The sequence below is a fragment of the Paraburkholderia sp. TE9906 genome (assembly GCF_056279605.1).
The window spans coordinates 1-57,671 of record NZ_JBWCCT010000019.1 but is presented as its reverse complement, the minus strand read 5'-3'; the positions used below and the strand labels follow the sequence as shown (position 1 = coordinate 57,671).

46 protein-coding genes and 6 pseudogenes (1 of these 52 running past the window's edge) are annotated in these 57,671 nt (G+C 60.2%); 40 read left to right on the top strand and 12 right to left on the bottom strand.

From position 1 onward, the window contains the following. A pseudogene (locus ACZ9H4_RS33140) lies at nt 1–793 on the top strand (tyrosine-type recombinase/integrase) (it extends 418 nt beyond the left edge of the window). Nucleotides 794–1,123: 330 nt separating this feature from the next. Further along, the gene (locus ACZ9H4_RS33135) at nt 1,124–1,351 is read left to right on the top strand and encodes a helix-turn-helix transcriptional regulator (protein ID WP_408324670.1); all 228 of its coding nucleotides are present in this window, start codon (nt 1,124–1,126) and stop codon (nt 1,349–1,351) included. A gap of 71 nt (nt 1,352–1,422) precedes the next feature. On the opposite strand, the pseudogene ACZ9H4_RS33130 reads toward ACZ9H4_RS33135, so the two are convergent. After that, nucleotides 1,423–1,798 (bottom strand): annotated as a pseudogene (locus ACZ9H4_RS33130) (IS630 family transposase); the annotation flags it as partial. Between the two features lie 107 nt (nt 1,799–1,905). Next, complete coding sequence (locus tag ACZ9H4_RS33125; RefSeq protein ID WP_408324668.1) at nt 1,906–2,391, bottom strand: beta-ketoacyl-[acyl-carrier-protein] synthase family protein; 486 nt, start codon at nt 2,389–2,391, stop codon at nt 1,906–1,908. Nucleotides 2,392–2,701: 310 nt separating this feature from the next. On the opposite strand from ACZ9H4_RS33125, the gene ACZ9H4_RS33120 reads away from it, so the two are divergent. Then, nucleotides 2,702–2,938: an SET domain-containing protein-lysine N-methyltransferase gene (locus ACZ9H4_RS33120; protein WP_408324666.1), complete on the top strand. Its 237-nt coding sequence runs from the start codon at nt 2,702–2,704 to the stop codon at nt 2,936–2,938. A 925-nt stretch (nt 2,939–3,863) separates the two neighbouring features. Here ACZ9H4_RS33120 and ACZ9H4_RS33115 read toward each other — a convergent pair. Next, a pseudogene (locus ACZ9H4_RS33115) lies at nt 3,864–4,025 on the bottom strand (IS21 family transposase); the annotation flags it as partial. A gap of 473 nt (nt 4,026–4,498) precedes the next feature. Between ACZ9H4_RS33115 and ACZ9H4_RS33110 the strand changes: the two are divergent. The 9 genes from ACZ9H4_RS33110 to ACZ9H4_RS33070 all read left to right on the top strand — a co-directional run bounded on the left by ACZ9H4_RS33110 (nt 4,499) and on the right by ACZ9H4_RS33070 (nt 15,407). Then, nucleotides 4,499–5,476 (top strand): ABC transporter substrate-binding protein, encoded by a 978-nt coding sequence (locus ACZ9H4_RS33110; protein WP_408144590.1) that lies wholly within the window; start codon nt 4,499–4,501, stop codon nt 5,474–5,476. Nucleotides 5,477–5,556: 80 nt separating this feature from the next. After that, nucleotides 5,557–6,582, top strand: a complete 1,026-nt coding sequence (locus ACZ9H4_RS33105; protein WP_408144588.1) for an amidohydrolase family protein — start codon at nt 5,557–5,559, stop codon at nt 6,580–6,582. 71 nt (nt 6,583–6,653) lie between these two features. Next, a complete protein-coding gene (locus ACZ9H4_RS33100) occupies nt 6,654–7,499 on the top strand; it encodes an amidohydrolase family protein (RefSeq protein ID WP_408144586.1) in 846 nt (281 codons plus the stop codon). Nucleotides 7,500–7,596: 97 nt separating this feature from the next. Beyond that, nucleotides 7,597–8,877, top strand: coding sequence for an MFS transporter (locus ACZ9H4_RS33095; protein WP_476122492.1), 1,281 nt, complete (start codon nt 7,597–7,599; stop codon nt 8,875–8,877). A gap of 72 nt (nt 8,878–8,949) precedes the next feature. Continuing rightward, nucleotides 8,950–9,936, top strand: coding sequence for a DODA-type extradiol aromatic ring-opening family dioxygenase (locus ACZ9H4_RS33090; protein ID WP_408144582.1), 987 nt, complete (start codon nt 8,950–8,952; stop codon nt 9,934–9,936). Between the two features lie 55 nt (nt 9,937–9,991). Next, a complete protein-coding gene (locus ACZ9H4_RS33085) occupies nt 9,992–10,849 on the top strand; it encodes an HpcH/HpaI aldolase family protein (RefSeq protein WP_408144580.1) in 858 nt (285 codons plus the stop codon). Then, nucleotides 10,850–12,400 carry an acetolactate synthase large subunit gene (locus tag ACZ9H4_RS33080; RefSeq protein WP_408324663.1) on the top strand — a complete coding sequence of 517 codons (1,551 nt, stop codon included), beginning with the start codon at nt 10,850–10,852 and terminating at the stop codon, nt 12,398–12,400. A 28-nt stretch (nt 12,401–12,428) separates the two neighbouring features. After that, nucleotides 12,429–13,322 (top strand): substrate-binding domain-containing protein, encoded by an 894-nt coding sequence (locus ACZ9H4_RS33075; protein ID WP_408144576.1) that lies wholly within the window; start codon nt 12,429–12,431, stop codon nt 13,320–13,322. Nucleotides 13,323–13,673: 351 nt separating this feature from the next. After that, nucleotides 13,674–15,407 carry a hypothetical protein gene (locus tag ACZ9H4_RS33070; RefSeq protein WP_408324662.1) on the top strand — a complete coding sequence of 578 codons (1,734 nt, stop codon included), beginning with the start codon at nt 13,674–13,676 and terminating at the stop codon, nt 15,405–15,407. Between the two features lie 102 nt (nt 15,408–15,509). Here the strand turns inward: ACZ9H4_RS33070 and ACZ9H4_RS33065 are convergent, their stop codons facing one another. The 3 genes from ACZ9H4_RS33065 to ACZ9H4_RS33055 all read right to left on the bottom strand — a co-directional run bounded on the left by ACZ9H4_RS33065 (nt 15,510) and on the right by ACZ9H4_RS33055 (nt 19,785). Beyond that, complete coding sequence (locus ACZ9H4_RS33065) at nt 15,510–16,946, bottom strand: aldehyde dehydrogenase (NADP(+)) (protein ID WP_408324660.1); 1,437 nt, start codon at nt 16,944–16,946, stop codon at nt 15,510–15,512. 78 nt (nt 16,947–17,024) lie between these two features. Beyond that, nucleotides 17,025–18,365 (bottom strand): MFS transporter, encoded by a 1,341-nt coding sequence (locus ACZ9H4_RS33060; protein ID WP_408324658.1) that lies wholly within the window; start codon nt 18,363–18,365, stop codon nt 17,025–17,027. A gap of 481 nt (nt 18,366–18,846) precedes the next feature. After that, complete coding sequence (locus tag ACZ9H4_RS33055) at nt 18,847–19,785, bottom strand: helix-turn-helix domain-containing protein (protein WP_408144568.1); 939 nt, start codon at nt 19,783–19,785, stop codon at nt 18,847–18,849. A 691-nt stretch (nt 19,786–20,476) separates the two neighbouring features. Here ACZ9H4_RS33055 and ACZ9H4_RS33050 point away from each other — a divergent pair. From ACZ9H4_RS33050 to ACZ9H4_RS33030, 5 genes are all read left to right on the top strand, one after another. Then, nucleotides 20,477–20,986 carry a hypothetical protein gene (locus ACZ9H4_RS33050; protein ID WP_476122491.1) on the top strand — a complete coding sequence of 170 codons (510 nt, stop codon included), beginning with the start codon at nt 20,477–20,479 and terminating at the stop codon, nt 20,984–20,986. An 86-nt stretch (nt 20,987–21,072) separates the two neighbouring features. Further along, complete coding sequence (locus ACZ9H4_RS33045) at nt 21,073–22,098, top strand: porin (protein WP_408144564.1); 1,026 nt, start codon at nt 21,073–21,075, stop codon at nt 22,096–22,098. 1,432 nt (nt 22,099–23,530) lie between these two features. Further along, a complete protein-coding gene (locus tag ACZ9H4_RS33040; RefSeq protein ID WP_408144562.1) occupies nt 23,531–24,472 on the top strand; it encodes a helix-turn-helix domain-containing protein in 942 nt (313 codons plus the stop codon). Between the two features lie 449 nt (nt 24,473–24,921). Next, the gene (locus tag ACZ9H4_RS33035) at nt 24,922–26,049 is read left to right on the top strand and encodes a lactonase family protein (RefSeq protein WP_476122490.1); all 1,128 of its coding nucleotides are present in this window, start codon (nt 24,922–24,924) and stop codon (nt 26,047–26,049) included. A gap of 648 nt (nt 26,050–26,697) precedes the next feature. After that, nucleotides 26,698–28,050 (top strand): methyl-accepting chemotaxis protein, encoded by a 1,353-nt coding sequence (locus ACZ9H4_RS33030; protein WP_476122489.1) that lies wholly within the window; start codon nt 26,698–26,700, stop codon nt 28,048–28,050. 335 nt (nt 28,051–28,385) lie between these two features. On the opposite strand, the gene ACZ9H4_RS33025 is transcribed toward ACZ9H4_RS33030, so the two are convergent. Both ACZ9H4_RS33025 and ACZ9H4_RS33020 read right to left on the bottom strand, forming a co-directional pair. Beyond that, nucleotides 28,386–28,850 (bottom strand): MFS transporter, encoded by a 465-nt coding sequence (locus tag ACZ9H4_RS33025; RefSeq protein WP_476122488.1) that lies wholly within the window; start codon nt 28,848–28,850, stop codon nt 28,386–28,388. Between the two features lie 240 nt (nt 28,851–29,090). After that, nucleotides 29,091–30,158, bottom strand: a complete 1,068-nt coding sequence (locus ACZ9H4_RS33020) for a hypothetical protein (RefSeq protein WP_408324653.1) — start codon at nt 30,156–30,158, stop codon at nt 29,091–29,093. A gap of 501 nt (nt 30,159–30,659) precedes the next feature. Between ACZ9H4_RS33020 and ACZ9H4_RS33015 the strand changes: the two genes are divergently transcribed. Continuing rightward, complete coding sequence (locus ACZ9H4_RS33015) at nt 30,660–31,007, top strand: cupin domain-containing protein (RefSeq protein ID WP_408144552.1); 348 nt, start codon at nt 30,660–30,662, stop codon at nt 31,005–31,007. A gap of 86 nt (nt 31,008–31,093) precedes the next feature. On the opposite strand, the gene ACZ9H4_RS33010 is transcribed toward ACZ9H4_RS33015, so the two are convergent. After that, nucleotides 31,094–32,179 carry a porin gene (locus ACZ9H4_RS33010; protein ID WP_408144550.1) on the bottom strand — a complete coding sequence of 362 codons (1,086 nt, stop codon included), beginning with the start codon at nt 32,177–32,179 and terminating at the stop codon, nt 31,094–31,096. 828 nt (nt 32,180–33,007) lie between these two features. Next, a complete protein-coding gene (locus tag ACZ9H4_RS33005) occupies nt 33,008–33,448 on the bottom strand; it encodes a sigma 54-interacting transcriptional regulator (protein WP_459252109.1) in 441 nt (146 codons plus the stop codon). Nucleotides 33,449–33,705: 257 nt separating this feature from the next. Here ACZ9H4_RS33005 and ACZ9H4_RS33000 point away from each other — a divergent pair, with 257 nt between their 5' ends. The 6 genes from ACZ9H4_RS33000 (at nt 33,706) to ACZ9H4_RS32975 (ending at nt 40,388) form a co-directional block, all read left to right on the top strand. Further along, on the top strand, nt 33,706–34,683 hold the full coding sequence (locus ACZ9H4_RS33000; protein ID WP_408144548.1) for a Bug family tripartite tricarboxylate transporter substrate binding protein: 978 nt from the start codon (nt 33,706–33,708) through the stop codon (nt 34,681–34,683). 481 nt (nt 34,684–35,164) lie between these two features. Next, complete coding sequence (locus tag ACZ9H4_RS32995) at nt 35,165–36,178, top strand: porin (protein WP_408144546.1); 1,014 nt, start codon at nt 35,165–35,167, stop codon at nt 36,176–36,178. Nucleotides 36,179–36,214: 36 nt separating this feature from the next. Next, nucleotides 36,215–37,201, top strand: a complete 987-nt coding sequence (locus tag ACZ9H4_RS32990; RefSeq protein WP_408324651.1) for an aldo/keto reductase — start codon at nt 36,215–36,217, stop codon at nt 37,199–37,201. Between the two features lie 36 nt (nt 37,202–37,237). After that, a complete protein-coding gene (locus tag ACZ9H4_RS32985) occupies nt 37,238–37,732 on the top strand; it encodes a tripartite tricarboxylate transporter TctB family protein (protein ID WP_408144542.1) in 495 nt (164 codons plus the stop codon). Between the two features lie 3 nt (nt 37,733–37,735). After that, complete coding sequence (locus ACZ9H4_RS32980; RefSeq protein ID WP_408144540.1) at nt 37,736–39,358, top strand: tripartite tricarboxylate transporter permease; 1,623 nt, start codon at nt 37,736–37,738, stop codon at nt 39,356–39,358. A gap of 49 nt (nt 39,359–39,407) precedes the next feature. Next, complete coding sequence (locus tag ACZ9H4_RS32975) at nt 39,408–40,388, top strand: LysR substrate-binding domain-containing protein (protein WP_408144538.1); 981 nt, start codon at nt 39,408–39,410, stop codon at nt 40,386–40,388. A 79-nt stretch (nt 40,389–40,467) separates the two neighbouring features. On the opposite strand, the gene ACZ9H4_RS32970 is transcribed toward ACZ9H4_RS32975, so the two are convergent. Next, nucleotides 40,468–40,683, bottom strand: coding sequence for a hypothetical protein (locus tag ACZ9H4_RS32970; RefSeq protein WP_408144536.1), 216 nt, complete (start codon nt 40,681–40,683; stop codon nt 40,468–40,470). A 247-nt stretch (nt 40,684–40,930) separates the two neighbouring features. Here ACZ9H4_RS32970 and ACZ9H4_RS32965 point away from each other — a divergent pair, with 247 nt between their 5' ends. The 15 genes and pseudogenes from ACZ9H4_RS32965 to ACZ9H4_RS32895 all read left to right on the top strand — a co-directional run. Then, entirely contained in the window at nt 40,931–41,782 is an 852-nt protein-coding gene (locus ACZ9H4_RS32965; RefSeq protein ID WP_408144534.1) for an amidohydrolase family protein, read from the top strand. Between the two features lie 13 nt (nt 41,783–41,795). Beyond that, complete coding sequence (locus tag ACZ9H4_RS32960; protein WP_408144532.1) at nt 41,796–42,689, top strand: ABC transporter substrate-binding protein; 894 nt, start codon at nt 41,796–41,798, stop codon at nt 42,687–42,689. A 4-nt stretch (nt 42,690–42,693) separates the two neighbouring features. Beyond that, entirely contained in the window at nt 42,694–43,653 is a 960-nt protein-coding gene (locus ACZ9H4_RS32955; protein ID WP_408324648.1) for a Bug family tripartite tricarboxylate transporter substrate binding protein, read from the top strand. Between the two features lie 33 nt (nt 43,654–43,686). Continuing rightward, nucleotides 43,687–45,231, top strand: coding sequence for an acetolactate synthase large subunit (locus ACZ9H4_RS32950; protein ID WP_408324647.1), 1,545 nt, complete (start codon nt 43,687–43,689; stop codon nt 45,229–45,231). A gap of 167 nt (nt 45,232–45,398) precedes the next feature. Further along, nucleotides 45,399–45,656, top strand: a complete 258-nt coding sequence (locus ACZ9H4_RS32945) for a hypothetical protein (RefSeq protein ID WP_408324645.1) — start codon at nt 45,399–45,401, stop codon at nt 45,654–45,656. A 12-nt stretch (nt 45,657–45,668) separates the two neighbouring features. Continuing rightward, nucleotides 45,669–45,908 (top strand): thiamine pyrophosphate-binding protein, encoded by a 240-nt coding sequence (locus ACZ9H4_RS32940; RefSeq protein WP_408324642.1) that lies wholly within the window; start codon nt 45,669–45,671, stop codon nt 45,906–45,908. Nucleotides 45,909–45,963: 55 nt separating this feature from the next. Further along, nucleotides 45,964–47,165, top strand: a pseudogene (locus ACZ9H4_RS32935) (MFS transporter). Between the two features lie 250 nt (nt 47,166–47,415). Then, complete coding sequence (locus ACZ9H4_RS32930; RefSeq protein WP_408324640.1) at nt 47,416–48,390, top strand: ABC transporter substrate-binding protein; 975 nt, start codon at nt 47,416–47,418, stop codon at nt 48,388–48,390. An 11-nt stretch (nt 48,391–48,401) separates the two neighbouring features. Further along, nucleotides 48,402–49,427, top strand: coding sequence for an amidohydrolase family protein (locus ACZ9H4_RS32925; RefSeq protein ID WP_408324638.1), 1,026 nt, complete (start codon nt 48,402–48,404; stop codon nt 49,425–49,427). A 45-nt stretch (nt 49,428–49,472) separates the two neighbouring features. Next, nucleotides 49,473–50,321 carry an amidohydrolase family protein gene (locus tag ACZ9H4_RS32920; protein WP_408144518.1) on the top strand — a complete coding sequence of 283 codons (849 nt, stop codon included), beginning with the start codon at nt 49,473–49,475 and terminating at the stop codon, nt 50,319–50,321. 42 nt (nt 50,322–50,363) lie between these two features. Further along, on the top strand, nt 50,364–51,221 hold the full coding sequence (locus ACZ9H4_RS32915) for an HpcH/HpaI aldolase family protein (protein ID WP_408324637.1): 858 nt from the start codon (nt 50,364–50,366) through the stop codon (nt 51,219–51,221). A 26-nt stretch (nt 51,222–51,247) separates the two neighbouring features. Continuing rightward, nucleotides 51,248–52,141 carry a phosphate ABC transporter substrate-binding protein gene (locus tag ACZ9H4_RS32910; RefSeq protein WP_408324636.1) on the top strand — a complete coding sequence of 298 codons (894 nt, stop codon included), beginning with the start codon at nt 51,248–51,250 and terminating at the stop codon, nt 52,139–52,141. A 101-nt stretch (nt 52,142–52,242) separates the two neighbouring features. After that, complete coding sequence (locus ACZ9H4_RS32905) at nt 52,243–53,559, top strand: MFS transporter (RefSeq protein ID WP_408324634.1); 1,317 nt, start codon at nt 52,243–52,245, stop codon at nt 53,557–53,559. A gap of 38 nt (nt 53,560–53,597) precedes the next feature. Then, nucleotides 53,598–54,064, top strand: a pseudogene (locus tag ACZ9H4_RS32900) (ATP-binding cassette domain-containing protein); the annotation flags it as partial. Between the two features lie 207 nt (nt 54,065–54,271). Beyond that, nucleotides 54,272–54,568 (top strand): annotated as a pseudogene (locus ACZ9H4_RS32895) (DUF3047 domain-containing protein); the annotation flags it as partial. Nucleotides 54,569–55,402: 834 nt separating this feature from the next. Here ACZ9H4_RS32895 and ACZ9H4_RS32890 read toward each other — a convergent pair. After that, nucleotides 55,403–55,723, bottom strand: a complete 321-nt coding sequence (locus ACZ9H4_RS32890; protein ID WP_408324633.1) for a hypothetical protein — start codon at nt 55,721–55,723, stop codon at nt 55,403–55,405. A gap of 539 nt (nt 55,724–56,262) precedes the next feature. Here ACZ9H4_RS32890 and ACZ9H4_RS32885 point away from each other — a divergent pair. Then, nucleotides 56,263–57,447, top strand: coding sequence for a porin (locus tag ACZ9H4_RS32885; RefSeq protein WP_408324631.1), 1,185 nt, complete (start codon nt 56,263–56,265; stop codon nt 57,445–57,447). Nucleotides 57,448–57,671: the final 224 nt, after the last annotated feature.

Sequence of the window (57,671 nt, the reverse complement as noted above, 5' to 3'; positions counted from 1 at the left end):
CACCGGTCATCGGGCACCTTCCCGTGCGTGACATCGACACGGGGCTGATCGTCAGCGTCCTCGATCCGATCTGGCAGACCAAGCCCGAGACCGCAAGTCGTGTGCGGGGGCGTGTCGAGTCGGTACTGGACTGGGCAACGGCGCACCGGTACAGGGAAGGGGAGAACCCGGCGCGCTGGAAAGGGCATCTGGACAAGATCCTGCCCGCGCGCACGAAGGTACGCAAGGCCCGGCATCATGCGTTGCCCTACGGCGAAGCATCCGCATTCATGAATGCCCTGAAGGAGCAGGACGGTCTCGCGGCACGTGCGCTGGAGCTGCTGATTCTCACCGCGACCAGGACCAATGAAGTGATCGGTGTAGTGCGCAGCGAATTCGACCTTGAGCGGGCCATGTGGACGATTCCCGCAGAACGGATGAAGGCCGAACGTCCACATCGGGTTCCACTGTCTGCATCAGCCCTCGTACGCGTGCGTACGCTGCTTGACGGGGCGGAAGGCGATCTGGTCTTTCCCGGTGCGAAGAAGGGCAAACCACTGTCCAACATGGCGATGCTCCCGTGCTTCGGCGCATGAAACGAGACGACCTCACGGTACATGGCTTTCGTTCGACCTTCCGCGACTGGGCGGCAGAATGTACGACGTACCCCAACGAAATGGCCGAGATGGCGCTCGCGCATGCTGTGGACGACAAGGTTGAGGCCGCGTATCGTCGCGGGGACATGTTCCAGCGACGCAGACAGATGATGGACGACTGGGCGATGTACTGCGCGAGGAAGGCAAAAGCGGCCTGATGTTGTGCGGGTCGCCGCCCTGCTGTGGCGAAGCGGCGCGGGAGGGTCGCACAGGCCGTGCGTCTGCTCCGGGTGGATTTTGTCCGCCTGGGCCCGGGAGTTACATCGCCGCAAATCGCAAGGTTTTGCTCCCTGCCGGCTTTGTCGGAGCAAGGTTTAACCGATCGTCACCGGACGTGGGAACAGCAGGGAATTCGGGGGACGTCGTTTTCGGACGATGACTCCGGATTCGGGCAATTTTCTTCCGCACAGCGCGTTTGCGACACCGTCAGCAGGAAGCTAGATTGGTGACATCTGGGGCGATCCGGGCGTAGTCAGGAGGACTTAGCGATGGCTGAACAGATTGTTGAACGCGCAGGCGCGAAAGCGCGCCTGATTCGCCTTCGCGAGGTACGTACCCGCGTTGGTCTCGGTGCAAGCACCGTCTACCGCTATCTGGCAGCAGGGAAGTTCCCACGGCCGGTGGCGATCGGTGGCGGCAGGGTTGCGTGGCTTGAAAGCGAGATTGATGCGTGGATTGCCAGTTGCTTGGAAGCCGCGCGGCGCGAGCCGGGATGATGCAGCTCATTCTGTCGCTGCGAGTACGACCTTGTTACCCTGGCATCACGTTGTACCCGTGCTTCGTAACGCTAGTGCAGTGTTCCATTCTGTCTGGCACTCAAGCGGCTGTTGGCACGAGTGACCTTCTGCAGGATATCGTGAGCGCTCCTGGTCCAGATGGACGGCTTGGGGTTGGTGTTGTGATGTACGACGTACTCATCGATGGCAGCGACGAGTTCGGGTACGCTGACGACCACACCTAGATGCAACCGCTCGGTGGTGATGTCACGCAAGAACCGCTCGACCATGTTCAGCCACGACGCCGAAGTGGGCATGAAGCCACTCGATGTGGGTATGGTGCTGCTGGCACTGGCCGATGACCTGGCCGTCCAGCGCGTTGAGCGCGGCAAACAGCGTGGTCGTGCCATTGCGCCTGTAGTCATGAGTCGTGGCGGCCGCGCGCCCGTTCAGCACAGTGGTGGTCTCCTGCCGGGTTCGCCTTCCCCAGCTCCGGACGTCGTCGATGCGTTGGGGAAAATGGAAGGCGACGTGCGCGATGCCGAGATCGGGGATCATGAGACGGGCTGGACGTCATCCTGCTGATAAAGAGCGGGCGCGCCGCGCGCCTCCAGCAGTGCGGTGCCGACAAAACCGCTGATCCCGTAGCCCCACAGCAGCACGCGGTGCGTTCGGCAACAGGCGGCGCGGCCGAGCATCTGTACGAGGCGTACGATGGATTCGGCGGCGCCGAGATGAATGCAATGTTCATGCTGCGCACCTGTGTCCGGCCGGCCGAGCAGGTCGGATACTGCAGCCGTGAGCGACGGAATGCCTGGGTGCCCGATAACTTCGTCAATATCCTCGTGACAAAGACCGTGTCGCGCGAGCAGAGACTCGATCATCGATAGCAGGGCGAATGTCCGACCATCGGGGGTTCCGCCTGCACGGCGACAGATGTCAACGGGAACGTGCCGGGCTGCCGCATCGAGCAACTGCAGGCCACCTGTTCCGTGGTCGGTCCTTTCGACGAGCAGTGCACCTGCGGCGTCACCATGCACGATGCCAGGTCCGCATAGTCTGGAAAACGGTGGGTACCACTTCTCGGCCGCGGCGACCAGTATCGTATGGATGTCGGGTTCAGCGCCGAACAGGTCGGCCGCAAGCCTTAATGCAGTGAATGGCGATACACCATGCTGTTGCGAGACCGAAAAAGGAAAGCACGGCGTACCGACTTCGGCACACAGCCGTCCACGTCAGTGTGGATGTGGATTTATGCCTCTTCTATACCGACGCCTGACGCGTATAACAGTTGAGGGAACACCATGAGGCGTGTGATCGATCCGGCGATCGTCAGTTCACGGCAGGGGCGTGTTCGCAATAGAACCGCTCGGGGCGGGTGAACGCGTGCTGCAGTACAAAGGTGAAATCACGTCGTGGCGCAATGCGGTGCGCCGTCACCAGCGCGAAGGCGTCGAAGGCCACACGTTTCTCTTCGGGCTGTCAGACGGGTGCGTGATCGACGGGAGCCGCAGTGGCAACAGTGCATGCTGGCTGAATCGCGCCTGCGCACCGAATTGCGAAACCGTCGAGGATCGGGGCCGGTGAAGAACTGTTCATTGAATATCTGCTCACCACTGACGATCCGCTGGATGAAGACGTCCGGGCGCAGTACGCAGTACGCATGCCGCTGCGCCACGGCGGACTGTCGTCACTCGATGCTGGCGGACGCTGCGTGAACAGGGTGGCGGAGGTAGTAGTGGGCAGCATCGCTATCCCGAAAGCGCCGAGGGCTCGAAGCGGGAGGATGTTGGCTTCGCCGGATCTGTGGCGATGTGGTTTTCCATCTCGATACGCTAAAAGTGACGTTGCGAAGGGGAGATGCATCCGACGCGCCGGTTAACGCCAAGGCGAAAAAACAGATGTCGCTGAATCTTGAGGATTGGTGATGACGCCGTCAGGCGGCGTTTTCCCGATCAGGGTACGGTCTTATGCGGAAGCGGAAGTTAGCAGGAAAGGTAACTGGAGAATTGAGACTGCCGGTACTGCTATACCGGCTCGAGCTGGCATTGGCGGGAAGCCCCGATCGCACGTCTGTCTGTGAAGCACTTCCGAATCTTGATAAGCACCTCAGCTCGGTCGGCGAGAAATGTCCCGCACGAACCTGTTGATCCGCGCCTCCGCGCCGTCGGCGCTACACCACCGTCGAATCTTTGCCGCTGTTTTGGTAGGTCTTTGACAGCCCCGGTCGGAACTTAGCTTTCATGCATAGAGGCAGGGCAATGCCGGCGGTCTGCCCCGTCTGACCGAATTCGGTCGTAAACCGCACTTCGACCGCAGGTAGCTTGCGCCTCCTGCCGATGGACGATGAACCGCACTTGACATGCCGGCACCGCATGACCTGGTGATTATCGATTCCAGTGGGAGCGATGACAGACGGCTTTGCGACAACCTCGAGCAACTATTCCTTAACGATTCGGGTAACTAAACTTGATGGAGTGCGCCGCTTACGGCACGCTGTAACGATGCATGTCGAGCTCGACGTGATAGTTGTCCTGGGGTGATAGGGGCGCGCCAGGAGAAACGAGGTCCCGTAATGAACGGCGAAGTCGAGCACGGTGTCGTTGGTGCGCGGTTCGTAGCGGTTGGCGCCAGCGATCAAGGCGCGGGGATTGTCGGGCACAATCAGCGCCGGCTTTATCGTGCCCTTTTAGACGCTGAGAAAAGCCCTTGCCAAACTTGTAGCACCAGCATCAGATGGTCTCGTATGTCGCGGTCAGGCCGCCCTCGAAGAGCGGTTCCTCAATGTCGCGCAATCAATTTCAGCGACCTCCTGTTATTCCGCGAAATCAACCGGGACTGGGCGTTTCCCCCACGAGGGTATACCTGCGGAACGTTGGAATTTCTGGTTCCGTCTTCACCCGATGTGCGCCACTTCCGCACCCGCACAACACGTCCGCGAGCTACTTGAACAGTTGCTCAAAATCACGCCACACAAGGCTGAAGCGCCCGAGCAGCGCGGCTGTTTGCCGATCCACAAAAGTGCCATTGAATCTAACTTTTGTGTAGGGACACAGGAGCGATCCTCAAATATTCTTGCCCTATCGAGACAACACCTCCGGCACTGGTGTTCTGATCCGGTTGTCGGCGACTAATCCACAGGAGAGGATGTTGACCAAGAAAGTCCCGCTCAAGATCGCAATCGCTGAGCATCCGCATACGTCTGCCATCCGCGACGGTTCCATTCCCATCGAAGGCGTGGACGCCGAGTTCATCACAGTCAAGCCACAAATCGGCGCGTTCCGTCGAATGGTGCGCGACGTCGAGTTCGATGTCTGCGAACTGGCGCCGACGACCTACATTATCGCTCGTGCCTACGGCGCACCGTTCGTCGGTCTGCCGATTTTCGTGGTGCGGCGCTTTCACCACGGCGGCCTGCTGGTTCGCCCGGACGCTGGCATCAAGCACCCGAAGGACCTGGAAGGCAAGAAAGTCGGCGTGCGCGCTTACTCGGTCACGACCGGCGTGTGGACCCGCCAGGTGCTGATCGACGAATTCGGTCTGGACTCGTCGAAGGTGACGTGGGTTGTCGATGACGAAGAACACGTCACGCAACTCAAGCTGCCGGAAAACGTGATTCACGCGCCGGAAGGTAGCTCGCTCGCTGAAATGATGGCGTCGGGCGAATTGTCGGCAGGCTTTGCGGCTGCCGCAGGCATTGGCCGCACAGGCGCGCCGACGGGCGGCTGGAAGGAAGTCGAAGCCGATTACCCGGATCTACTGCCGAACGCGACCGAACTCGAAACGGAGTACTACGCTCGCACCGGCGTTTATCCCATGCACGGCACGATCGTCGTCAAAGATTCGGTACTGGCGGAGAATCCGTGGGTCGCGAAGTCGATTTACGACGCGTTTGCACAAGCGAAAAAGGAATGGCTGGCACGTCTCGATGCAGGCGAAGCCACGACCGCCGGCGACAAGAAGTACCTTGAACTGCGCAAGATCGTTGGATACGACCCGCTGCCGTACGGTCTGCAGGAAAACCTGAAGACGATCGAAACGCTCGAAGCGACCGCGTTCAAGCAAGGGCTGACGCCGCGCCGCATGTCCATCAGCGAACTGTTTGTGAACCCGCTGGCTAGCTAAGTCGCCGGTTCGAACGCAACAAGTTGCATGAGACCGGAACATATCCTGAAGCGCCAATTCCGGTCGACTTTGGAGACAAAATGATCATTGATTGTCACGGTCACTTCACGACCGTCCCTGCTTCGTTCCGCGCATGGCGAGCCAGCCAGGTTGAATTCGCCAACGACCCGGCCAACGCACCTTCGCTCGACGGCGCTCATGTCAGCGACGATGAAATTCGCGAAGCCATTGGCAACGGTCAACTGAAGCTGCAACGCGAACGCGGCAGCGACCTCACGCTGTTCTCGCCGATCGCCGGCCTGATGAGCCACCACCTGGGCAACGAACGCACGAGCATCGAATGGGCGCGTGTGTCGAATGACCTCGTGCATCGCGTGACGGAACTCTATCCGGACAACTTCGCGCCGGTTTGCCAGTTGCCGCAATCGCCGGGCGTTGCGCCCGCGAACAGCGTGACGGAACTGCGCCGCTGCGTCGAGGAACTGGGCTTCGTCGGCTGTAATCTGAATCCGGACCCGAGCGGTGGTTACTGGACCGGCAAGCCGGTGACGGATCGCGAGTGGTATCCGCTCTACGAAGCACTGGTCGATCTGGACGTGCCCGCGATGATCCACGTCGCTGCATCGTGCAACCCGTGCTTCCACGGCACGGGCGCACACTATCTGAATGCGGATACATCGGTGTTCATGCAGATCCTGCAATCGGACCTGTTCAAGGATTTCCCGAGGCTGCGTCTGGTGATCCCGCACGGCGGCGGTGCGGTGCCTTACCACTGGGGCCGTTATCGCGGGATGTCGCTCGAAATGCGCGACCGTCCGCTCGAAGGCTTGCTGGACAACATCTTCTTCGATTCGTGCGTGTACCACAAGCCGGGCGTCGAACTGCTGACCAAGGTGATTCCGGCCGACAACGTGCTGTTCGGCTCGGAAATGATCGGCGCGGTGCGCGGCAAGGACCCGACCACGGGTCAGTACTTCGACGATACGAAGCGCTATATCGACGCCTGCGAGGCGCTGTCCGACGAAGACCGCTACAAGATCTTCGAAGGCAACGCACGTCGCGTGTACCCGCGCCTTGACGCACGCCTGAAGGCGCAAGGCAAATAAGCGCGGTGAGTCAGCGCGAGCAATGGCGGCCGGCAACGGCCGCCTGCAACCAGACAAACACAGAGACACTCATGACAATCGTTGATATTCACCCGCACATCATCTCCGACGACGAAGGCCGCTACCCGCCGGCGCCGTTGTTCGGTAAGCGCTCGGACTGGTCGAAGGAGCGTCCGACCACCGTCGAAACGCTGATCGAATCGATGGACGCAGCCGGCGTCGCAAAGGCCGCCGTGGTTCACTCGTCGACCACGTACGGTTTCGACAACAGCTACGTCGTGGACGGTTGCGCGAAGTATGCGGACCGCCTCGTCGCCGTAGGCTCCGTCGACGTGCTGCAGCCGGATGCGCCGCAACGCATCCGCGAATGGGTTGGCCAGGGCCTCGCGGGTCTGCGCCTGTTCACGGGCGGCAGCACCAAGGAGTTCGATCCAAGCGAACTCGACGATCCGCGTTCGTTCCCGGCCTGGGAACTGTGCGGTGAGCTGGGATTGCCGATGTGCATCCAGACCGGCCCGATCGGCCTGCCGCAGGTCACTGCATTGGCGAAGCGTTTCCCGAAGGTCGCGATCATTCTCGATCACCTGGGCCGCCCCGAGGTGGCCGACGGTGCACCGTATGCAAAGGCACAAAGCCTGTTTGACCTCGCGCCGCTCGAGAACATCTACCTGAAGCTGACGCCGCGCATTTTCGGCGACGTGAAGAAGGAAAAGGCGAGCGCCGAAACGTTCTTCCCCCGCGTGGCCGAAGCCTTCGGTGCGAAGCGGCTGGCATGGGGCTCGAACTACCCGACCTCGCCGGGCGCGCTGTCGGAGATTCTCGCGACCGCCCAAGCCGGACTGGCAAGCCTGGGTGATGAAGACCGCGAATGGATCTTCGGCAAGACGGCTCTGCAACTGTACCCGGCTCTGGCCTGATTTTGCGCTGTATCCGGGCCGGCCGCCCGGGGCACTGAAAAGCGCTTTCACGGTGGCCGGCACGCAGAATCCAATCACATTTAAGAGAAACGAATAGATGGAGACAAGCAATTCTGGACGACCCGGGTCGGCAAACCGCTGGGCCGTACTAGCGCTCCTCGCACTCGGCGTGCTGATTTCTTTTGTCGATCGCACCAGCATTTCGTCGACGCTGGCGGACGCAAACTTTGTTCAACATTTTGCGCTGACGGACGTTGATCGCGGCTGGATCAACGCGGCCTTCTTCTGGTCGTACGGCGTGTTTCAGGTTCCGATGGGCTGGGTGGCCGACCGCTACGGCGTGAAGTGGCCCTACGCGGTCAGCTTCGCGCTGTGGTGTATCGCCACCGCGTTGATGGGTGCCGTGACGGCGCTCGCCAGCCTGGTCGTCATGCGGTTGATCATCGGCATGGCCGAAGCGATTGTGATTCCCGCGAGCTACCGCTGGATCCGGCACAACTTCGACGAAAGTCAGAATGGACTGGCCGTCGGCATTCTGGCGATGGGCAACAAGTTCGGTCCGGCAATCGGCGCGCCGGTCGCGGCGTGGTTCATCGTCAACTATTCCTGGAAGATGATGTTCATCGCGACGGGCCTGGTCGGGCTGCTGTGGCTCGTGCCCTGGCTGCTGATGGTGCGCAATGACATGCCTTCCAAGGTCGAACTCACGCAGGCCAATCGGAGCGCCCGCACGGTGACCTTCGGCAGCATTCTGTCGAGTCCGGTGGTGTGGGGCGGAATGGTCACGAACTTCTGCTACGGCTACTTCACGTTCTACAGCATGACCTGGATGCCGTCGTATCTGGTAGAGCAACGCGGGCTATCGATTACTCGCTCCGGACTCTTCACGTTCTTCAGCTTCGCCGGGATCGCGATCGTCGCGGCGATCGCGGGCTGGGCGGCCGACCGGATCATTGCACGCGGCCACAACCCGATTACGGTGCGCAAGGTATTTACCATCGCGGGCTTTGTCGGCGGATGCACGGTGCTGTTCGGCGCTTATGCCCCGACGCTCAACACGGCGCTGTTCTGGAATGTCTTCTCGCTGTCGCTGCTCGGTTTCGTCACGGCGAACAACCTGGTGCTGTCGCGGTTGACCCTGATTCCCAAGCAGGCCATCGGCCTCGTGACGGGCGTGCAGCAGCTTGCCACCAGCCTCGCTGGCGGCGTGGCGGCAAGCCTGTCGGGCTGGCTGCTGCACGTAAGCGGCAGCTACGACCTGCCGATGATGGTGATTCTCGGATTCCTCGTTGTCGGCGCGCTGGCAACGGCGATTTTGTACCGCCCCGAATGGGCTCCCAAGGTGACCGAGGCCCAAGGTTCGCTGCGACGAGCCTAAGACATCACGGCATGGCCAGAATGGTTTGAATAACCGGCCTTGTTGAACACATTAATTCACAGAGAAACGTAAATGGCGAAGATTGTATTCGGGATGGCCGTGCCGCACAGTGGCATGCTGGGTCAGGCACCGGAGGACTGGCTCAAGAACGGGGAGCGCGATCGTAACAATCCGGAACTGTGGTACCGCAATCGGACGTGGACGTATCCTGAGCTTGAAGCGCACCGCGGTGCAGCGTTCGAGAAATTCCTGACGATCGAGGAGCGCGCCGCGCGCGCTGCGCGCTGCCGTACCGCACTCGACAAGATGGCCGAAGCCTACCGCGCAGCGGACGTGGACGTCGCGATCATTCTGGGCAAGGACCAGAAGGAAATCTTCACCGACTTTTCGCCGTCAATCGCGATCTACACCGGTGAACAAGTGCACAACGGTCCGCCGCAACGCTCGGTTTATGCGCCGGATCATCACGTCACGCACGAGTGTCATCCAAAGCTGGCGACGTATCTAATCGAACATTTCCAGCGCGAGAACTTTGACCTGACCGATCTGTTCGCATGGCCAGACAATGTGTGGATGAAGCCGCTGCCGGAATATCCGGTGGTGCCGCATGCATACAGCTTCGTGTATCACCAGATCATGGGCGACAACCCGCCGCCGCATGTGCCGATCATCATGAACTGCTTCTATCCGCCGACCCAGCCGTCGATGTCGCGTTGTATCGAATTCGGCCGCGTGTTGCGCGATGCGATCAACGCATGGCCGGACGACGTGCGTGTGGGCATCTTCGCGTCGGGCGGTCTGTCGCACTTCGTCAACGACGAAGAGTTCGATCACAGCATCATGAAGATGCTGGCCGACTACGACTACGACGGCCTCGCAGCGGTGGACAACCGGTCGTACCAGTCGGGCACTTCCGAAATCAAGCTCTACGTCAGCGTGATGAAAGCGGTGCAGGAAACGGGCGCCGAGATGACGCTGGTGGACTACGTCCCCTGCTGGCGCACGGCCGCCGGCACTGGCGAAGGTATGGGCTTCATGTACTGGAAGGCGGCTGACTGAGCTGGCTGATGTGGCATTACGCACCTAATTCAAGAGATTTCGAGAGAGAAAGAACATGAGCGACATTCGTCTCAACAGCATCATTCGCGCATTCGAATCCGGCAAGACCGCTTACACCGCGTTTTCGAAGCTGGACAAGCAGGCCGCCATCGAGATGAGCGATGCACCGTACGACGGCATCGTCTTCGAGATGGAGCACAATCCGTACGACGTCTCGGCATTGGGCGACGCGCTGCAATACATGCTGAACCGCAAGCAGATTGCCGAGGCCGGCTCGGTCTCGCCGCGTGTTACGCCGATTGCACGTATTCCCGCGAATGGCGCGGAAATGAACCAGGCGTTTGCCAAACAGGTGCTCGATCGCGGCGCTTATGGTGTCGTGTGGCCGCACGTCTCGACAGTGGAGCAGGCGTATAACGCAGTCGCATCGTGCCGCTATGCACGTCCGAAGAACGCGCCGCTGTATGAGCCGAAGGGCGCACGCGGCGATGGTCCCGCAACGGCCGCGCGCTACTGGGGCCTCAGCATGCCCGACTACTACAGGAAGGCCGACGTATGGCCGCTTGCGCCGGAAGGCGAAATCCTCGTCGGCCTGATGTGCGAAAGCACCGAGGCGATCGAGAATCTGGACGACATCCTGTCGAACGTACCGGGCATCGGTTTCATCCTGATCGGCGAAGGCGACCTCAGCCAGCAACTCGGCTTGCCGCGTCAGTATGAACACCCGGAAGTGCTGGACGCGATGCGCAAGATCGTCGAGACGTGTCACAGGCACAACGTCGTGGTCGGCAATCCGCACACCACCGCGAAGAATCACGAGCGTCTCGTCAAGGAAGGCTATCGCTTCCTGATGTCGGCGCCGCAGCGCAACTATGGCGTTGTGGGCGCTGCACGCGAGCTGGCGGGGTATTAAATGAACGGAGCCGAAAGCCTGGTCCAGACGCTCACCGATCAGGGCGTCGATATCTGTTTCGCGAATCCGGGCACCTCGGAGATGCACTTCCTGAAGGCGCTCGAGAACCCGGCGATGCGCAGCGTGCTGTGCCTGTTCGAAGGCGTCTGCACGGGCGCGGCGGACGGCTACTACCGGATGAAGGGTACGCCCGCTTCGACACTGCTGCACCTCGGGCCGGGTCTCGCGAACGGGCTGGCCAATATCCACAATGCGAAGCGCGCATCGTCGGGGATGGTCAACATCGTAGGCGAGCATTCGGCTGCGCACCTGAAATACGATCCGCCGCTGACCTCGGATATCGAAGGGCTGGCGCGTCCGCTGAGTCACTGGGTGCGTCGCGTCGAGTCGTCGTATACGGTGGGGTGGGACGTCGCTGCGGCGGTGGAGAAGGCTAGCGAACACGCCGGGCAGATCGCGACGCTGATCCTCCCGGGTGATGCGTCCTGGCAGGAAGCGGGCGACGCAGTTGTGCCGTCGCGCCCTCTTTCTGCACCGAAAGCAAAAGCGCCTGACGCGGCCCGCGTCGAGCACATTGCAAAGGTGCTGCGTTCGGGCGAGCCGACGCTGATCGTGCTCGCGGGTCATTCGACTCGTGGTCGTGCAATCGAACTCGCGGGCAAGCTCAAGGCCGCAACCGGCTGCCGCATCGCGACGCAGTTCTTCACCGCGCGGATCGAACGTGGCGCGGGGCGTGTGACGCTCGAACGTATTCCGTATGCAGTGGGCCAGGCCGTCGAGTATCTGAAGGGTTTCAAACACATCGTCACGGTGGAAACCACCGAGCCGATCGCGTTCTTCAGCTATCCCGACAAGCCGAGCCTGCTGAAGTCACCGGGCACGAGCGTGCATCAGCTGGTCGAGATCGGTGAAGACGGTGTTGCAGGCCTGGAGATGCTGGTCGAGGCCGTGGGCGCATCGAACGCGCAAGCGGTGCTCCAGCAACGTGCGGACGCCACGCCGCCGACTGGCTCACTCGGACCCGCCAGCATTGCCCAGGCACTCGCCGCCGCGCTGCCGGAAAACTGCATCCTCGTCGACGAATCGCTGACCACCGGTCGCGAAACGATGGGGCTGACCGTCGGCGCCGCGCCGCACGACCTGATCAACAACATGGGTGGCTCAATCGGCTACGGCACGCCCGTAGCGACCGGCGCGGCACTCGCCTGCCCTGAGCGGCGCGTGTTCTGCATGGTCGGCGACGGCAGCGCGATGTACACGATCCAGTCGCTGTGGACGCAGGCGCGCGAGAACCTGAACATCACGACGATCATCTTCGCCAACAACAGCTACGCGATCCTCAAGGCAGAGTACGCCAACATGGGCGCTGGTGCGCCGGGCGAACGCGCGCTTTCGATGATCGATATCGATCGTCCGCGTATCGACTGGTTGGCCATGGCGAAAAGCATGGGTGTTCCCGCCGTCGCGGTCGACACAGCCGAAGCTTTCCACAAGGCTATGGCCAACTCGGCGAACGAGGCGGGTCCCTGTCTCATCGAGGTCAGGCTGTAATTCAATTCAAGCATAAGGACAGAGACAAATGACAACGACGCCCACTGAGGTGCCAACTCTGCGCACCAATCTGGCCGACTACCCGGTCACGAAGGCGATGAAGGATGGCCGCGTGACATCGGACATCGTCAACCTCGACTACTGCGGGCCGACGCCAGCTCATAACGGGTTCAAGGCGATGGTGCGCGAAAGCAAGTTCGACGCGGGCGAACTGGCGATCGTGACGTTCCTGCAGGCAAAGGCCTACGGCAAGCCTTACGTGCTGCTGCCGACACCGATCTCGGGCCGTTTCCAGCACCATTGCGCGGGCTACAACATCGACTTCGGCCATCTCGATCCGAAAGATATCGAAGGCAAGAAGGTTGGTGTGCGCACTTACACGCAGACCACAGCGCTGTGGATTCGCGGCATTCTGCGCCACGAGTACGGCGTCGATCTCGACAAGGTGACGTGGATGACGCTGGGCGACGGGCACCTTGCCGAATATCGCGATCCGAATAACTGCGAGCGCCTGCCCGCAGGTTCGTCGATTCCGCAGATGATGCTCGACGGTGAACTCGCTGCCGCCCTGCTCGGTGAAGACATGCCGAAGGACCCACGTGTGCGCACGCTGGTTCCCGATGCGCAGGCTGCGGCGAAAGACTGGTTCGCGCGTGAGAATGTGGTGCCGATCAATCACATGTTCGTTGTTCACGAAGATATTTCGAAGCAGCGTCCGGATGTGGTGCGTGAGTTGTACCGGATGGTGGTGGAGAGCCGCAAGCTGGCCGAAGGCGTGCCCGCTGTGTTCCCGCCGATCGGTCTCGAAGCGAACCGCAAGGGTCTGCAACTCGCGATTGATTGGGCGCTGGATCAGAAGATCATCCCGCATCGTTTGTCGGTCGACGAACTGTTCGACGACGTCACGGGTAGCCTCGGGTAATCGGACGAAAGCGCAAGCGAAAACGCGAAAGGAAGACCGAAGAGAGAAGTCGTAACACGCAAGAAGTCGTGGTAAGCAAAGAAAACACAACGCGTTGACTAAAGCGGTCACGCAGGAGGCCGTTGAGCGGTGCCACACCGCTCAACCAAGCATAATAAACGGAGGCATTTGGCTGTGTATTTAACTTCGTCTTTAAAAAAACTCCAGGCTTATTCGGCCATCGGTAGCATTTGGATTGTAATTTCAGCCAGCGCGCACGCTGAGACGCAGGGCACGGCATTGCTCGACCGCCTCGGTCCCGTGACTTCCGATCTGTATATCTCCAACGCAGACGGTAGCGACGAGCAAAAGTTGTTGCCGACCGCTGGCTTCGACTACCACGCATCGTTCTCGAAAGATGGACAGTGGATCGTCTTCACGTCGGAGCGTGACGGTTACGGCGAGGCAAATCTCTATCGCGTGAAAGTGGATGGCACCGATCTGAAGCGGCTCACCGATCACATCGCCGTTGACGATGCCGCTGCTTTCTCGCCGACCGACCCTAACGTCATCGCGTTCGTTTCATCACGCCGCGGCGCAGACAAGTTCGGCACAACCAATATCTGGACGCTGAACATAGCGACTGGCGCGCTGAAGAACGTCACCGGCGATATCAAGTTCGATCCGAACAAGCCACATAGCTTCTTCCGTCCGTCGTGGTCGCCGGATGGCAAGTGGATTGCACTGTCTTCCGATATCGGCTCCGAGTGGCGCGGTCACAACCTGCCGGTTGGCTGGGAACGTACGCAGGAAAGCAGCATCTACATGATCCATCCCGATGGTTCGGGCTGGAAGAAAATCTCCAGCAATCCGGGCTTTGACGAAGGTTCTCCGTCGTTTTCGCCCGACGGCAGGCACGTGGTCTTCTATGAAACGCCGGTCGAATCGACCTGGGGCGCGCACCGTCCGGAACTGATCAATCAGATCAGCTCGCAACTGATCTCGGTGGATCTGTCGAACCTGTCCCGCACCTCACTGACGTCGACGCCGGGCTTCAAGGTGTTCCCGCAATATATTTCGAATACCAACGTTGCGTATCACGTGAAGGGTGGGCAGACCGAAGGTCTCTACACCACGGTGGGTACGTTCCGCCCGACCGCGAATACCGGCATCCGTTCGCCGCACTATTCGTCCGACGGCACCAGGACGGTCTACGAAAAGATCACGATGCGTCCGGCGCATCCGAACGGCACGGCGATGTTCAGCTTCGACCCGACGTGGAACTACCGTTATATCGACGTGTTCCCGCAACTGTCGGCGGATCGCAAGAAGCTGGTGTACACGGAAAAGGCGATGGGCTCGTCGATCGCCATCATCAATCCGGATTTCTCCGGTTATCAGCGCATTTACGATCCGGCCGACAGCGGACTGGCTAGGGACATGATCCAGAAAGGCCTGGCGGGTGCGTTCCAGCCGACGTGGTCGCCCAATCGTGAGTGGGTCGCGTTCGGCATTGGCGACTGGTTCTTTACGCGTGGCATGGGTCCGGGACGCATTGCACGTATCAAGGCCGACGGCAGCATGGACAACAAGCCGGAAATCCTGACCGACGGTTCAATCAACGCGGGTTTCCCAAGTTACTCGCCGGACGGCAAGAAGATCGTGTACCGCGTTTGGAGCCCGACGGTACAAGGCCTGCGCATTCTGGATCTGGACACGCGCAAGACGAGGGTCCTGACGACAGAGCCGGATAATCTGCCGGGCTGGTCGCCGGACGGCACGAAGATCGTGTTCACGCGCAAGGAAGTCAATCCGACCGATCCGAACAAGTTCCACTACGACGTCTACACGATCAAGCCGGATGGCACGGACGTAACCCGTCTGACGACGCCCGGCGCGAACCAGGGCCATGCCGTGTGGCTTTATGACGGCCGCATTGGGTACAGCTCGGGCGTGTATGGCTTTCGCGATGAACTCGCGCTGTACGACAACACTTTCCAGCCTGACGGTCAGAACTGGGTAATGAATGCTGATGGCTCCGATCAGCATGCAATTACGGACACGTTGTGGGAAGACTCCATGCCGTTGTACGTCCCGAATCAATAAGCGGGCGATTGAGCGGATGGAGTTGAGGCGCCGTGCGGGAGCACGGCGTTTTTTTATTTATGGGCGTGAACGGTTAGCGAGGCGCGCGGGTGTCCGCTGCAATCAGCAGGGCCGCCCAGCGCGCTCCGCGAGCCACGCCGGGGCGCTCTGAAGCGCCACGGGGCGCAGGAAGCGATCCATTGCGGCGTAGCCTACAGAAGTAGTGAACGGCTCGGTCGATGCGGGCCACGGTCCGCCATGCTGTTGACTGCCCGTCACGGCAACGCCCGTCGGCACGCCGCCGAACAGAATGCGTCCGGCGATCTGCGCGGCACGGCGCGTGATACGGCGCACGTCTGCGGAATCGCTTTCCGCGCCCCACAACGTGACGGTCAAACTTCCGCCGACGGCTTTCAGCACGTCCACGATTTCATCGACGGAAGCCACGCGCACGAGCAGGCAGGCCGGACCGAAAATCTCTTCGCGCAATGCATGTTCCGCGATGAAGTTTTGCGCACAGGTACGCGCGAGCACCGGACGCGGCGGCGCGTTGACGTCGTTGTTCGATTCTGCGGCGAGGACGGTCTGCACGCCGGGTGTACCCGTGAGACGCGCGACGCCTGCGTCGAAGTTGCGCTTCATGCCGGGCGTTAACATCGCGTGGGTCTTCTTGCCTTGGAGTGCTTCGCGCAGCGTATTTTCGAACCGGTCGGCGTCCGCGCCGTCGAACAGCACGACCAGACCCGGGCTGGTGCAGATCTGTCCCGAGCCGAATTCGATCGATGACGCCAGCGCCTGCGCCAGTTCCTCGGCTTGCGCGGTTAGCGCTGCGGGCAGTGCGACGACCGGGTTGATCGAACCTAGTTCGCCGTAGAACGGAACCGGCCGCGAACGCGAATTCGCTTCTGCCCACAACGCCGTGCCGCCCTTGAACGAACCGGTAAACGCAACGGCCGCGATATCCGGGTTGCGCACAAGTTCGACGCCGACGTCGATGCCCGCACCTTCCACCATGCCGAGCAAACCCGCAGGCAGTCCCTGTTGCGCAATCACGGAGCACGCCAGTTCGAAAACCCGGCGCGACAGCTTCGGATGACCTGGGTGAGCCTTGACCACCACCGGACAGCCCGCCGCAAGCGCGGAGGCTGTGTCGCCACCCAGCACTGAGAACGCCAACGGGAAGTTGCTCGCCGAGAACATCGCGACCGGTCCGAGCGGCACTCGAACGCGTGTCAGATGTGGGCGTCCGATGGGCGGCGCGCCGGCAATCGCTTCATTGTCGGTCAGCGCGAAGGCGTGGCCTGCTTCGATGTGGATAGCGAAGCCGCCGAGCTGGAAGGTGGTGCGATCAAGTTCGCCGTTCAGGCGAGCAGTGCCTAGCGAGCTCTCTTCATCGGCGAGACGGACCAGTTCTTCACGATTCGCGACCAACACGTCGCTGAGCCCGCGCAACAATGCGGCTCTCGTTTGCGCGGATGACTGAGCCCAATCATCGGATACGTTGGCGGCCGCCGTGACGGCTGCCAGGATTTGCGCGGCGGTGTATTCCTGAATCTGCATGACTACTCCAAAAAGGATGAAAGACGAATGGTCTGAACGACGTGACGTTTTGAGGTGGCGAGTACCACCGGTGCTGTTTCATTGACGTCTAGCGGCTGCCACTCGCCGCGACAGGCTGAAGTGACGGCGATGCGTGGTCAGGTCTACGAGGTTGAGTTGTTTGGCGCGTGCCGAGCGACTCAACCAAAGCAATGGAGCAACCAGCCGCGCTACGAAACCGTGAGCTTCGCTCGTTGAGCCAACGAAGGAAAACAGCTTCATCCAGAGCGCGACAATCAGCACCGTACTCGCACCGCCGACCAATACGGAAGGCACTGCGCCCAGCCAACCGGCCGTGACACCAGACTCGAACTCGCCGAGTTGATTCGAGGCGCCGATGAAGATCGAATTGACCGCGCTAACCCGCCCGCGCATCTCGTCGGGCGTCTCGAGTTGAACCAGCGATTGGCGCACCACGACGCTGACCATGTCGAATGCCCCGCTTAGCATCAGCGCCGCAAGGGACAACAGAATCGAATGCGATAGCGCGAAAACCAGCGTCGTGAGACCGTACAAAGCCACCGAACCGAACATCATTTTTCCGACCCTCCGTTGGATGGGATAGCGCGCCAGATACAACGACACCAACAACGCGCCCACTGCGGGCGCCGATCTCAGCAGGCCAAGTCCCCATGAGCCGGTATGCAGAACGTCGCGGGCAAAGACAGGGAGCAGCGCTGTTGCGCCGCCGAATAAAACCGCGAACAGATCGAGCGAGATCGCGCCGAGTACTTCCTTGCGCGTCCAGATAAAACGGATACCTGCGAACAGACTCTGGAGAGTGACCTGCTCGCGAGCCGAGCGGACCTGTTGGTGACGGATCAAATAGATCATCGCAGCCGAAAACAGGCACATCGCCGCGCATGCGCAATAGACGACAGAAGCGCCAGCCACATAGATGAAGCCACCAATCGCAGGTCCCACGATGGTGGCGCATTGCGACCCGGCCGAATTGATGGCCAGCGCTCTTGGTAATGCAGGCAGCGGAACCAGCGTAGGTAGAAGCGCTTGTTGAGTGGGCATCTGGAATGCTTTTGCCACCCCCAACCCGACCGAAGCCAGGAGGATCACCTCGCGTCCCAGCCAGCCTCCTGCAGTGCCTGCAATCAGAAGCAGGGCAACGCCGAATTGTGCAAGCAGACAGCCCATCAAAGCGCGGCGGCGATCATATCGATCGGCAACCTGGCCTGTGACCAGACAAAGCGCCAGTGCGGGGATGAACTGCGCCAGACCCACCATGCCGAGGTCATAAGCGCTGTGCGTAATGTCGTACATCTGCCAGGCGACGATCACCATAAGCATCTGATTGGACATGGTCATCGCAACGCGGCTCAGAAGAAAATATCGGAACGACGAAATCTCGAGGACCGGGTTCTTCATGGGCAAAAATAAACGGAGAGGGAAATGCACAACACACTACGCACGGCATTCAGGACGGCGTCAGAGCGAAGCGGACGAGCGATTTCAGAAGCAATCAACAGGTAATAACAAATAATCTTCTTAAACGACTATTGGCGGCCCCTTGCGGGGCCGCCAATAGTCGGATTCACAATGGACGCTGATCAGAAATGGATTTCAGCCATGAGGCTCGGTCGTATTTCGACTCTTGCGCTGCACTTCTGGCAACTAGCTAATCAATCCCACACTGGACAAGTCTGTCTCAGCGTGGGAAGCATAGTATTGGATGGTCGGGTGTCTGCCTTTACACAAAAGTCAGATTCACTGGTATTTTTTGCAGTCACGAGTTTGCGGTTATCCGCGATTGCAGACGGAATCGGGCGAACAGCTAAAAGATGATCGAGGCGAAGAGAGGTTTGACCGGCAATCCGGACGGCGTGAAGACACCGTCTGGCATCGCGGCCTACTTCGATTTTTGTGACTGGTCGCGAGCGTTTGCCCGGAACTGGCTGGGTGCTTCGCCGACTTCCTTGCGGAAGAAGCGCGTAAAGTACGCGGCGTCCGAGAAACCGAGCCCAAAGGCGATCTGTTCCACAGACATCTCGCCGAAAATCAGATTCCGTTTAGCCTCGGTGATGATGCGCGCGTGGATCATCTTGGTGGGGCTTTGCCCTGTTGCCGACGCGCAGGCCGCACGCAGTTGCACCAGAGATACCGCCATCGTCGACGCGTACTCCTGCAGCGGCAGATTCTGGCGGTAATGCTGATCGATCAATTCACGAAACCGGTCAGCCAGTCTGATTTCGTTGCGGTTCGCGCCACCATTGTCGATCTGGTCGAGTTGGGTTCCGCGAACCAGCATCAGGAACAGCGACGTAAGCAGCGCTTCCGTGCCGACCACATGGCCGACCGTCTTGGACTCGAGTTCCCGCGCCAGTCTGGTGATCAGGCCGAAGAACTCCGTTGCCGTGCCGGCAGTGGAGGGCAGCGGGATCATGCGCGGGGCCGACCACAACTGGATGAACTCGTGGAGCCTGGCGTTGACTTGCGTCAGATAGGACACTTCGATCGTCACCACCCAGCGGTCGATGTCGATCTCGTAGTCGAGCCCGTGAACGCATTCGGTGGGGAGCAGCAAAACGCATGGTCCCTCGAACGGCACGCTGGACCCTTCGAGGTTCATCGCGCCGCGACCGCTGCGAACAAAGATGACCTGGCCGTATTCCGGATGCGCGTGAGGTTCGGTTCTCCAGCGGCCGCGCTCGGTAGCGTGGCCGATATTGACAAACCATTTCTCTTCTTCTTCGGGGCGCTCCACATACAAGCGGATTTTCGGCACCGTTTTCAGCGTCACATTGTTGTCTGGTTGGCGTTGATGTTTTGTCATCGCACTGTGTGTCATAAAGTCTCCGTGGCGAAGATCAACGGGAACATTCCGCGAAGGCCGGTCATCGTTGTCCGGTCCTGAACAGAAAAATTTTTCGGTACCGTCCCCGTTAAACACATAGCTCAGCGGTCGGGCGGCGAGTCGTTCCCGCGGCGATGGCCCAGATCAGTGACCCGTGACCGTCGCCATCCTGGCTCTCGTCCGGCTTTGATCTGATAAGGGCCGCGCTTGTTTCCGGGAAACGGGGAAGTCGAAGCCGATAGCATGACATATCTTGCAGGCGCACCTGCCGGTTGGTGGGCAGACTTCGGCACCTTTTGCGGAATCCGCACAGCGCGTTGGCCGCGAGGTCTCGCGATCAGGCCCCGTCTGACGAGCTTTTTCGGGCTGCATCGGCGATTGGACCAGGACGTGAGTCCATGAATCTGCGTGCAGGGTCGGGGCTTCGGCAATCCTCGCTCGACCGCAAAAAATGCCAGTGAATCTACTTTTTGTGTAAGGACTAGCGATCTGGCATCAAATATTCTTACAAGCACAAGACGAAGCGTCTGGCGGTTGGTGGTTTCATCTAGTCCTCGCCCGCGCCGGAGGCGCGCCGTTTCGGGGCGAAAGCAGTAACGGACGGAAACGTCGCGCGTCAACTGAGGCGACGATAGAAGCACACAGCAGTCGGTCACATTCAAATAAAGAAGCACTGGAGACATTCATGCGAAAAGGGACACCTCGTCGCCTTTTCGGCGCAATGATGGTCGGCGCCGTGGCATCGGCGCGGCCAAGCAACCTCGCGCCGGACGACGCGAGCCGGACGGTCGGGCGGCCAGAGTCGCACGCGTGCGTCGCGGGGGCTGTTGTCCACGCAGATGCTTGTGTTACGCGCGCGCCGCGCCGCCATGCATCGATTGATCTCTGTGTCCCACATCTGCTTACATTTTTTTACGCGCTGACGAGCAGCATCGCCGAATACCTCGGTCCTGTCATCGAACGCCCGCACCCGCACGACGCAAGCGTCGCCACCTGTTCAGCCTGTTACGCCGCGCTTTGCTCTTGGGAGAAAGACGCGTTTCTACCGATTAGTCAGATCAAGGTTCGGTCCGTTCTGTTTCGCGGACAGATTATGCCCGGCACGGACAGGCGAGGCGCGCGCGGCATGACAAACGCCTTGCGACGCGCCGAGATTATGTTCACTCTCAATGGCGCCATGGTTTACAAAACTTAGATTACCAACGAAATAATAATTATAAATTTGGTAAAGCAGGATGCCGAATGAAGAATTTAAAAAATACACGTTGATCCGGAGACTGGATGAAAAAGTTGATCACTCTTGTGTCGGGCGTTGCATCTGTATGTGCTTTTAACGCTGCCCATGCGCAGTCGTCGGTCACACTCTACGGTGTCGTTGACAACGGGGTGGAGTATCAGAACGCAGGCAGCGGCGGGGCGGTCCGTGCGACATCGGGCGGACTCTTCGCAAGCCGATATGGCCTGAAGGGCAGTGAAGATATTGGCGGCGGACTTCACGTCAATTTCCAGTTGGAGCAGGGCTTCTCCGGCGCGACCGGTGCCGCTGCCAGTTCAACTGCAGCCTTTAACCGGCAGGCGTGGGTAGGATTGTCGGGTGCGTTCGGTGAGACGCGTATCGGCTTGCAAAATACGCCACAGTACATCTTCCTGAACCCCGAACTCGACCCGCTGGCGGTGATGAGTCTGGGTTCGCCAATGAACAACTTCAACACCCTGACTGTTCGCGTCAATAACGCGATCTCGTACTTCACGCCGACATTCTATGGCTTGACTGCCCAGTTCATGGTGGCGATGCGTGACACGACGACCAGGCCGACTAACGGGTTGCAGTTCTATAACGCGGCGGTCCGCTATGTCAACGGTCCTTTCCACCTCGCCGCCGGCTATGAGCAGGCGCAAAATGCGGCCGGAACATCTACGCTGAAAGTGCTCAATATCGGTTCTTCGGTGACCGTTGGCAACGCCCAGTTCTTTCTGGCGTATCACACGGAACGTCAGACCGACAACAGCGTGAAGCGTGACGTGTACGCAGCATCGACTTCCTACTCGTTCACTCCCGCCGACGATCTTTCAGTGATGTACGGTTATGCGCATGACCGGACGGGGCAAGGGAATAACGCGCAGCAAATCGGTCTGACTTACGAGCACCTGCTTTCGAAGAGGACCACGCTCTATGCGTCCGCTGGTTTTATCCAGAACCGGAATGACGCGCAATTCAGTCTTAACGGCACCAACTACCAGGGTCTCAAGGGTGCGCCGGGCGCAGACACCCGCGGCGTGACCGTGGGGATCGTGCATAAGTTCTGATCCCGGGTGCACGCCGATGTTGTGAGAACGGGACCGGCGTGCGGGTAAATGGCAAGCCCCGTTCCGCAAAATGTGTGGAAAAATATGGGCTGTTTCCGCGGTACTCAGGGAGTGTCAGGATGGCACTCCCCGTGGATGCGGGTTCAGGTTATGGTAAGGAAGCTTACTGAATAGCATGAGTAGGAGTTCTTTCTTCCTTTCGAGAAGAGTTGTCGGACTCTCCATAACGAACCATTAAGGTAAATACTGGCTTGACTCGCGAATGCACGGAGCGTGATTCGGAGTCCATTGTGTAAAGCAATGGATCGATGATGAGCCTGGTATTTTGTGGTTGCTTGCCACGATCCGGAGAGGAAAATGCTCTCTGCTCGAAAAAAGGCCAGGGCCGTCGTATTCGTTAAAGATGTTCGCCCGTCCTGAGCCTGTTTCAATGGCGGCGAAACAACATAGAGGCGATTTCATCAAGGCCTTCGAGGCTGATAACTTCTGTGCCGAGCAGCGAACCTCCTACTGTCGAAATGGTGGTAGAGGGAGGTGAAGTGTAAGCCGATTCAGGATGAAGAATTGTGGTCACGTATCGAACCGTTGTTACCGCATTCGAGGCTCTTGTGCATCAGGAGTCCGGGGCGCAAGCTGATGCCATACCAGGCAGAGCTTGTGAGCGCTCTGTACGTGCGGACAACGCGCTCAGACCTGCGCGATCCGTCCACGGAAATCGACGTCGGTCCGGACGGAATCGACGAACGTTTGAAGCGTTGAAGGGTGGTTGGTGGCTGGGACTCGTTGCACAAGGTCTGGCAAGACGGGTTTTAACCAGTCAGCCTGCCCGGCTTCGCGCAGAGTGTCTTGAACTTGCCGGCGAGTCGCGCGGTGCATGCAGCCCTGGAACCCGGCCAAACTTCACGGGCCATACACGAACAGGTTTCAGGTGCCCTCTCACTCCTAACCCTAATGACATCTCCGTCGCCATAATTGGCGCGGAACTTCGCGATGTCACGCACCCGCTGCTTCTGTTAGACACGACCTCCGCGATGCTGGAACTACAAGGTCGGGCATCTGAAAGCCGGTCAATGTTCCGCGCCGATCTCAGCGACAACCGCACGCCAGATCGACGACCGTTACGCGAACGCACGCTTCATCCAGTGATTACCCAGCGCTGCGCCGGATATGGCGGCTGCCGCGGAGCGCATCGTTGGGTGGTCCACCGTACGTCTGATTCCGCAAAGTCCGTTGTATTCGTATCCGCTGCGAACGCCGCGGCGACGTCCACGAAATATTGCTCTAACCCGGTTGGGTCATTTCCGGTCAACGGCATCAGTCGCCTGACTAGAAAATCATGGTCTGCGCGGATTAGAGAGAGAACGCTTCCGTGTAAGACTGGAATTTCAATGACGGCCGCCGCCGAAATCGGTTCAGCCGGAAAGGAGACTTTATGACCCACAGTGCACTGGCAAAGTATCAACCCAAATCGGTTCTGAAAGCGAAGCGGACGACGGTTCCCAAGGTCCGGTTGTACGTTGAGCGCCTTGAAACAAAGAACTGGTTTGTGCATGTCGGGCATGTTACCGACCGTGGCCGCTGGCGCACCGAACCTCATGCGCATCCCGCTTACGGGCAGGTGATTTTCGTTCGTAGTGGACGGGGCGTCATGGACCTGGAAGGTAGCAGCGTGCCATTCGAAGGCCCGTGCGCGTTACTGCTGCCAACCGAGTGCGTTCATGGTCTTGACTACGAAGTCGATGTCGACCGTTGGGTCGTGACCATCGAAGTCGCCTATCTGACGCAGATCAACGCCAAACTTCGCGAATTCATTTCGCTCTGGTCGTTAGCCCGTATGATTCCGCTTTCCTATTCTGCGGAGGCAGGAATGGAGTTTTATAATCTGATCAACCGCCTCAAGCAGGAAGTCGAGTCAGAAGCGGTTGGCCATGTTGTGGGCACAGAAGCCCTGCTCACCAGTCTTCTGCTGATGCTCGTCCGGGAAACGCGTCTGGAGCAGGCCAGCAGCGAAGGCGCAGTTCGCAACGATATTCGCCAGGTAGCCCGTTTCCGCAAGCTGATCGACGAACATTACCGCGAGAATCTGCCGCTGCAAGACTATGCGTCGATGATGGCGGTCTCTCTGGTGCAACTGCGTGCGGCATGCGCGTCGGCGTCGGAACAAAGTCCGACGAAGATGATTCACGCCCGCATCATCGCGGAGGCGAAACGTAATCTTATTTTCGGCGATATGTCGGTCGAGCAAATTGCGTTTTGGCTTGGCTTTGCCGACGCTGCGTACTTTACGCGTTTCTTTCGAAGGGAAGTGGGCCAGGCGCCGAGCCAGTTCCGCGTCGCTGCGCGACAACAGCCGCATCGCAAGGTGCTGTCGTAGTGAATGGGTATGACTCAGTGGCTTATGTTTTTAGTTATGCCTGGACTTCGAGTCCGCTCAGTATGGCTGATTGATTCGGCGCCGGAACGCGTAATCTCGAGTCTTTTCCGTTCTGCGTGACGTCGCTCCTGAATACCGGATTCAAGCTAGAGATGTGCTTGATCGCTTCGAAAAAATGCCAGTGAATCCGACTTTTGTACAGGGACGCATGCAGTCGAATCGAATACGCTTAACCGGACGTTTCCGCCTGACTGTGCGAAAACTACTGATCATATTGATGGAGAAAACTCAGTGGCGAACCGGGAATGGAATCACGGACGATTGTCCGCTTGCGGTCTGTTAGTTCTCAGGGGCAGGTGGTAATCATTTCTCTCACATCCTCAGTGTCTCTACATTAATCGAATATGACCCGGTTGTTCCAGAGAAAACCCCTGGCGCTGTTTGGCGCGTTGGCGTCACTTTCCGTACTGGCCTTGTCGGCCTGCACGACCGACGCAACGACTGGCGCCGCATCGGCGGGATCTGCGCATGCGGAATTCGTCTACGTTGGTACGCTGCAAAGCCAGATCGATGCGTTGCGCCTCGATACGTCCACCGGCGACTTGACCACGATAGGTCCGGTTGCCCAAGGTTTGAAATCCACGTGGGTCACGGCGCACCCCGAGTTGCCTATCCTGTATGGTGTCGATGACGACGCCGCGAAGGAAGGCAGCATCACCGCCTATGCCGTGAATCGCGGAACGGGCACAATCAGCAAGATCAACGCGACTCTCACGGGTGGCCACGGAACCACGTTTTTGCACTTCGACGTTCCATCGAATACGTTGCTCGGTGCGAATTACAACAGCGGGTCCGTGTCGAGTGTCGCAGTCAATGCTGACGGCAGCATGGGGCTCCTGGTGTCGACGATTGCCGAGGCCGGCTCCGGGCCAGGCAAGCGTCAGGCGAGCGCGCACGCACACAGCGTTGCAATCGATCCGTCCGGCCAGTATGCACTCGTCCCTGACCTGGGTGCGGATCGCGTGTTCATTTATCACTTCGATCGGGCGACGCATGCGATGTCAAAGATCGATGGCGCTTCTCATGAGTTCGTCGCGCCTGCGGGCACCGGTCCTCGTCATCTTCAGTTCGGTTCGAGCGGTAAGTTCGTCTATCTGCTGACCGAACTAAGTGCTCAGGTGATGGTCCTGCGTTGGGACGCCGCGCAAGGGCATTTGACGCTGGAGCAAACGCTGCCCATTTCCAGCCAGAGTTTCCAGGGTGCGAAAAGCGGGGCCGAGATTGAACTCAGTCATGACGGCCGTTTCATCTATGTCGAAGATCGCGGAGAAAATTCGCTAGTGGTCTATCGCGTCAGCCCCGATACGGGAGATCTCTCTTTTGTTCAACGTATCGCGTCGGGCGGCGACAAACCGTGGGGCTTTGGAATCGATCCGTCAGGCAGGTGGTTGCTGGTCGCCAATCAACGTAACGGCAAGGTGAGTGTGTTCAGCATCGACACGACGTCGGGGTTGCTATCGGACACCGGTAAATCGGCTGCTATTTCGTCACCTACCAGCGTTGCGTTTGTGAATTGAGTCGTTGTCCCAGGACTGCGCTACTGCAATTTGAGAGTCGGTCGTCTCTGTCGTGGCAATACGACAGGAAAGTGGTTGATCAGAGTTGGCCGAATTCAATTTGCAATCGCTGGGCATACGCGCGCGTGGGTTGTGCGCCACGCATCGGATTGGCCAGATGCGCTGTCAACGGACTGACGATATCGTTGTCTTGCGTATTTGCGCTCGCCAGACCGGGTGTTGCTGGTGTCGTTCAACGTTCAGCGTTCAATACTCGGTTTTCATCGCGCATCAGCCTATGAGCGGCGCAGCTGAGTCGCTGCCGCAGGCCTGACCATGCTTCGACATTGAATAGCGGTTGTCAGGAATCTTTCGCTAAAAAACATTGATGGAGACCCGACACGGTCCTGATCAAGCCGCCGACCTGGTGGCGCGGCGTGTCGATATGGCCGGCGTCTGGCACGCTGAGCTTACTTGTGAGGGTGATACATGAAACTGGTTCATCAACTCCCGCTGGCGTTGGGCACCGCGTTGCTGGTTGCATCCACGGCGGGACTGTTCGGCGTTTTCCAGATGAACGACGCCGCGAACGCGTACGAGCGGATCATCGCAGTGGATGGCGCGCAGGCGCGTCAGGTCTCCGATGCATTGATGGCGTTCAAGAACCAGGTGCAGAACGGCAAGGACGTCGCGCTGCGCGGCAAGAACCCCGAGCAACTCGACAAGTACTGGGGCGCCTTCGAGAAATACGAGCAGACGGTCCAGGCCGCCACTGAGAAGCTCGCGGTCGAGTTGCCGCCCGGCGAAGCTCGCACGATGATCGAGCGATTCAATGTGCTCCACAATGAAATGGCGCAGTCGTACCGCAAGGCGCTAGATCAGTTCAAGGCCTCGGGGTTCGATAGCGCCGCCGGGGACAAGGCAATGGATGGCCTCGACCGCGAGCCCGTCATCCTGCTGCGCGAGGCCGGCAGCAAGATCGTGCAGCGGGCCGCGGCGGCCGGCGCCGAGGCTAAGGCGCAGCAGACACGCGCGATCGCGGCGAGCTTCGCCGCCTTGATGCTGACCGTGCTGGCGGGCATCGTCGGCGGGGTGATGTTTTCGCGCTCGATCACGCGCAAGCTCGGCGGAGAACCGGACGACGCGCGCGAGGCGGCGCGCCTGATCGCGGGCGGCAAGCTCGATATCGATCTGCACGTGTACCCCGGCGACACCGATAGCCTGATGGCGGCAATGAAGGAAATGACTGTCTCGCTCGCGAGGATCGTGGGGCAGGTGCGCAACAGCAGCGATTCGATCGCGACCGGCTCGGCGCAGATTGCGTCCGGCAACCTGGACCTCAGCCAGCGCACGGAAGAACAGGCAAGCGCGCTGCAGGAAACGGCGGCGTCGATGGAAGAACTCAACGCCACCGTCAGGCGGAACGCGGAAAACGCCCGCGAAGCCAGCGATCTGGCCTCCGGTGCATCGTCGATCGCCCTACAGGGTGGCAACGTGGTGGGCCAGGTGGTCGAGACCATGAAGGGCATCAACGAGAGCTCGCGCAAGATTGCTGACATTATCGGTATCATTGACGGCATCGCGGCCCAGACCAATATCCTCGCGCTCAACGCGGCCGTCGAGGCGGCCCGCGCGGGTGAGCAAGGCCGCGGGTTCGCGGTAGTCGCGACGGAGGTCCGCAGCCTCGCACAGCGCAGCGCGCAGGCCGCCAGAGAGATCCAGACGCTGATTGCCGCCAGCGTCGAGCGGGTCGATTACGGCACGGCGCTTGTCGACGAAGCGGGCACGACGATGACACAGATCGTCGGCGCCGTGCAGCGCGTGACGGTCATCGTGGGCGAAATCAGCAGGGCCAGCGCGGAGCAGAGCACGGGCGTCGAACAGGTGGGTGAAGCGGTCGGCCAGATGGATCAGACGACGCAGCAGAACGCCGCGCTGGTCGAGCAAAGCGCGGCGGCGGCCGAAAGCCTCAGGCAGCAAGCGACGCGTTTGGTCGACTCCGTCGCCCAGTTCCAGCTGTGACGAAAACCGCCGTCAATTGGACGCGGACGTCGTCGTCGAATCAGGGCACCGGGTTCGGCAATGCGAGCGTGAATGAAACGGGCGAATCTGCGGGTGTCTGCCGCATAGCTATAGTCGCGCTCGAACGTGGCTGCGGAGGGGTTACCTGTGAATAGATTGCTGCTTATGCGTGCGCGCGACGCGGTCATGCAGCGGTTTTGTTCGTAGGGGTTTGCGGCGCGAGCCCTTCGCACTGTTGTTGCACCGACTCGTAATCATGACCTTCGGTGCCCACTTCCGTCGCGGCAGCACTGCCGTGCTAGTCGCGCCCAGCATCAAGAACACAAAAATCGCCATCATGGGCAGCGTGTAGTTGCCGCCCATGTGAAGCAGCCAACCCGAGAGCCGCGACAAGCTCGGTTTTGGACAGGAAATCGTTCCTGAGCATCAGCAACCACGGCATCAGCCAGATCAGCCCGGCCAGGCCAGTGGGTAATGAACATCATCTTCCAGGAAGCCGAGGCGATCAGCCAGGCCGCAATCGGTGCGCCAAGCGCGGGACCTATCTTGCCGCCGACTGAATAAATCCCGAGTGCCGCGCCTTTCTGGGATTCTTCGAAATTGTTGGCCAGGTAGCGATACGTGGCAGGAGCCACCACCGCTTCAGTGGCGCCAATCGGCAGGCGCACGAGGATCAGGGTGGACAGCGTACCGAGCAGGCCGGTTGCCGCAGCTCCGAGACACCAAAGCACAAAGCAGGTCGAGTAAGGCCATTTCACGCCGTAGCGATCGACGAGCCAGCCCATCGGCAGCTGGAGCATTCCGTAGGACCAGAAGGCGGCCGCGCCAAGCTACTTTTATCCGACCCGATGAGCCTATTTGCACCGCGACCACCATAAGCATCTGGGTGGACACGGCCGTCGCGACGCGACCCAAAAAGAGGTATCGGAGCGATGAATTGAATGAAGTCACAAACTGCATACCGCAATCAGGCGCGTGAAAGTAACCATCGGCAACCGCGGATCGCGGTTGCCGATGGTCAATCTTCCCAGGACCAACGGTCAGAAGTGGACTTCGACCACGAACATCGGGCAAGAGGTCTGGGTCGTCCCCGGTTGCTCGGAGGATGGCGTGCCGTACATGTTGTGCCAGTATTCGTAGCCGATACCTGCATACGCGGTGCGCGGATGGCCGGCGAACGATCCGACATCCGCCAGCAGCGACACACGGGTCAGGAATTCCGTGGTGGTGTTGACGCCGAAGCCGTCCTTGCCCTTCGGTCCGGTCAAGCTGGCAAAACCTTTGAAGACTAGCGGAACCGGGCCCAGACGGAACGGATACAGCCAGGAACTCTCGAGGTGCACGGCCGGATTGAAGCGCACGTCCACGTTGGTGATGCCGTTGTGGTTGCTTTCCGTGCGAACGCCGAGCGTGACATTCCAGAAACCCTGCGGTATGGAGAACTCGATGGTGGGTCCGAGAACGAGCATACGGGCCCGTTCGCCGAAGGAATCGTTCTTGGCGCCGAATTCGTATCCGGTGGTTAGGCCAAAGTCCCGGATGAAGCCATAGGAAAACGATCTGCCGAAAACCTTGCTCGCGCTCAACGAGACGCGGCCGACGCTGTAGACTTCCTGCGCGCCGCCTGACCCGGGCGTGGGGTAACCATATTGATTGGTCGGACCCGCTTCGGGATTCGCCATGCTGGAGACCAGGTAGTCGACATTGAACGCATAGCTGCCGTACCGGAAGCCGCCCGCGGTCGTCAGAAAGCCGATGTTCTGCGTGATCTTGGCCGGCGCACCAGACTCGGTTCGTACGCCGGGATAGCGGAAATTGGTGCCCACACGATAGCCGATATACGTGTCATTCCACGAGGACGGTGGGGCGAATAGCCCCGGCGGCGGTGAAAGCGGCGCGGTGACTGTGCTGGCCTGGGCCAGCTTCGCGGGTGCCGCGGTTAAATCAGATGTGGCGACGGGAGTTGTGCTGTCCGTCTGAGCAAGTTGCAGTGCTTGTGCATCTCCTCCTGAGGCGAGCGGCATCTCTGCTGCATGCGCCAGACCCGTGAGGCAGCCGAAGAGAGCGATACCCAGCAGTGGCACGCGGACGGCGTTGGATTTCTTCATGTCCCCTTCCATATTTTGTTGATATACAAGACGCGGTCGTTTCACGACTATCTATTTTTCGTACCGTCGATAACAGGTTGCGGACGTCAACACGTTGAAGCCTGTCGCGGTGGAATGGAATGTATGCGATGCCCGCGCGAATGCCTTTACACAAAATTGAGATTCGCTGGCACTTTTTAATGAGTGAGATCTTCGGGTAAGTCTCATTAGCCTTTTTTCTGGTCGAATATCCGAAGTTGTTCAGCGGACACAGCAGAAAAGGATGTGCTGGCTGCTTCAGTCGGAAAAGGGTTCCATGACACCTGGCGCGATGACAAAGGATCATCACCGTAAGCAAAGCGGAGCCGTGAAGCAGACAACCGTGCCGAAGGTCGAACGCCCGGATGACAAGAACTGGTTCGTGCACGTCGGGCATGTGACCGAGCGAGGCCGCTGGCATACTGAACCGCATGCGCATCCAGCCTATGGGAAAGTGATCTCATGCTGTGCGGGCGGGGCATCATGAATCTAGAAGAAAGCGGTGTGCCCTTCGAGGGGCCCTGCACATTGCTGCTGCCGACCAAATGCGTGCGTGGTCTCGACTATGAGACCGATGTCGACCGCTGGGTCGTCACGACTGACGAGGTTTATCTCCGGCACATCAATGCCGAGCTGCGCGAGTTCAGCACGCTGTGGTCTGTGCCTCGCCCGATACCGCTTGCCGGTTCCACTCAGACCGCGATCGAGCTAAGGTTGAGCCGCGGAGTTCGTGACGTTGACCGTCAGATTCGGTCGAAACGGTCATCCAGGCAGTTGTGTCAGGCGGCGAGAGCTTGGCCAATCCTGTCATTCGAGACTACCTGCAATTGACCGTTCCCGAATGGCCACTCCTGGAAACACCGAGAATGCCGAAACGACGCTTCTGGACAAAGCTAACGGGATTTATGCCACGGCCTTCAGAACTTGTGTACCAGGCCGACTCCAATGCCGCGGTTGTTGGTGCCGGGAGTGACCGCAAGGCCTGAATACGCGGTGCCGGAAAGCGTGTATGCCGCCAGATTCTTGTTCTGGATAAAGCCGGCCGCCGTATAGAGCTCGGTCGATTTGGACAGGGAGTACTCGAAAAGCAGGCCCAATTGCTGCGCATTGTTGCCCTTCCCCGTGCGATCGTGCAGGTAACCGTACATCAGCGAAAGGAGCGAGAATGGGTCGATCTGATACGAGTCCGAGATCTGGTAAACGTCGTGCTGCTGGTATTTCGGTGTATTGGTCAGATTCTCCGTGTGATAGGCCAGCCAGATGCGGTTGGCCCCGATCGCATACGAAGCACCCGCGTTGAACACGCTCAGTACAGCGCCTGGGCCCGCGGAAGCACCGCCCGCCAGCGAATAGCTCCCACCCGCTCCGACGCTGGGTTCGTCTCCTCGTTCGTAGCCGGCCGCCACATTTAACGGCCCGTTAACGTACTGGACGACAACGTTGTACAACCCAATGCCGTTGCCCGTCGCGGTCGTTCTATCGCGCAATGCCACCATGAACTTGGCATTCAGGCCGCCAAACGTGGGGGTGTAATACGAAATGCCATTGTTGGCGCGGATGATCAACGCGTTGAAATTATTCATCGGCGACGCAATGCTCTTCACCCAGGAAGGATCCATTGCCGCTTGCAGCACGTCGTATTGCGGCGTGTTTTGCAAGCCTAAGCGCACTTCTCCAAAACCACCGGACATGCCGACAAACGCTAGACGATTGAAGGCCTTGGTCGGGTCTGTCGCTGCACCCGTCTGACCGGAGAAGGCCTGCTCCAACTGAAAATTGACGTGCAGGCCACCGCCGATATCCTCGCTGCCCTTAAGGCCGTACCGTGTCGAGAAGAGTCCGCCCGGTACCGCTTTGATCGCCGAATTGTTGCTGCCCGCATTCTGATAGACGAAGCCATTGTCGAGCACGCCGTAGAGTGTGACCGTCGACTGTGCGAACACAGGAGTGGCGGACGCGCAGGACAAGACTGCGCCGGATGCGATAGTGATAAACCTTCTCATGCGAAATCTCCGTTTTTATTGACACCGGAATGCTGGTGCTTTTATAAATAATTATTATGTTTGTACAACTAATCTAAATGTCATGAAGTGGAACGGTCGAGCGTGCCGATACGCCCGGATATGCCACGGTCTTACGGATGGCGGGTCGGTTAGGGGCGGCCCGTCGAGTTGTTGTCTGTCGGATCGGAGGCCGGTAACAGCGGGGCAAGCTGACGGCCTGAAGTAGTTTCGCTGCTCAATCTGATTTCCTTTGATTGAATGTATTTTTCGCGTGCTCGATGTCGATTCCCGCGAAACGCGTACCGAACGTCACCCGGCGAAGATTAATTGCGCGGATGGCGATGCGTCCATGTATAAAACTTCGATTGGATGGTATTTTTTTACTGGTAACCGGACCGGGTAAACCAGTATCAATCCGGTGAGCCGAGCGAAGGCTGGGGACGTCACCGGATGGTCTATGCGTGGCAAAAACGAACTGGCGAAGCACTGCAGCGCCGAGGTTGTGCGACACTTGGCGCGGATTTCCGTACTTGTTTTTGCAGGGCCGATGAGTGTCCGACTACAAACGCAGCCTCGATCTCATGGTGCAAATGGGGGCCTTGGCAGCCGTGGTTGGCGCCGCCGGCGCATATCGGACCGGGGTCAGCGTGTCGTCGTCGCCTCACAGATCTTGGGCACGGCCTATACGCGATTCTCGCGGGCCTCAAAGGACATCTTCGCGTGGGTTCGCGGCCTCGTCTAAGCCATCGAGCGAGACTCTGGTTACTTAGCCGTAAGGCTACTTGACCACAGGCTTCGGTTACGAAATCAAAATCGGTGAGCCCGGAACTATGATTCGCCATTCTTGACTTCGTTGAACAGGATCTTGTTGGTAGCCGCAACGAAGCGCACGGCCACCTCGATGGGCTCCACGGCGCCCACGCGGCGAAAGCGTGTGGTGTCGAGCAGGCTGAGCAGCTTCGCCTGAAGCACGAGGTCCATCTCGCGGATTTCGTCGAGAAAGACGGTACCCGCGTTCGCCGCCTCGATCAGGCCGCTCTTCTTCTCCGCGGCGCCGCAGGTATGGCGGCGCAATTCAGATCGATGAAAGTCTGCTGGGCGCGATGCGGCTGCTGGTGGAGCATGCGCGCCACCAGCCCTTGACCGGTGCCGGTCTCCCCCGTAAATGAGCACGCTCTGGACCTGGCTTTGCGCGATACGGGTAATGAGCCGCCGTGCTTCGATAATGGTGGGGTGCTCTCCGAATAACTCGCCTTGCCGGGCGGTCATAGTCTGGGCTTCGGTTGGCTATTGAGTTGCTTACCTGGCATGGGTGGACCGTGTCCACTTCTCGCATCAAATTCGGCGTGTATCTTTACCGGGAGGTTAACGCGCCGTCGATTTTATTCAATGGACCTGGTCATGTCGCGGTGAGACGATGCAAGCATCGAAAGCCGCAGACGAATCGATGCAAGCCGCGCGCGAGTCTACGTCTTCCGGAACCAGCATAACGATGTGGCGTTCACAGCCGCACACAAGGAGACGACATGCCTCGCGAGTTAGCTCGCTGTCTGTGGCGGTTCATTGCTGCGTTGTGCCTGTTTTCAAGCCTCTCCGGTCATGCTGCGCAGGATTATCCAAGCCGCACCGTCACGATCGTGGTGCCTTATGGTCCAGGCGGCGCGGGCGACCTCACCGCACGCGTCTTCGCGCAGAAGATGACGCAGCAGACCAAGGCGTCCGTCATCATTCTCAACCGGCCGGGCGCGGGCTTCGTGAATTCGGCGACCATGGTCGCGCACGCAAAACCGGACGGCTACACGATTTTTCTGCTCGGTGGGGGTACCGCCGTAGCGACGCAGCTATTCAAGCGCCTCCCGTACACGATGAGTGATTTCAAGCACGTGTCGTCTATTTCCTCGTTCGATCTCGTGCTGCTCGCAAATGGCCAGTCGCATTTCAGGACCGTTGCTGATTTGATCGCCTATGCGAAGGCGCATCCCGGCAGGGTCAATATCGGCACCATCGCAACGGGCAGCACGCAGAACCTCGCGGCGGATCTGTTCAAGTCGATGGCGGGCATCGATGCGCAAATCGTTCCCTACGACTCGACGAGCCAAGTCGTCACCGCACTACGTGGGGGCGAAATTCAGGCCGCGTTCGAGATCATGCCCTCCGTGATTGGACAGATCGCGTCGAAGTCGCTGATCGCGTTGGCCGCGACCGGTGAGAAGCGCTTCGCGGGTCTTCCCGATGTGCCGACGCTCGGCGAGAGCGGACTCAAAGGCTACGAAGCGACGTCGTGGAACGGTCTGAGCGTACCCGCCGGAACGCCGGATGCCATCGTTGACGCGCTTGCGAAGCACATCGCCGATGCTGTTTCCGCTCCCGACGTACAGAAGAAACTCCTCGACCTCGGCGCGGAGGCGCATTCGAGCACGCCCGCCGAAATGACGCAACGCGTGCAGAAGGATCAGGACAAGTGGAAGGTCGTCATCGACAGGGCAGGCATTCCGCGTCAATGAAGTTCTGAGGCGAATTCATCGATTCGTCCGCCATGGACACCGATCGCCGCGATCGTCGGCGATCCCCGCCGCCCCGGTATCGAACCGAACCGAATCGACCCGGGAGCGCGGCGTTGATCGAGCACTCATAGCAGGAAGGTGGACTGCACGGAACACCGTGCGGTGGGCAGAACTACTGGCTGATCCGCTTGCGAAGTGACGGGATGCGGGAAGCCACGGAGAAAGATTTCACAGCAGAACCGACCGCTCGGCGAAGCGGTGAAGGGCGCACATGCCCGCATAAAAGAAGCCTTGAGACAGGGCGCTATCTGGAGACAGTCATGCAACGAAGCAAAAGAGAAACAGATCGGACCGGCGAGTCAGGGGCGGAGGTCGCCATGCTGCACGACTGACAGGCGACCCCGGCCGGCCGGGTTGTACGGCATACGCCGTAAGCGGCCAGCACGGGAAGTGTCAATCCGCTACTTATCGAAGACATCCAATGATAAAAAAATTATCGGTATTACTGGCCGCCTGCCAGATCGCAGGCGCGGCTCATGCGCAATCCTCAGTCACGCTGGCGGGCGTAGTCGACGGAGGCATCCGCTATACCCGCACCGGACAGGGCAGTCAGTACTCGATGAACTCGAACGGGTTCTTCACGTCGAACCGGCTCGACTTCGTTGGAGAGGAAGATCTGGGCGGGGGCTACAACGCTCACTTCAAGCTGGAAACCGGCTTCAATCTCGGCAACGGCGCTCTCGACAACTCAAACGGAGTGTTGTTCAACCGGGGTGCCTACGTGGGTGTGGGCGGCTGGTTCGGTTCGCTCGATTTCGGCCGCCAATACACCATCGCTCATGACGTGGTCTACGATTACGACCCGTTCAACTTCCAATATCCCGGCATCATTCCTCTCACGCCCGCGACCGCCGGCACACGCTTCAATAACGACGCGAAATACACCGGCTCGTATGGACCCTTCCGGGTGCGTGCGGAGAATTCGTTCGGCGGTGTGGCGGGAGATTTCAACGCCGGTTCTGCGCGCGGAGCGGGGTTGCAATACAAGATGGGACCGGTGAATGTAGGCGGAGCGTATATCTATCGCACGGTGCTCTCGGGCACGACGTATCAGCCGGCCGACTATTACACGGTGGGCGCGGCGCTGACGTTCGGTGCGTTGCGTTTCGCTGGCGGCTATATGAACGATAACGTCAACGCGGCCGAGCCGAATAAGGACGTGCGCACGCTCAACTACTGGGGGGGCGTGACTTACGAACTGAACCCGTATACGCGTATCGGCGCGGCGTACTACATCACCGACTTGCCGAATACCAGCGGCAAGCGCAGCCAGGGACTTGCAAGCATTGCGTATTCGCTGTCGAAGCAGACCGTGCTCTATGCGGAGTGCGATTACACGAGATTCTCCGGTTCATACATCACCAACAAGGCCTTGAATGCGACCCAGCAGCCGCATCAACTCGCACTCACGGTCGGTATCAATCACGGTTTCTGACGGTGCGGAGTGCATCTGAAGAAGGAGTACTGGCAGATGAAGTATGTGAACTTCGGCCGGACCGGCCTGCAGGTTTCGAAGCTGTGCCTTGGGTGCATGACCTTCGGCGATCCGCAATCAGGCACGCACGAATGGACGCTCGATGAAGAACACGCGCGGCCCATTTTTCAAGCCGCGCTCGAAGCGGGGATCAACTTCTTCGACACCGCCAACAGCTATTCGGCGGGCACGAGCGAAGCGATCGTCGGCAAGATGCTGAAGGCTTTCGCGAGGCGTGATGAGGTCGTGATCGCGACGAAGGTCTACTGGCCGATGCGCGGCGATCCGAACGGGCGCGGGCTGTCGCGCAAGGCCATCATGACCGAGGTCGATGCAAGCCTCCAACGTCTCGGTACCGACTATATCGATCTCTATCAGATGCATCGATGGGACAACGCGACGCCCATCGAGGAAACGCTCGAGGCGATGCATGACATCGTGAAGGCGGGAAAGGTGCGCTATGTCGGTGCGTCGTCGATGTTCGCGTGGCAGTTCAGCAAGGCGCTTTATCTGGCGAAGATGAATGCATGGACGCCCTTCGTCTCGATGCAGAACCATCTTAACCTCCTTTACCGCGAGGAAGAGCGCGAGATGCTTGGGCTGTGCTGGGATCAGGGCGTAGCGGTGATGCCGTGGAGTCCGCTCGCGCGCGGCAAGCTCGCGCGTCCGTGGCTAGACGAGCCCGCCACCATCCGTGACCAGACCGATCTGTTTTCGAAAAAAATCTATTCGGCGACAAAGAAGCAGGACCGTAGCGTGGTCGAAGCGCTTGGTGCAGTGGCCGAGGCGCGCGGCCTGCCGTATGCGCAGATCGCGCTCGCGTGGCTGATACACAAGCCGGGAGTAACGACGCCGATTGTCGGCGCGTCGAAGCTTCGGCATCTGCAGGATGCCGTCGCGGCGCTCGATGTTGCGCTGACAGCCGACGAGATCGCCGCGCTCGAGGAGCCTTACGTGCCTCATGCGGTGGCGGGTTTCGGTTGAAGCGGCGTACGAAGCCGTTCATCAAGGAAACATGCCATGAACACTCGCACCGAAGGAAACGGCGCTGGCGCGCGCCGGTGGGAATATTACGGTGGTGCGCTGATGATGCTGATCGGCACGGGCGCTATCGCGCAAGGCGCGAGCTACGGGCTCGGCTCGCTCACCGCGATGGGTTCGGGTTTTTTCCCTGTCGCGCTGGGCGTGGTCCTGACGCTGCTCGGCGTCTGGATCGCAGCGACGGCGCATCACGCGGCGGATGGCGCCACTGAAATCGCGCCGCAGGAAGAACCCGTCCCGCGGGAATGGCGCGGCTGGCTCTGCATTCTCGCGAGCGTCGCCGCGTTTGTCGTGCTCGGCAAATACGGCGGACTGCTGCCCGCAACCTTCGCTGTCGTGTTCATCTCGGCGCTCGGCGATCGCGACAACACGTTATTGAGTGCTCTGGTGCTGGCCGTGGCGATGTCGATCGTCTGCGTCGTGGTGTTCTGGTGGGCATTGCAAGTACAGTTTCCTCTGTTCACTTGGGGGTGATGGATGATCTGGGAGTCGCTTTCCGCGCTGTGGCAGGGCTTCGGCGTGGCGCTGGAGCCGCATAACTTCATCTGGTCGTTCGCCGGCGTGCTGACAGGTAATCTGATCGGCGTGTTGCCCGGCATGGGGCCGTTGTCTGCGATCTCCATCCTGCTGCCGTTGACATATTCCATGCACGCGGTGCCGGCCATCCTGATGCTTGCAGGCATCTTCTATGGCTCGCAATATGGCGGGGCGATCGGCGCGATTTTGCTCAATCTGCCGTGCCATCCGCCGCATGCGGTGACGTGCATCGACGGTTATCCACTCACGCGGCAGGGCAAGGGCGGAACAGCGCTCGGCATCACGATGGTGGCGTCGTTCGCTGCGGCGTCATTCGGCATCGCAGTGATGGTGTTCGCGTCGCCCTTGCTCGTGAGTGTCGCGTTCAAGTTCGGTCCGACCGAGCTCTTCTCGATCATGCTGCTCGGCCTGCTCGCGGGCGGCACCATGTCGAGCGGATCGCGTGTGAAAGGTGTATCGATGACCGTGGTCGGCCTGCTGCTCGGCATGGTCGGTGCGGATTCGACATCGGGCACGGTGCGCTTCACCTTCGGTTTTACGGAACTCGCGGACGGCGTGCAGCTCGTCGCGCTCGCGCTCGGCCTGTTCGGCGTCGCAGAGTTTCTGCGCAGCGTGAATCGCATGCATGTGGTGGGCAGCGGCGCGAGACTGCGTTTGCGCGACATGCGCCCGAGCGGTGCGGAACTGAAGCAGGCGTTCTGGCCCATTGTGCGCGGTACGGCGGTGGGCACGCTGTTCGGCGCGATGCCGGGGACCGGGCCGACTATCACGACCTTCATCGCGTATGCACTGGAAAAGCGCATCGCGAAGCACCCGGAGCGTTTCGGGCACGGCGCGCTCGAAGGTGTGGCAAGCCCTGAAGCATCTTCGCACGCGAAGACGCAGATCGACTTCATTCCGACGATGAGCCTCGGCATTCCCGGCGATCCGGTGATGGCGCTTCTGCTCGGCGCGCTTCTGATTCAGGGCATCCAGCCGGGGCCGCAGTTGCTGGGGGATCACCCGGATATTTTCTGGGGCTTGATCGCGAGCTTCTGGATCGGCAACGTTTTGCTGGTGCTGCTGAACGTACCGCTCATTCAGGTTTGGGTGCGCGTACTGCAAGTTCCCTATCGTTTCCTTTATCCGGCTGCGTTATTCTTTATCGCGGTGGGCGTGTACAGCACGAACAACAGCTTGTTCGAGGTGGGCGAGGTGCTCGTGTTCGGCTTGATGGGCGCGGTATTCATCGCACTGCGCTTTCCGATTGCACCGATCATGCTCGGGTACGTGCTCGGGCCGATGGTCGAGCAAAACTTTCGGCGTGCGCTGTTGTTATCGCATGGGAGCCTGCGCATTTTCGTCGAGCGGCCGATCAGCGCGACGTTCTTGTTCGTATGCTTGCTGCTGATCGCAGCGCAGGCGTATTTCGCGGTGCGTGGCGGTATCAGGCTTCGCAGGTCGCGCCGGCACGCCGGCTTGCTCCCTCATCCACCCACGATGGAAGAAGCTCACGCGGCCGAACGCGCGCAGTATCCCGATCACGCGGCGACAGGTTCGGGAGGCCGCCCGCAGAACGAATAGCGCTGGTCCGCTGCATCGTCCGATGCGCGGCGTGCGCACCGGAGACACTATGAGTCAGCTGGATTGGTATCTGAGCGTCAACCTGAAGGCGCGTCATCTGCGCCTTCTCGTCGCGGTCTACGACTTCCGCAACCTGCGGCAGGTAGCGTCGAATTCATACGTAACCGTACCGGCGGTATCCAAGGCGCTCGGTGAAATCGAAAGCGCGCTGGGCGTGAAGCTCTTCGAGCGCACCGTCAATGGCTTGCGGCCCACCGCTTACGGCGAGTGCGTGGTGCGCCACGCGCGCGCGGTGCTGAGCAGCCTGAGTCAGGCCGCTGAAGAAATCAAGGCGCTGCAGACGGGCAGCGCCGGCAAGGTCCATGTCGGCGCGCTACCGACGCCGATCTCCACCCTCATACCGAGGGCGCTCGCGCTTCTGAAACAGGAAGCGCCGCACACCAATGTGTTGATACTCGAAGGCCGCATGACCGCGCTGCTGCAGGATTTGCGGCGCGGCGACCTCGACATGATTGTGGGCCGCCTGCCGAACAAGGCGGACACCGTTGGTCTGCAGGAGCGCATGCTGTTCGATACACCAGTCAAGCTGGTCACGGCCGTGCATCACCCGCTCGCAGGCAAGAAGAAGCTGCAATGGTCGGACCTCAGTGGATTTCCGTGGATTCTGCCGCCGTCGGGATCGCTGCTGCGCGAGCCGATCGAGAACACCCTGGCGCGCCACGGTCTGCCTATGCCATCGAATTACATCGAGACCTTGTCGACGCATCTGATCCGCGCCTACATCCAGATCAACGACGCCATTGCGCTACACACCGTCGATATGCTGTATCCCCGCACGGATGTCGGCCCGATACACGTGCTGCCGCTCGATCTGAGTCTCGTCACGCGCCCGATGGGCGTGGTGTGGCGCGGCGACAAGCCGCTCGCGCCAAGTGCGACGCTGCTGCTGCGCTGTCTGGAGAAGGTGTGCCCGCCGATCACGGACAGGGGCGAATCCGGTAGCTGGATGGTGGCGGAAAAAGCCGGCTGAGCGCCTGCAGCCTTTCCTCTTTACGCGCCGAATCGGCATTGGGGGCTTAACCTGCAGGCTAACGCGCCGGTGCTTTATTTCAATAGACGGAAATCTCGGGCAGCACGATGATGTCTCCATCGGCCTCGCGCAGTTTGCAAACAGCGCAAAGGCAATGGCTTAAAGGATCGGGGACGATGACGCGCCCCAGTTCCACACGATCAGGAGACAGGCGGATGCGTATCCAGATGACGAACGCGTGGTGCCGCGCCGCCACGCTGTGCGGCGTAGCGATGAGCGTGGCGAAGAACGTCATTCATGCTTATCCCGAGCAGTTGCCCGTATTGATCGACATTTTCGGCGTGAGCGACCTGAGTCAGCCACGGCGTTAGCCTCCGCGCTTTTACAGCGCTTTTACAGCGCTTCTTCAGCGTCCATAGCGGCGCGATTCACATTTCCGACAACCGGGAACCGACTCTCCGACTCGCAGCGCACCGGCATGAGGTCCGCGCATGCGAGCCGGCGAGCGCGGTCGTGTCACCACGTCATCAGGAGATCAACGTATGCCGACTCGAGTGATCGACATTCATCCGCATGTCATCTCGACCGACGAGAAGCGATATCCGCGCAATCCGCTAGGCGGCAAGCAATCGGTCTGGTCGCTGGAGCGCCCGACGTCGTACGGGCAACTGCTTGCCGCGATGGACGAGGCAGGCGTCGCGAAGGCGGCCATCGTGCATTCGTCGACGTGCTATGGCTTCGACAACTCGTATTGCGCGGATGCCGTCGCGGCGCATCCCGATCGATTCACCGGCGTGTGCTCGGTGGACATGCTCGCAACCGATGCGCAGAGCAGGATCCGCCACTGGGTCAGCCGCGGCATGACGGGACTGCGTCTGTTCACGGCGGGCAGCACGATGCAGGGACAAGGCGACTGGCTCGCCGATCCTCGCTCGTTCGCGGGCTGGGAGTGCGCCGCCGAACTGGATCTGCCCGTATGCGTGCAGGCGCGCATTCAGGGCATCCCGCAACTGAACACGTTGATTGAGCGCTTTCCGACCGTACGGATCGTGATCGATCACCTGATGAGTCCGGCGCTCGAAGACGGCCCGCCGTACGCGGACGCCGAACCGCTCTTCGCGCTTGCGAAGCACGACAACATTTATCTGAAACTGAGCAGCGTGATCATTCGTCACGCGCGTGCGGGCAGTGCCTCGCCCGAAACATTTTTCCCGCGCGTGGTGGAGACGTTCGGGGCCAGGCGCATCGCCTGGGGATCGAATTTTCCGGCCTCGCCCGGATCGCTCAAGGAGATTCTTGCCGACAACATGCAGGCCGTCGAATGGCTGTCGGAAGATGACAAGGAGTGGATCTTCAATCGCACCGCCACACAACTCTATCCGAGCCTCGTCTGACAGGAGCCGCTTCGTGACCGCATCCCATCCGATTCCGCTGCACATGCTGCTCGGCACGTATCCGAGCACTCAGGCACTCGTCGACGGCACGCTGCGATCTGACATCGTCGAGCTCGATTTTGCGAAGGTTGCGCGCCCCAACAACGCGTTCAAGCGAGCCGTGCGCGACCTCGAGTTCGACATGGCCGAACTCGCCATCATCACGTTCCTGATGGCGAAGGCGCACGGCAAGCCGCTCGTATTGCTGCCGGCAGTGATCATCGGACGTTTTCAGCATCCGTACATCGTCTATAACGCGGAACGCGGGCCGCTGTCGCCGCGCGATCTGAACGGCAAGCGCATCGGCCTGCGTTCATATTCGGTGACGACGGCGACCTGGGTTCGCGGCATCTTGCAAGCCGACTTCGGTCTCGATCTCGGGAAGGTGCAGTGGGTGACGTTCGAAGAGCCGCATGTCGCCGAGTTCGTCGACCCGCCCAACGTCCATCGCGCCGACAACGACAAGGAACTCCTGCAGATGCTGCTCGCGGGGGAGGTCGACGCGGCCATCGTAGGCGACGGTGTGAAGGCCGACCCGCGTATCCATACACTGTTTCCCGATCCGTTGTCGGAAGCCGCCGCGTGGCATGACCGCAATCAGGCGATCCAGATCAATCATATGATCGTCGCGCGGCAGGACTTTCTCGAGCGTCATCCCGAAGCGGTGCGCGAAGTGTTCAGCCTGCTGGAGCAGAGCCGGCGCCTCGCGGCGGAGAAGGGCGGCAAAAAGGAACCCGCGTTCGGGCTGGAAGCGAACCGGCGCAATCTCGAAGTGGCGATCGACTATTGCTACCGGCAGAACCTGATCGATCGCCGGTTGAGCGTGGACGAATTGTTCAGCGATGTCACGCGCACGCCCGGTGCATAAGCGCATGGGACATTGTCGCGCCATGCTGGTTGCGCTGTGCATCGGGTTCGCGGGTGCGGCGCATGCAGACGACTATCCGCAGCGCGCGGTAACGATCGTCGTGCCGTACGCGCCGGGTGGCGCGGGCGATCTCACCACGCGCGTGTTCGCGCAGAAGATGACCCAACGTTCCGGCCAACCCGTGATCGTGCTGAACCGCCCCGGCGCGGGTTTCGCGAACTCTGCGACGGTGGTCGCGCATTCGCGTGCCGATGGCTACACGGTCTTTCTCGGCGGCAACGGAGTGGCGATATCCTCCGTGCTGTTTCGCAATCTGCCGTATCGGATGAGTGATTTTCGTCAGGTGTCGACCGTCGCGTTTTTCAGTCTCGTGGTGCTGGTCGATCAAAGCTCGCCATTCAGGAGCGTTGCTGATCTCGTCGCGTATGCGAAATCGCATCCCGGCAAGCTGAACGTCGCGACCGTGTCGACGGGCAGTACGCAGAACCTCGTTGCCGATCTCATCAAGGCGCGCGCCGGCGTCGACATGCAAATAGTGCCGTTTCAGACCACGAGTGAAGTGACAACGGCATTGCGCGGCAAGGACGTGCAGGCGGCGGTCGAACTGATTCCGTCGGTGCTGGGGCAGGTACGCGCCGGCGTGGTGCGCGCGCTTGCCGTGACATCGGCGCAGCGCTTCGCCGGCTTGCCGCAGGTGCCCACGCTCGCGGAAAGCGGCCTCGCGGGCTTCGATGCGACATCGTGGAGCGGCCTGAGCGTGCCCGCGAAGACAGACGAGGCCGTCGTGCAGCGGCTCGCTGCGTTAACCCAGGCGGTGCTCGCCGATCCCGACGTGCAGCAGAAGATGCGGATGCTCGGCGCGGTCGCGCAATCGAGCACGCCGCAACACATGAGCAAGCTTGTCGATGACGACACGGCGAGATGGCAACGTGTCATCGGGCAGGCAGGCATTCCGCTGCACTGAGCAGCGCATGATCGAATGACAGGAAATCAGGACATGAACGGAGCTGAAAGCCTCGTGCGCACGCTGACTGCGCAGGGCGTCGATATCTGCTTTGCGAATCCGGGAACTTCAGAGATGCACTTTCTGAAGGCACTCGACAATCCGCGCATGCGCAGCGTGCTGTGCCTTTTTGAGGGCGTATGCACGGGCGCGGCCGATGGCTATTACCGTATGACGGACGCGCCCGCGTCCACCTTGCTGCATCTCGGACCGGGACTAGCCAACGGCCTCGCGAACATTCATAACGCGAAGCGCGCGTCGTCGGGCATGATCAATGTCGTCGGCGAGCATTCGTCGTCGCATCTGAAACATGACGCGCCGCTCACGTCCGATATCGAAGGACTGGCACGCCCGCTGAGCCATTGGGTGCGGCGGGTCGAATCGTCTCGAGCGGTGGCGTGGGACGTGGCGATGGCCGTGGGCAAGGCAAACGAATATCCGGGGCGTATCGCGACGCTCGTGCTGCCGGGCGATACCTCGTGGCAGGACGGGGGCGAGTACGTCGCCCCGCCGCGCGTCAGAGCCGAGGTGAAGCAGCCGGATGCGGCACGCGTCGAATCGATTGCGAAGGTGCTGCATTCGGGCGAGCCGACGCTTCTCGTGCTCGCGGGGCGTGCGACGCGCGGCCGCGCACTCGAACTCGCGGGTAAGCTGAAAGCGGCAACCGGATGTCGTCTCGCGACGCAGTTCTTTTGTGCGCGCAGCGAGCGCGGTGCGGGACGTGTCGCGCTCGAACGCATTCCCTACGCGGTGGACGCCGCGCTCGACTATCTGAAAGCGTTCAAACACATCGTCACAGTCGAGACGACCGAGCCGATCGCCTTCTTCAGCTACCCTGACAAACCTAGTCTGTTGAAAGCGCCCTGCACGCTCGTGCATCCGCTTGCGGAAATCGGCGAAGACGGCACGGCGGCCCTCGACATGCTGGTTCAGGCGCTTGGCGCGACGAGCACGCAGGCCGTGCTTCAACCACGCTCGAACATGGCGCCGCCGAGCGGCGGGCTCACGCCCGCGAGCATCGCGCAGGCGCTGGCTGCCGCATTGCCGGAGCACTGCATTCTCGTCGATGAATCGCTCACCACGGGACGCGAAACGATGAGCATCACGGCGGGCGCCGCGCCACACGACTGCATCAACAACATGGGCGGCTCGATCGGCTACGGCACGCCGGTGGCGACGGGCGCCGCGCTCGCGTGCCCCGATCGGCGCGTGTTCTGCATGGTCGGCGACGGCAGCGCGATGTACACGATTCAATCGCTCTGGACCCAGGCGCGCGAGAACCTGAACATCACGACGATCATTTTCGCTAACAACAGCTACGCCATTCTCAAGGCCGAGTACGCGAACATGGGCGCTGGCGCACCGAGTGGACGCGCGCTGTCGATGATCGATATCGACCGTCCGCGTATCGACTGGCTTTCCATGGCGAAAAGCATGGGCGTGCCTGCGGTCGCCGTCGATACCGCCCAGGCGTTTTACAAGACGATGACGGACTCGGTGCGCGAACCCGGACCACGACTCATCGAAGTCAGGCTCTGACGCCCGCACAAAAACCGACATGACGGCGCCTGGCCGCTGGTGCGCGGGCGGTCAGCCTCGCGCGTTTCACACGGCATGTCCGATCGAACACCACACCGCGACGGCGAGAGCCGCCGTGCGAAGGACGCCTGCCGGCCATCGAATAACGACATAAAAGGAGAAGCGGCATGACAGGCCGACGCGCCTTCCTGAAGGAAGCGCTCATCACCGGCACGGCCGCGGCGCTTGCGAAACCAGCGACCGCCGCGACGTCATCCGCGCAGGCGGCTGTGGCGCGGCCTGCGTCCAGCAAGCCGTCGCCCGCGCTCGCAGCGGCCGGGACGCGAGCGCCGTCGCTCGACGAGGCACCCGCGGCGGACACCGCGCACATTGGCAATCCCGGTTCGGATTTCATGGTGGATCTGTTACGAGTCGCGGGTATCTAGTATGTATCGACGATGCCGGGTTCGACGTTGTGCGGCATCCACGAGTCGATCGTGAACTACGCTGGTAACGCGCATCCGCAACCGATCGTCTGCACCCACGAGGAGGCGTCCGCGGCGATCGCTCATGGGTACGCGAAAGTCGCGGGCAAACCGATGGCCTGTCTCGTACATAGCACGGTTGGCTTGCAGCATGCGTCGATGGCCATCTACAACGCATCAGCACACCGTTCACACAACGGGAGTGAAGCGTGAGACCGATACACGAGCGAACCCCAGCAGCGCGCGACGCCCAACATTGGAAGAAGCGATGAACACAGCGATCCGTCACGTGTCGTTCAGGCGTTTTCTGATCGCCCGTGTGTGCTCCATCGCAGGTCAGCAGATGCTGCTACTGGCGATCAGCTGGCAGATGTACGACCTGACCGGCAGCGCATGGTATCTCGGCCTCGTCGGGCTTTTTCAGTTCGTGCCGTCGTTGATGACGACATTTGTCGCCGGACATTGTGCCGATCGCGTGCATCGAGGGAGGTTGGTGTCGCTGTGTCTGGCTGCACAGGCAGCCGTTGCGGCGTCTCTCGCGGTCGCGACAGGCCAGCATGTCGTGAACTGTGATGTCCTGCTAGGGCTTTCGCTTCTGCTCGGCGCGATTCGCCCATTTCAGATGTCAGGGCAGCAGGCATTGCTGCCGATGCTCGTGCCGCCTGCTGTGCTGACGCAGGCAATGGCACTCAGTACCGCAGGACAGCAGGTATCGGTCATTGCGGGTCCCGCATTGGGCGGCATGCTGTTTGCGCTTGGCGTGAGCCGGCTGTACGAAACGTGCGGGGTGCTCTTCGCGTTGAGCGCCGGGATGTGCTTGCTCATCCGCTATGAATACGTGGCTCCTCCGGCACGCGAGCCGGTGACGCTCGCAACGATGCTCGCGGGCATTCGCTTCGTCTGGAGCAATCCGCTGGTGCTCGGCGGCATCTGCTGGATCTGTTCGCCGTGCTGTTCGGTGGCGCCACGGCGCTCCTTCCGATTTACGCAAAAGAGATCCTTCATGTCGGGCCCCAAGGCCTCGGCTTGCTGCGCTCGGCGCCTGCCGCCGGCGCGTTATGCGTCGGATTGATTCGTTCGCGCAGCGCGATCCAGCGTGGAGTAGGCAAGAAGCTGTTGACCGCAGTCGGCATCTACGGCGCTTGTATCGTCGCATTCGGGCTTTCGCGCTGGTTTCCGCTCTCACTCCTTTTATTGGCGATTGCGGGCGGCGCCGATACGGTCAGTGTGATCGTGCGTCAGACGCTCGTGCAGCTGGAAACGCCCGACCACATGCGCGGTCGGGTCTCGGCAGTCAACACGCTGTTTGTCGGGGCGAGCAATCAACTGGGCGAGCTCGAATCGGGTGTGACGGCGGCGGCCTTTGGCGTCATCGGCTCGGTCGTGGCTGACGGATGCTCGACCATCTTCATCAGCATCCTGTGGCGCCGCTTGTTCACGCCGCTGGCGCATCGAGAAACCCTTCACTGAGCCCCGTCGCTTCGTACCGTTGAAGTGCTCGCGTTCAGGGTCGGGAGCCGCGTTGCTCGATATGCACGCACGCGCGACGCTTTACCGTTTGGTTAACGCACCCATGGGTTTTTTCAATAGACGGGAAACACGCGCTACCCGATGATCTCCTCACCGGATCGCCGCGCCAAGCACACGGCTCGACAAGCCGCCGTCGCAAATGATCACCGGCCGGTCCCGGATCTTCATTCGCACTCGACAGGAGACGCCGTTGACCAAGAAAGTCCCGCTCAAGATTGCAGTTGCCGAATATCCGCATACATCGGCCATTCGAAACGGCTCGATCCCCATCGAAGGGGTCGATGCAGAAATCATCACCGTCAAGCCGCAGATCGGCGCATTTCGCCGCATGGTTCGCGATGTCGAGTTCGACGTGTGCGAACTGGCGCCGACGACGTACATCATCGCCCGTGCGCATGGCGCGCCGTTCGTTGCGTTGCCCATCTTCGTGATGCGGCGCTTCCATCACGGTGGCCTGCTCGTGCGTCCCGACGCGGGGATCAAGACGCCCAGCGATCTCGAAGGCAAGAAGGTCGGGGTGCGCGCCTATTCGGTCACTACGGGGGTGTGGACGCGCCAGGCGCTGATCGACGAGTTCGGTCTCGATTCGTCGAAAGTCACGTGGGTCGTCGATGACGAGGAACACGTCACGCAACTCAAGCTTCCGTCGAACGTGATCCACGCGCCGAAAGGAACGTCGCTCGCCGACATGATGGCCTCCGGTGAACTGGCGGCAGGCTTCGCTGCGAACGCGGGTATCGGCCGCACCGGCAATCCGACCGGCGGATGGCAGGAAGTCGAGGCCGATTATCCGGATCTGTTGCCGAACGCGACCGAGCTCGAAGCCGACTATTACCAGCGCACCGGTGTCTATCCGATGCACGGCACCATCGTGGTCAAGGATTCGGTCCTTGCCGAGCATCCGTGGATCGCGAAGTCGCTTTATGACGCGTTCGACAAAGCCAAGCAAGCGTGGCTCGCGGGCCTGAACACCAGCGATGCGACGAACGCCAGCGACAAGAAGTACCTCGAGCTTCGCAAGATCGTCGGGCACGATCCGCTGCCGTACGGAATCGAGGAAAACGTCAAGACCATCGAAGCGCTGGAAGCGACCGCATTCAAGCAACGGCTCACGCCGCGTCGCATGTCGATCGCCGAGTTGTTCGTCGACCCGCTTGCGAACTGAACGGAGACGACATGATCATCGATTGCCACGGCCACTTCACGACCGTACCCGCTTCATTCCGCGACTGGCGCGCGAGACAGGTCGCCGCCGCAGACGATCCCGCCAACGCGCCGCCGCGCGCCGCCGCGTCTGTCAGCGACGACCAGCTGCGCGACGCCATCGAGAACGGCCAACTCAAGCTGCAACGTGAACGCGGCAGTGACCTCACGCTGTTTTCGCCGATCGCGGGCCTGATGAGCCATCACCTGGGCAACGAGCGCACGAGCCTCGAATGGTCGGAGATGTCGAACGACATCGTCTATCGCGTGACCGAACTGTATCCGGAGAACTTCGCGCCCGTGTGTCAGTTGCCCCAGTCGCCGGGCGCGGATCCGCGCAATTCGATTCCGGAACTGCGCCGTTGTGTGGAGCAGCTGGGTTTCGTCGGCTGCAACCTGAATCCGGATCCGAGCGGCGGCTACTGGACCGGCAAGCCGATGACCGATCGCACGTGGTATCCGCTCTACGAAGCGCTCGTCGATCTCGACGTGCCCGCGATGATTCACGTCGCCGCGTCATGCAATCCATGTTTCCACGGCACCGGCGCGCATTACCTGAACGCGGATACTTCGGTATTCATGCAATTGCTGCAAGGCGATCTATTCAAGGACTTTCCGACGCTGCGCTTCGTGATTCCGCACGGCGGCGGCGCCGTGCCGTATCACTGGGGACGCTATCGCGGCATGTCGCTCGAGATGCGCGAACGTCCGCTCGAAGGTCTGCTCGACAACATCTTCTTCGACTCGTGCGTGTATCACCAGCCGGGCGTGGAATTGCTGACGAAGGTCATTCCCACGCGCAACGTGCTGTTCGGCTCGGAAATGATCGGTGCCGTGCGCGGCAAGGACCCTGCTACTGGCGAGTACTTCGACGACACCAGGCGTTATGTCGACGCGTGCGCGGCATTGTCGGACGAGGATCGCTATCAGATCTACGAAGGCAACGCGCGGCGCGTGTATCCACGTCTCGACGCGCACCTCAAGGCGGCCGGCAAGTAAGCGCGGCGTCGGACATCAAACAAACCGAACAAAATAGAGTGATCCATGGCTTCAATCGTTGATATTCATCCGCACATCATTTCCGACGACGTGACGCGTTATCCCGTAGCACCGCTGGGCGGCAAGCGTTCCGACTGGTCGAAGGAGCGTCCGTCGACCGTCGAGTCGTTGATCGCCGCAATGGACGAGGCAGGCGTGGCGAAAGCCGCCGTCGTGCATTCGTCGACCACCTACGGCTTCGACAACAGCTATGTCCTCGATGCTTGCGCCGAATATTCGGCTCGTCTCGTCGCGGTGGGTTCCGTCGATGTAACGCTGCCGGATGCACCGGCAACCATCCGTGCCTGCGTCGGGCGTGGCCTCGCGGGTCTGCGGCTCTTCACCGGCGGCAGCACGAAGGCATTCGATCCGGGCGAACTCGAAGACGCCCGCGCTTATCCCGCCTGGGAAATGTGTGCGGAACTGAATCTGCCGATGTGCATTCAGACGGGCCCGATCGGTCTGCCTCAGGTAGCCGACCTCGCGAAGCGCTTTCCGACCGTGAAGATCATTCTCGATCACCTCGGTCGCCCCGATGTCACCGACGGCGCGCCGTATGCGAAGGCGCAAAGCCTGTTCGATCTGGCTGCGCTGCAAAACATCTATATGAAGCTCACCCCGCGCATCTTCGACGATATGCAGAAAGGCGATGCGAGTGCGGAAACCTTCTTCCCGAAGCTGATCGAAACCTTTGGTGCGAAGCGTCTGGCCTGGGGCTCGAATTTCCCGAGTTCGAAGGGCACGCTGACCGAGATTCTTGCGGCGGCTCAGGCAGGTCTGCAAAACGTGAACGAGGAAGACCGCGCATGGATATTTGGCAGGACGGCTCAGGAGTTGTATCCGGCGCTCGCTTGAGGGAACCGGATGCAGAAACGACATCAGACAGGACAAGAACCCATGAGTGACACCCGCCTGAACGGCATCATCCGTGCATTCGAATCCGGCAAGCCGGCCTTGACCGCTTTCTCCAGGCTCGACAAGCAAACCGCCAGTGAGATGAGCGACGCGCCGTATGACGGCATCGTCTTCGAAATGGAGCACAACCCGTACGACGTGGGCGCGCTTGGCGATGCGCTGCAATATATGCTGAACCGCGCGGAAATCGCGATGGCTGCCTCGATTGCTCCGCGCGTGACGCCTGTCGCGCGCATTCCGTCCAATGGCGCCGAGCTGAATCAGGCATTTGCCAAGCAGGTGCTGGATCGCGGCTGCTATGGGGTGGTGTGGCCGCACGTTTGGACGATCGAGCAGGCTTATAACGCGGTGGCGTCGTGCCGTTATGCGCGGCCGAAGAACGCACCGCTCTATGAACCCAAGGGCCTGCGCGGCGACGGACCCGCTGCGGCGGCGCGCTACTGGGGTGTGAGCACCGCGGAGTACTACGCCAAAGCCGATGTATGGCCGCTCGCACCGCAGGGCGAGATTCTCGTCGGACTGATGTGCGAAAGCACCGAGGCTATCGAGAATCTGGACGACATCCTCGCGAATGTGCCGGGCATCGGCTTTATCCTCATCGGCGAAGGCGATCTGAGCCAGCAACTCGGCGTGCCGCGCCAGTACGAGCATCCCGAGGTGCTTGACGCGATGCGCAAGATCGTTGAAACGTGCAAAAAGCACGGCGTCGTGGTCGGCCATCCGCATGTGACAACGAGGAACTATCAGCGGCTGCTCGACGAGGGCTATCGCTTTCTGATGTCGGCCCCCACGCGCAGTTACGGCGTCGTGGGTCTGACGCGCGAATCTGCCGGTTACTGATCGAACGAAGCACGAGGAACTACACGATGGCAACGATTCAAACGGAACTGCCGACGCTGCGCGTCAATCTCGCCGACTACGCGGCGACGAAGGCGATGAAGGAGGGACGCGTGACGTCCGGCCTCGCCAATCTCGATTACTGCGGCCCAACGCGCGCGCACGACGGCTTCAAGCCGATGGTGCGCGAGAACGCTTTCGATGCGGGTGAGCTTGCGATCGTCACGTATTTGCAGGCGAAGGCCTACGGCAAGCCCTATGTGCTGCTTCCCGCGCCGATCTCGGGACGTTTCCAGCATCACTGCGCGGGTTATAACGGCGAATTCGGCCATCTCGACCCGAAGGATATCGAAGGCAAGCGGGTCGGCGTGCGCACTTATGCACAGACGACGGGCCTGTGGATTCGCGGCATTTTGCGCCACGAATATGGCGTGGATCTGGACAAGGTCACGTGGATGACGCTCGGCGAAGGTCATCTCGCCGAGTACACGGACCCGTTGAATTGTCAGCGCCTGCCCAAAGGCTCGTCGATCCCGCAGATGATGCTGACGGGTGAACTTACCGCCGCGCTGCTTGGCGACGACATGCCGAAGGATCCGCGCATAAACACGCTGGTACCCGATGCCCAGACCGCCGCGAAGGACTGGTTTGCGCGCGAGGGCGTGGTGCCGATCAATCACATGTTCGTCGTTCACGCCGATCTTTCGAAGAAAAGACCAGATATCGTTCGCGAGTTGTACCGGATGATTGTAGAAAGTCGCGCGTTGGGCGAGGGCGTGCCGGCCGTGTTTCCGCCGTTTGGACTGGAAGCAAACCGCAAAGGTATTCAACTCGCTATAGACTGGGCGCTCGAACAGAAGATCATTCCACACCGTCTGTCGGTGGATGAGCTATTCGACGATGTGACCGGAAGCCTGGGGTAAATGAAAGCCTCGTAAGCCCATGACGCCGGGTGAAAGCCCGGCTAAAGGCGCAAAGCCCCTTGCATTGAAAATTAAAAAAGCAACCAATCGGAGACGAAGTAATGGAGACAATCCGGAGAGCAGTACGCCCTGAGAGCCGATGGGGCGTCGTCTTCCTGCTCGCCTGTGGCTTGATGATCGCGTTCATGGACCGCACGAGCATGTCGGCCGCGCTTGCCGATCATCATTTCGTGAACGATTTCGCGCTCACCCATGTTCAGCGTGGCTGGCTCGGATCTTCCGTATTCTGGGCCTACGGGCTGCTGCAATTGCCGATGGGATGGCTGGTCGATCGATATGGCGTCAAATGGCCCTATGCAATCTGCTTCCTGCTGTGGTGCATCGCGGCCGCGGCGACTGGCATTGCGACGACTCTTTCCGCGTTGATCCTCGTGCGGGTGCTGATTGGCGCAGCGGAAGCGGTGGTCGTTCCTGCTACTTATCGCTATATCGCCAACCGCTTCGAGGAAACTCAAAAAGGCACGGCGCTCGGCATTTATTCGGTCGGCGGGAAGATGGGCCCGGCGCTTGGCGCACCGCTTGCCGCCTGGCTAATCGCGGGCACCTCCTGGAAAGTCATGTTCATCGTGACCGGCGTCGCGGGACTCGTGTGGTTGCTGCCGTGGCTGCTGATGGTGCGCAGTGACTTTCCGGATTCGAACGAACTGGCGACCAGAAAGAAGCGGGCAGCATCGGTGCCGCTTCGTAACCTGCTTGCGAGCCCCGTGGTTTGGGGCGGGCTGATGACCAATTTCTGCTACGCCTATTTCGCGTTCTATTGCATGACGTGGATGCCGGCTTACCTCGTCGAACAACGAGGGCTGTCGCTGAAGCAGTCGGGGTTCTATACGGCTTTCAGCTTCTGTGGCGTCGCTGTGACGGCAGCGCTCAGCGGATGGCTGGCGGACCGGCTCATCGCCCGCGGTTACGACGCCGTCGTGGTCCGCAAGTCATTCATGGTGGTCGGCTTCATTGGCGGCATGACAGTGTTGTTCGGCGCTTATGCGCCATCGGTTCGGATGGCGCTGTTCTGGAATGTGCTTTCGTTGACGCTGGTAGGCCTCGTGACGACGAACAACCTCGCGCTCGTCAAGCTCACGCTGATTCCGAAGCAGGCCGTCGGTCTGAATACAGGTTTGCAGCAGGTGGCAACGAGCCTCGCTGGCGGCGTGTCCGCGAGTCTCTCGGGTTGGCTCCTGCATGTGAGCCATAGTTACACGTTGCCGATGATGGCCATTTTCATGTTCCTGCTACTTGGCGCGACGAGCACGGTCGTGTTGATGCGCCGCAAATGGGCGCCGAAGGTCAACGAGCCCGCAGAAGAGCCGTCAGAGCGGAAAGCCTCACCACCGGCTGTGATGAGTCAAAGCGCGCCCTAACTGCTGGGGCCATTTAGCCAGGATTACGGGTGCTCGCCATGACCGTTCGTGAGAACCTGGACCTGGGCGGCTATCATCTCGCCGACAACATTCGCGCGGACCATCTCGCGTGGCTGTTCGATCTCTTTCCGATTCTCAAGTCGCGCCAGAACCAGACCGCAAGGACGCTGTCCGGCGGCGAGCAGCAGATGCTCGCAATTGCCGCGCACTGATGATGCAGCCCAGGTTGCTCATTCTCGACGAGCCCACACTCGGTCTTGCACCCGTGATCCTGGAGCAGTTGTCGAAGGCGCTGGACGCGATGCAGAAGTCCACGTCGATCACCGTTCTGCTTGGCGAGCAGAACGTCAAATTCGCGCTGCCGCACGCAGACCGCGTGTATGTGCTCGAACACGCGCGCATCATCTGGGAGGGAAGTCCGTCGAGCTTCGAGCGGGAGATGGGACATGGCTTCCTGGAGGCGGTGCCCTCGGGCGAGCCGAACGCATTGCGGGCGCGTATGTAAGGGGGCGACGTGTTTCTTGTATCCGGTCGCACTGATCCAGAGTCCCATCACCGCATTCGTGCTATAGAAGCCGATGAAGGCAGTCCTTATCGCCATAACAGCACTTTGCGGGCGCGTTGGCGCTGCTGCGGATCGAGTTGTTGACGATCCGATTGCCCTGGATTCAGTTGGCTCGTGGTCAAGGGTGAAACCCTTATCGAGACCTCGGGCGGCGAAGAGCTGCCCTATGCCACGCTGATGTATATCTAGCCGACTACCGCCGCGCCGGGCACCGCCATCGCCAACCCTCACACCGACCGCGTGCAGATGATCGTGGTCTCCGGTCTGCCCGGCGATGCGGGCCAGTGGCAAAGCCTGCGCCGCAATATCGTACAAGACTACGAGCGCGTCTTTCACGAGCCGCCAGGACGGATAACAGGCTTTGGGCTGCTGACCGATACCGACAATACCGGAGCTACGACACGCGCCTGGTACGGCGACCTCGAGTTCCTGCGCGGACCTTGAGAACGCCAGGCCGTCGAACTAACTGAGCCGATCGGTACGATGCGAGTGGCTGTTCTTCAACCCTTTCGCCGTACGACTGCCAGTCGCAACCATTTTCCCTGCGCCAACGACAGCTTTGTGGCGGCATAAGTCAGGGGATACAACCGGCCATTTTGAGACTATCGCCGCCGTAGTTCGAGCGTTCGTCGAGAGGGTCGCTGCGGTCGGTCAAAATTTGAATATACGTCACTATTGCCGCGAAAAATAAGATTGAGTCTCCGGGGCGTCCCCCAGAGAGCGATCGCAGTCCTGGTTCGAAGCTTGCGGCCGCAGAAACGTATTGGCCGACAGAATCTTCCGTGACACCGCTTGAGCGGGGCCCAGTGATCCTCCAGGCTGGGGATGACGAATTGAGCGCTGCGGCGTGGTCGACCGTTCTTCGTCTGAACGGTTTCGAAGTGATCTGGGCAGCCGACGGAGCATCACCATGGGCGTTGGCGCGCGCTGGTCCTCCAGACCTCCTGCCGACCGACCGGACTATGGCGGGTAATAATGAGCGAAGGCGGCGCGGCGCTCGCGCGGCGGCCGGACGCGCGTCTGCTTGGCGTCGAGCATGGATGACGCCTGCGCGGCAATGCATTGAACACGTCGCAGCGTCTCCCTTACCTTCGATGGTATCTCCTCGCATCGAGGCAGGGATACGCTACTGCCTTGTGAATCCGGGCGCGCGTCGGATGCGATGTGCCACCGGTCGCTGTTCGGCGCTCCCCGTTCCCGAAAACGCCCTTTGTTCTATCGGCTGGACGACCCGCGCCGTTCCTGGCCTGGTACGCGCGAATCAGTATTCGTAAATCGTCAAGGAGCGACCGCAGGCGCGTTGGTAGGCTTCTGACCGGCCGCTTTCTGTTGAGCGTCCTGCAGATTTTGTGGATAGTTTGTTTGATTGCCTGCCGGGTTATATCCGTTCTTTTCCAGTGTGCTCAGCTCAGCATTCTTTTTTGCGCGATGTGCTTTGTGATCGGCCTTTTTTTTTGCCTTCGATTCCTGCTTTGACATAGCGTCATCGCTAGCGCCGGTATCGATTGTCGCCGCATGAGTCGGTGAAAACGAAAGGGAGAGGAGACCCAGAGCCATGCCTGCTGACACAGCAAAAGCGCGCAGTTGTGTGGTATTCATGCGTATCTCCGTATCAATGCGTAAGGCGAGGTGAGAGTGCTCACGGACAAGATGCGCTCAGTTCCTGGGATTAGCGTGTCTTTTCGTGTCCGAACGATTGAACCATAGTCGACGAGACATCGACAGGGATACAGGGGTTAACCGCGAGGAGGGGACCGAACGTAACGCTGGAAGACGCTCGCACGCTCGCTTTAAGCCGCATTTTCCCTGATTTCATGAAAGAGATTCCCCCTCCTGCTCTTTGTTTGAGGGAATGGGGAATATACACTCCGGCAAAAATACACCCGCGCAGTTCAGGAGACGTCCCCGGAGAAATTATCGAACTCCTCATTACCTGACTTTTGTTTCCCCGATTCCAAATCTCATTTGCTTTCATGCGAGCGTCTGCGCGGCTCCACGTCATGCAGCCTGATAGCGCTCGATGAAAGATGGAAGATGGTTGGGCATGGCAGGTTCAGAAAATTGCGGGCTAGTGAAGAAGTAGAACGCGCTCGATCACATGCAATTCAAGTAGTACAACTATATTAACGGAGATGACGATGAAGAAGCTTCTATTCAGCGTGTTCATATTGCCGGCGGCTGCAACAGCCTCAGCTCAGAGCAGTGTCACGTTATATGGCATCGTGGATAACGGTGTCGTGTACGAGACGAATCAGCCGAAGGGGAACGTATTCGGGACGCAAAGTGGAGGCTGGGCGCAATCGAGATTCGGTCTCAAAGGCGCCGAGGACCTCGGCGGCGGCACACACGCGATATTCCAGTTGGAGTCTCGGCTAAATACGATGAACGGAAGCTTCGCAAACGGCAGCTTCTTCGAAGGACAAGCGACAGTGGGTCTGCAGAACGATACATGGGGGCAGGTCAAGCTGGGAAACATGGGCTCGGCCGAAATCAGCCAGTATTCGGGCGATGTCGACCCGCAGCAGACCAAAAGGTATTCAATAGGGACCCTCGTGCGAGGGCGCATCTTCTCTCAGGCTGCGAACGGTGTGGAGTATCTGTCGCCGACGATCTTCGGCTTCACGCTGCAAGGTCAGTATGACCTGACCAACTCGTCCACGTGGAACGCTGGCGATCCCGGCAGCGCGCCCGGTCAGCTGGGAACTTCAAGTGGACTTGGAAGTGCTCAAGGTCGCTCCGATGGCATCAAACTGTCGTACATAAATCGAGGGCTATTCTGGCAAGCGACGTACGACGAGATCCGCGATCCTGACGGCAATTTCAGCAACGTTTATCTGACGTCCCGATCTATTCTCACTGGCTTGACTTACACAGTCGGTTCCGTGACCGCCTATCTCGGGTATCAACACCTCAGCGCTCCCGATGCATCCAATGCCGGATACTTCGGCACGGCTACTCCGTCCGCGTTGCCTGCGGGAGCGAGCCTCCCGACAAACGTCAATCATGAATGGATTGGCGCGATATGGCAGACGACACCTGCGCTTGCAATTACCGGCGCTGTTTACCATGCCAACGCGAACAATGGCAATGGCAACGCAACGCTGTACACGCTCGGTGCAAACTATTCGCTCTCCAAGCGAACACTGCTGTACACCGAACTGGCGTATCTGCGAAACAGCTCAACCTCTAATTTGGGCCTGGATAGTGGCCTGTACGGAGCGAACCTCAATAACGACCCAATCAATGGCAGCGCGTCCAGCAGCAATCCGAACTATGGCAAGAGTCAGTTTGGGGTCATGGCCGGCTTGGCTACGAGGTTCTAAAAGGACATGAGAGTCCGGCAGGGGAGACGATTCTTCTGGATTTCCCTTGACCTCGAACTCGTAGCGGAACAAAAGTCAGGCTGCTGCCATGCAGCCTAAGCGCGAAATCGGCTGGCTATGTGGTCAGGGATATTTTCAGGCGTTACGACCATCACGGACGAAGACTGGGATACGGCCGACGCCGGTAGAAGCTTGTGATAATGCATGATGTGCTGGCAAGCCGA

Bases quoted from the DNA above. Each gene is read 5' to 3' on its own strand.
- ACZ9H4_RS33045 (WP_408144564.1), top strand. From the start codon at position 21,073: ATGAAAAAGTTGATCACTCTTGTGTCGGGCGTTGCATCTGTATGTGCT.
- ACZ9H4_RS33000 (WP_408144548.1), top strand. From the start codon at position 33,706: ATGCCTCGCGAGTTAGCTCGCTGTCTGTGGCGGTTCATTGCTGCGTTG.
- ACZ9H4_RS33135 (WP_408324670.1), top strand. From the start codon at position 1,124: ATGGCTGAACAGATTGTTGAACGCGCAGGCGCGAAAGCGCGCCTGATT.
- ACZ9H4_RS32905 (WP_408324634.1), top strand. From the start codon at position 52,243: ATGGAGACAATCCGGAGAGCAGTACGCCCTGAGAGCCGATGGGGCGTC.
- ACZ9H4_RS33015 (WP_408144552.1), top strand. From the start codon at position 30,660: ATGAATCTAGAAGAAAGCGGTGTGCCCTTCGAGGGGCCCTGCACATTG.
- ACZ9H4_RS33075 (WP_408144576.1), top strand. From the start codon at position 12,429: ATGACAACGACGCCCACTGAGGTGCCAACTCTGCGCACCAATCTGGCC.
- ACZ9H4_RS32990 (WP_408324651.1), top strand. From the start codon at position 36,215: ATGAAGTATGTGAACTTCGGCCGGACCGGCCTGCAGGTTTCGAAGCTG.
- ACZ9H4_RS32890 (WP_408324633.1), bottom strand. From the start codon at position 55,723: ATGAATACCACACAACTGCGCGCTTTTGCTGTGTCAGCAGGCATGGCT.
- ACZ9H4_RS33010 (WP_408144550.1), bottom strand. From the start codon at position 32,179: ATGAGAAGGTTTATCACTATCGCATCCGGCGCAGTCTTGTCCTGCGCG.
- ACZ9H4_RS32955 (WP_408324648.1), top strand. From the start codon at position 42,694: ATGGGACATTGTCGCGCCATGCTGGTTGCGCTGTGCATCGGGTTCGCG.
- ACZ9H4_RS32995 (WP_408144546.1), top strand. From the start codon at position 35,165: ATGATAAAAAAATTATCGGTATTACTGGCCGCCTGCCAGATCGCAGGC.
- ACZ9H4_RS33025 (WP_476122488.1), bottom strand. From the start codon at position 28,850: ATGCTCCAGCTGCCGATGGGCTGGCTCGTCGATCGCTACGGCGTGAAA.
- ACZ9H4_RS32910 (WP_408324636.1), top strand. From the start codon at position 51,248: ATGGCAACGATTCAAACGGAACTGCCGACGCTGCGCGTCAATCTCGCC.
- ACZ9H4_RS33095 (WP_476122492.1), top strand. From the start codon at position 7,597: ATGGAGACAAGCAATTCTGGACGACCCGGGTCGGCAAACCGCTGGGCC.
- ACZ9H4_RS32940 (WP_408324642.1), top strand. From the start codon at position 45,669: ATGCCGGGTTCGACGTTGTGCGGCATCCACGAGTCGATCGTGAACTAC.
- ACZ9H4_RS32950 (WP_408324647.1), top strand. From the start codon at position 43,687: ATGAACGGAGCTGAAAGCCTCGTGCGCACGCTGACTGCGCAGGGCGTC.
- ACZ9H4_RS33055 (WP_408144568.1), bottom strand. From the start codon at position 19,785: ATGACACACAGTGCGATGACAAAACATCAACGCCAACCAGACAACAAT.
- ACZ9H4_RS32970 (WP_408144536.1), bottom strand. From the start codon at position 40,683: ATGACGTTCTTCGCCACGCTCATCGCTACGCCGCACAGCGTGGCGGCG.
- ACZ9H4_RS33110 (WP_408144590.1), top strand. From the start codon at position 4,499: ATGTTGACCAAGAAAGTCCCGCTCAAGATCGCAATCGCTGAGCATCCG.
- ACZ9H4_RS33065 (WP_408324660.1), bottom strand. From the start codon at position 16,946: ATGCAGATTCAGGAATACACCGCCGCGCAAATCCTGGCAGCCGTCACG.
- ACZ9H4_RS32885 (WP_408324631.1), top strand. From the start codon at position 56,263: ATGAAGAAGCTTCTATTCAGCGTGTTCATATTGCCGGCGGCTGCAACA.
- ACZ9H4_RS33100 (WP_408144586.1), top strand. From the start codon at position 6,654: ATGACAATCGTTGATATTCACCCGCACATCATCTCCGACGACGAAGGC.
- ACZ9H4_RS32965 (WP_408144534.1), top strand. From the start codon at position 40,931: ATGCCGACTCGAGTGATCGACATTCATCCGCATGTCATCTCGACCGAC.
- ACZ9H4_RS33020 (WP_408324653.1), bottom strand. From the start codon at position 30,158: ATGAAGAAATCCAACGCCGTCCGCGTGCCACTGCTGGGTATCGCTCTC.
- ACZ9H4_RS33090 (WP_408144582.1), top strand. From the start codon at position 8,950: ATGGCGAAGATTGTATTCGGGATGGCCGTGCCGCACAGTGGCATGCTG.
- ACZ9H4_RS32975 (WP_408144538.1), top strand. From the start codon at position 39,408: ATGAGTCAGCTGGATTGGTATCTGAGCGTCAACCTGAAGGCGCGTCAT.
- ACZ9H4_RS33005 (WP_459252109.1), bottom strand. From the start codon at position 33,448: ATGACCGCCCGGCAAGGCGAGTTATTCGGAGAGCACCCCACCATTATC.
- ACZ9H4_RS32920 (WP_408144518.1), top strand. From the start codon at position 49,473: ATGGCTTCAATCGTTGATATTCATCCGCACATCATTTCCGACGACGTG.
- ACZ9H4_RS33080 (WP_408324663.1), top strand. From the start codon at position 10,850: ATGAACGGAGCCGAAAGCCTGGTCCAGACGCTCACCGATCAGGGCGTC.
- ACZ9H4_RS33085 (WP_408144580.1), top strand. From the start codon at position 9,992: ATGAGCGACATTCGTCTCAACAGCATCATTCGCGCATTCGAATCCGGC.
- ACZ9H4_RS33105 (WP_408144588.1), top strand. From the start codon at position 5,557: ATGATCATTGATTGTCACGGTCACTTCACGACCGTCCCTGCTTCGTTC.
- ACZ9H4_RS32985 (WP_408144542.1), top strand. From the start codon at position 37,238: ATGAACACTCGCACCGAAGGAAACGGCGCTGGCGCGCGCCGGTGGGAA.
- ACZ9H4_RS32945 (WP_408324645.1), top strand. From the start codon at position 45,399: ATGACAGGCCGACGCGCCTTCCTGAAGGAAGCGCTCATCACCGGCACG.
- ACZ9H4_RS33060 (WP_408324658.1), bottom strand. From the start codon at position 18,365: ATGAAGAACCCGGTCCTCGAGATTTCGTCGTTCCGATATTTTCTTCTG.
- ACZ9H4_RS33050 (WP_476122491.1), top strand. From the start codon at position 20,477: ATGCGAAAAGGGACACCTCGTCGCCTTTTCGGCGCAATGATGGTCGGC.
- ACZ9H4_RS32915 (WP_408324637.1), top strand. From the start codon at position 50,364: ATGAGTGACACCCGCCTGAACGGCATCATCCGTGCATTCGAATCCGGC.
- ACZ9H4_RS32925 (WP_408324638.1), top strand. From the start codon at position 48,402: ATGATCATCGATTGCCACGGCCACTTCACGACCGTACCCGCTTCATTC.
- ACZ9H4_RS33040 (WP_408144562.1), top strand. From the start codon at position 23,531: ATGACCCACAGTGCACTGGCAAAGTATCAACCCAAATCGGTTCTGAAA.
- ACZ9H4_RS32980 (WP_408144540.1), top strand. From the start codon at position 37,736: ATGATCTGGGAGTCGCTTTCCGCGCTGTGGCAGGGCTTCGGCGTGGCG.